This is a genomic window from Actinokineospora sp. (assembly GCF_052390155.1).
GTDB lineage: Bacteria > Actinomycetota > Actinomycetes > Mycobacteriales > Pseudonocardiaceae > Actinokineospora.
Map to the genome: position 1 here is coordinate 1 of NZ_JBQTHF010000014.1, position 56,619 is coordinate 56,619.

General features: G+C 70.8%; 54 protein-coding genes, 1 pseudogene and 1 riboswitch. Of the genes and pseudogenes, 20 read left to right on the plus strand and 35 right to left on the minus strand.

The genetic code is table 11. The features are described from left to right. Positions 1–161: 161 nt before the first annotated feature. Complete coding sequence (holA, locus tag ACT4N7_RS05770; protein WP_444827535.1) at positions 162–1,136, minus strand: DNA polymerase III subunit delta; 975 nt, start codon at positions 1,134–1,136, stop codon at positions 162–164. A 137-nt stretch (positions 1,137–1,273) separates the two neighbouring features. Continuing rightward, a riboswitch (SAM riboswitch) is annotated at positions 1,274–1,401 on the plus strand. Positions 1,402–1,412: 11 nt separating this feature from the next. On the opposite strand from holA, the gene thrC reads away from it, so the two are divergent. After that, entirely contained in the window at positions 1,413–2,684 is a 1,272-nt protein-coding gene (thrC, locus tag ACT4N7_RS05775; RefSeq protein WP_444827536.1) for a threonine synthase, read from the plus strand. 66 nt (positions 2,685–2,750) lie between these two features. Here thrC and ACT4N7_RS05780 read toward each other — a convergent pair whose 3' ends face one another. The 7 genes from ACT4N7_RS05780 to nadD form a co-directional block, all read right to left on the minus strand. Next, positions 2,751–5,132 (minus strand): ComEC/Rec2 family competence protein, encoded by a 2,382-nt coding sequence (locus tag ACT4N7_RS05780; RefSeq protein ID WP_444827537.1) that lies wholly within the window; start codon positions 5,130–5,132, stop codon positions 2,751–2,753. A gap of 6 nt (positions 5,133–5,138) precedes the next feature. Further along, complete coding sequence (locus tag ACT4N7_RS05785) at positions 5,139–6,287, minus strand: helix-hairpin-helix domain-containing protein (protein WP_444827538.1); 1,149 nt, start codon at positions 6,285–6,287, stop codon at positions 5,139–5,141. A gap of 87 nt (positions 6,288–6,374) precedes the next feature. Beyond that, positions 6,375–7,220, minus strand: coding sequence for a DegV family protein (locus ACT4N7_RS05790; protein ID WP_444827539.1), 846 nt, complete (start codon positions 7,218–7,220; stop codon positions 6,375–6,377). A gap of 61 nt (positions 7,221–7,281) precedes the next feature. Next, complete coding sequence (gene octT / locus ACT4N7_RS05795; RefSeq protein WP_444827540.1) at positions 7,282–7,998, minus strand: diglucosylglycerate octanoyltransferase; 717 nt, start codon at positions 7,996–7,998, stop codon at positions 7,282–7,284. Between the two features lie 5 nt (positions 7,999–8,003). After that, entirely contained in the window at positions 8,004–8,618 is a 615-nt protein-coding gene (locus ACT4N7_RS05800; protein ID WP_444827541.1) for a histidine phosphatase family protein, read from the minus strand. Next, positions 8,615–9,007, minus strand: a complete 393-nt coding sequence (gene rsfS, locus ACT4N7_RS05805; RefSeq protein ID WP_444827542.1) for a ribosome silencing factor — start codon at positions 9,005–9,007, stop codon at positions 8,615–8,617. The genes ACT4N7_RS05800 and rsfS overlap by 4 nt, the downstream gene beginning before the upstream one ends. A gap of 69 nt (positions 9,008–9,076) precedes the next feature. Beyond that, complete coding sequence (nadD, locus tag ACT4N7_RS05810; RefSeq protein ID WP_444827543.1) at positions 9,077–9,673, minus strand: nicotinate-nucleotide adenylyltransferase; 597 nt, start codon at positions 9,671–9,673, stop codon at positions 9,077–9,079. A gap of 172 nt (positions 9,674–9,845) precedes the next feature. Between nadD and ACT4N7_RS05815 the strand changes: the two genes are divergently transcribed. Beyond that, positions 9,846–10,529: a nitroreductase family protein gene (locus ACT4N7_RS05815; protein ID WP_444827544.1), complete on the plus strand. Its 684-nt coding sequence runs from the start codon at positions 9,846–9,848 to the stop codon at positions 10,527–10,529. A gap of 10 nt (positions 10,530–10,539) precedes the next feature. Further along, positions 10,540–12,672: a RecQ family ATP-dependent DNA helicase gene (locus ACT4N7_RS05820; protein WP_444827545.1), complete on the plus strand. Its 2,133-nt coding sequence runs from the start codon at positions 10,540–10,542 to the stop codon at positions 12,670–12,672. An 822-nt stretch (positions 12,673–13,494) separates the two neighbouring features. Here ACT4N7_RS05820 and proB read toward each other — a convergent pair. The 6 genes from proB to ACT4N7_RS05850 form a co-directional block, all read right to left on the minus strand. Further along, positions 13,495–14,610 (minus strand): glutamate 5-kinase, encoded by a 1,116-nt coding sequence (proB, locus tag ACT4N7_RS05825; RefSeq protein WP_444827546.1) that lies wholly within the window; start codon positions 14,608–14,610, stop codon positions 13,495–13,497. Continuing rightward, a complete protein-coding gene (obgE, locus tag ACT4N7_RS05830; RefSeq protein ID WP_444827603.1) occupies positions 14,607–16,049 on the minus strand; it encodes a GTPase ObgE in 1,443 nt (480 codons plus the stop codon). The genes proB and obgE overlap by 4 nt, the downstream gene beginning before the upstream one ends. 92 nt (positions 16,050–16,141) lie before the next feature. Then, positions 16,142–16,399 (minus strand): 50S ribosomal protein L27, encoded by a 258-nt coding sequence (rpmA, locus tag ACT4N7_RS05835; RefSeq protein ID WP_444827547.1) that lies wholly within the window; start codon positions 16,397–16,399, stop codon positions 16,142–16,144. A gap of 15 nt (positions 16,400–16,414) precedes the next feature. Continuing rightward, complete coding sequence (gene rplU, locus ACT4N7_RS05840) at positions 16,415–16,723, minus strand: 50S ribosomal protein L21 (protein WP_444827548.1); 309 nt, start codon at positions 16,721–16,723, stop codon at positions 16,415–16,417. A gap of 179 nt (positions 16,724–16,902) precedes the next feature. After that, a complete protein-coding gene (locus tag ACT4N7_RS05845; RefSeq protein ID WP_444827549.1) occupies positions 16,903–19,596 on the minus strand; it encodes a translation initiation factor IF-2 N-terminal domain-containing protein in 2,694 nt (897 codons plus the stop codon). A 184-nt stretch (positions 19,597–19,780) separates the two neighbouring features. Beyond that, entirely contained in the window at positions 19,781–20,536 is a 756-nt protein-coding gene (locus ACT4N7_RS05850) for a TIGR03936 family radical SAM-associated protein (RefSeq protein ID WP_444827550.1), read from the minus strand. Between the two features lie 214 nt (positions 20,537–20,750). Between ACT4N7_RS05850 and ACT4N7_RS05855 the strand changes: the two genes are divergently transcribed. Continuing rightward, complete coding sequence (locus ACT4N7_RS05855; RefSeq protein WP_444827551.1) at positions 20,751–22,166, plus strand: S8 family peptidase; 1,416 nt, start codon at positions 20,751–20,753, stop codon at positions 22,164–22,166. Here the strand turns inward: ACT4N7_RS05855 and ACT4N7_RS05860 are convergent. After that, a complete protein-coding gene (locus ACT4N7_RS05860) occupies positions 22,156–22,593 on the minus strand; it encodes a GNAT family N-acetyltransferase (protein WP_444827552.1) in 438 nt (145 codons plus the stop codon). The two genes, ACT4N7_RS05855 and ACT4N7_RS05860, sit on opposite strands and share 11 nt — an antisense overlap. Positions 22,594–22,601: 8 nt before the next feature. Then, positions 22,602–24,572, minus strand: a complete 1,971-nt coding sequence (locus ACT4N7_RS05865; RefSeq protein ID WP_444827553.1) for a TIGR03960 family B12-binding radical SAM protein — start codon at positions 24,570–24,572, stop codon at positions 22,602–22,604. Between the two features lie 76 nt (positions 24,573–24,648). On the opposite strand from ACT4N7_RS05865, the gene ACT4N7_RS05870 reads away from it, so the two are divergent. Both ACT4N7_RS05870 and ACT4N7_RS05875 read left to right on the plus strand, forming a co-directional pair. After that, complete coding sequence (locus ACT4N7_RS05870) at positions 24,649–24,927, plus strand: type II toxin-antitoxin system Phd/YefM family antitoxin (protein ID WP_444827554.1); 279 nt, start codon at positions 24,649–24,651, stop codon at positions 24,925–24,927. Next, positions 24,920–25,321, plus strand: a complete 402-nt coding sequence (locus tag ACT4N7_RS05875) for a type II toxin-antitoxin system VapC family toxin (protein ID WP_444827555.1) — start codon at positions 24,920–24,922, stop codon at positions 25,319–25,321. The genes ACT4N7_RS05870 and ACT4N7_RS05875 overlap by 8 nt, the downstream gene beginning before the upstream one ends. A 6-nt stretch (positions 25,322–25,327) precedes the next feature. Here the strand turns inward: ACT4N7_RS05875 and ACT4N7_RS05880 are convergent, their stop codons facing one another. From ACT4N7_RS05880 to ndk, 4 genes are read right to left on the minus strand one after another with little or no spacing between them, the layout of a single operon-like run. Continuing rightward, entirely contained in the window at positions 25,328–26,176 is an 849-nt protein-coding gene (locus ACT4N7_RS05880) for an ABC transporter permease (RefSeq protein WP_444827556.1), read from the minus strand. Continuing rightward, positions 26,177–26,998 (minus strand): ABC transporter permease, encoded by an 822-nt coding sequence (locus ACT4N7_RS05885; protein ID WP_444827557.1) that lies wholly within the window; start codon positions 26,996–26,998, stop codon positions 26,177–26,179. It lies immediately after the preceding gene. Then, positions 26,998–27,930 carry an ABC transporter ATP-binding protein gene (locus tag ACT4N7_RS05890; RefSeq protein ID WP_444827558.1) on the minus strand — a complete coding sequence of 311 codons (933 nt, stop codon included), beginning with the start codon at positions 27,928–27,930 and terminating at the stop codon, positions 26,998–27,000. The genes ACT4N7_RS05885 and ACT4N7_RS05890 overlap by 1 nt, the downstream gene beginning before the upstream one ends. Positions 27,931–27,978: 48 nt before the next feature. Beyond that, positions 27,979–28,389 carry a nucleoside-diphosphate kinase gene (gene ndk / locus ACT4N7_RS05895; RefSeq protein ID WP_444827559.1) on the minus strand — a complete coding sequence of 137 codons (411 nt, stop codon included), beginning with the start codon at positions 28,387–28,389 and terminating at the stop codon, positions 27,979–27,981. Between the two features lie 123 nt (positions 28,390–28,512). On the opposite strand from ndk, the gene ACT4N7_RS05900 reads away from it, so the two are divergent. The 5 genes and pseudogenes from ACT4N7_RS05900 (at position 28,513) to ACT4N7_RS05920 (ending at position 33,918) form a co-directional block, all read left to right on the plus strand. Continuing rightward, positions 28,513–29,052: a hypothetical protein gene (locus tag ACT4N7_RS05900; RefSeq protein WP_444827560.1), complete on the plus strand. Its 540-nt coding sequence runs from the start codon at positions 28,513–28,515 to the stop codon at positions 29,050–29,052. Between the two features lie 522 nt (positions 29,053–29,574). Further along, positions 29,575–30,789: a hypothetical protein gene (locus tag ACT4N7_RS05905; RefSeq protein ID WP_444827561.1), complete on the plus strand. Its 1,215-nt coding sequence runs from the start codon at positions 29,575–29,577 to the stop codon at positions 30,787–30,789. Positions 30,790–30,985: 196 nt separating this feature from the next. Beyond that, the gene (locus ACT4N7_RS05910) at positions 30,986–32,365 is read left to right on the plus strand and encodes a DUF4158 domain-containing protein (RefSeq protein ID WP_444827604.1); all 1,380 of its coding nucleotides are present in this window, start codon (positions 30,986–30,988) and stop codon (positions 32,363–32,365) included. A gap of 295 nt (positions 32,366–32,660) precedes the next feature. Beyond that, a pseudogene (locus tag ACT4N7_RS05915) lies at positions 32,661–32,921 on the plus strand (Tn3 family transposase); the annotation flags it as partial. Between the two features lie 121 nt (positions 32,922–33,042). Next, on the plus strand, positions 33,043–33,918 hold the full coding sequence (locus tag ACT4N7_RS05920) for a Tn3 family transposase (protein ID WP_444827562.1): 876 nt from the start codon (positions 33,043–33,045) through the stop codon (positions 33,916–33,918). A gap of 8 nt (positions 33,919–33,926) precedes the next feature. On the opposite strand, the gene ACT4N7_RS05925 is transcribed toward ACT4N7_RS05920, so the two are convergent. Further along, a complete protein-coding gene (locus tag ACT4N7_RS05925) occupies positions 33,927–34,487 on the minus strand; it encodes a hypothetical protein (protein WP_444827563.1) in 561 nt (186 codons plus the stop codon). Between the two features lie 206 nt (positions 34,488–34,693). Here ACT4N7_RS05925 and ACT4N7_RS05930 point away from each other — a divergent pair, with 206 nt between their 5' ends. Further along, on the plus strand, positions 34,694–35,458 hold the full coding sequence (locus ACT4N7_RS05930; protein ID WP_444827564.1) for a DinB family protein: 765 nt from the start codon (positions 34,694–34,696) through the stop codon (positions 35,456–35,458). Beyond that, positions 35,455–35,763 (plus strand): hypothetical protein, encoded by a 309-nt coding sequence (locus ACT4N7_RS05935; RefSeq protein ID WP_444827565.1) that lies wholly within the window; start codon positions 35,455–35,457, stop codon positions 35,761–35,763. The genes ACT4N7_RS05930 and ACT4N7_RS05935 overlap by 4 nt, the downstream gene beginning before the upstream one ends. A gap of 129 nt (positions 35,764–35,892) precedes the next feature. On the opposite strand, the gene ACT4N7_RS05940 is transcribed toward ACT4N7_RS05935, so the two are convergent. The 3 genes from ACT4N7_RS05940 to ACT4N7_RS05950 all read right to left on the minus strand — a co-directional run bounded on the left by ACT4N7_RS05940 (position 35,893) and on the right by ACT4N7_RS05950 (position 37,074). Beyond that, the gene (locus tag ACT4N7_RS05940; RefSeq protein WP_327581645.1) at positions 35,893–36,291 is read right to left on the minus strand and encodes an MmcQ/YjbR family DNA-binding protein; all 399 of its coding nucleotides are present in this window, start codon (positions 36,289–36,291) and stop codon (positions 35,893–35,895) included. Between the two features lie 82 nt (positions 36,292–36,373). Beyond that, positions 36,374–36,688, minus strand: a complete 315-nt coding sequence (locus ACT4N7_RS05945; protein ID WP_444827566.1) for a hypothetical protein — start codon at positions 36,686–36,688, stop codon at positions 36,374–36,376. Beyond that, complete coding sequence (locus ACT4N7_RS05950; RefSeq protein ID WP_444827567.1) at positions 36,685–37,074, minus strand: LysR substrate-binding domain-containing protein; 390 nt, start codon at positions 37,072–37,074, stop codon at positions 36,685–36,687. The genes ACT4N7_RS05945 and ACT4N7_RS05950 overlap by 4 nt, the downstream gene beginning before the upstream one ends. 325 nt (positions 37,075–37,399) lie before the next feature. On the opposite strand from ACT4N7_RS05950, the gene ACT4N7_RS05955 reads away from it, so the two are divergent. Further along, complete coding sequence (locus ACT4N7_RS05955) at positions 37,400–38,293, plus strand: recombinase family protein (protein WP_444827568.1); 894 nt, start codon at positions 37,400–37,402, stop codon at positions 38,291–38,293. 52 nt (positions 38,294–38,345) lie between these two features. Here the strand turns inward: ACT4N7_RS05955 and ACT4N7_RS05960 are convergent, their stop codons facing one another. From ACT4N7_RS05960 to ACT4N7_RS05975, 4 genes are all read right to left on the minus strand, one after another. After that, positions 38,346–40,313, minus strand: a complete 1,968-nt coding sequence (locus tag ACT4N7_RS05960; protein ID WP_444827569.1) for a hypothetical protein — start codon at positions 40,311–40,313, stop codon at positions 38,346–38,348. A 60-nt stretch (positions 40,314–40,373) separates the two neighbouring features. Then, positions 40,374–41,357 carry a hypothetical protein gene (locus ACT4N7_RS05965; protein ID WP_444827570.1) on the minus strand — a complete coding sequence of 328 codons (984 nt, stop codon included), beginning with the start codon at positions 41,355–41,357 and terminating at the stop codon, positions 40,374–40,376. Between the two features lie 89 nt (positions 41,358–41,446). Continuing rightward, positions 41,447–42,094 carry a vWA domain-containing protein gene (locus ACT4N7_RS05970; RefSeq protein ID WP_444827571.1) on the minus strand — a complete coding sequence of 216 codons (648 nt, stop codon included), beginning with the start codon at positions 42,092–42,094 and terminating at the stop codon, positions 41,447–41,449. Between the two features lie 89 nt (positions 42,095–42,183). Continuing rightward, the gene (locus ACT4N7_RS05975) at positions 42,184–42,339 is read right to left on the minus strand and encodes a hypothetical protein (protein WP_444827572.1); all 156 of its coding nucleotides are present in this window, start codon (positions 42,337–42,339) and stop codon (positions 42,184–42,186) included. A 180-nt stretch (positions 42,340–42,519) separates the two neighbouring features. Between ACT4N7_RS05975 and ACT4N7_RS05980 the strand changes: the two genes are divergently transcribed. Continuing rightward, complete coding sequence (locus tag ACT4N7_RS05980) at positions 42,520–45,474, plus strand: tetratricopeptide repeat protein (RefSeq protein ID WP_444827573.1); 2,955 nt, start codon at positions 42,520–42,522, stop codon at positions 45,472–45,474. 186 nt (positions 45,475–45,660) lie between these two features. Here ACT4N7_RS05980 and ACT4N7_RS05985 read toward each other — a convergent pair whose 3' ends face one another. After that, on the minus strand, positions 45,661–46,500 hold the full coding sequence (locus tag ACT4N7_RS05985; protein ID WP_444827574.1) for an SRPBCC family protein: 840 nt from the start codon (positions 46,498–46,500) through the stop codon (positions 45,661–45,663). Positions 46,501–46,584: 84 nt separating this feature from the next. Between ACT4N7_RS05985 and ACT4N7_RS05990 the strand changes: the two genes are divergently transcribed. Further along, positions 46,585–47,223: a PadR family transcriptional regulator gene (locus ACT4N7_RS05990; protein WP_444827575.1), complete on the plus strand. Its 639-nt coding sequence runs from the start codon at positions 46,585–46,587 to the stop codon at positions 47,221–47,223. Here the strand turns inward: ACT4N7_RS05990 and ACT4N7_RS05995 are convergent. Genes ACT4N7_RS05995 through ACT4N7_RS06005 form a run of 3 tightly spaced genes read right to left on the minus strand, consistent with a single transcriptional unit; the run spans position 47,220 to position 49,495 of the window. Beyond that, entirely contained in the window at positions 47,220–47,639 is a 420-nt protein-coding gene (locus tag ACT4N7_RS05995) for a hypothetical protein (RefSeq protein ID WP_444827576.1), read from the minus strand. The two genes, ACT4N7_RS05990 and ACT4N7_RS05995, sit on opposite strands and share 4 nt — an antisense overlap. Positions 47,640–47,685: 46 nt before the next feature. Then, on the minus strand, positions 47,686–48,222 hold the full coding sequence (locus tag ACT4N7_RS06000; RefSeq protein ID WP_444827577.1) for a hypothetical protein: 537 nt from the start codon (positions 48,220–48,222) through the stop codon (positions 47,686–47,688). A gap of 28 nt (positions 48,223–48,250) precedes the next feature. Next, on the minus strand, positions 48,251–49,495 hold the full coding sequence (locus ACT4N7_RS06005; RefSeq protein ID WP_444827578.1) for an ABC1 kinase family protein: 1,245 nt from the start codon (positions 49,493–49,495) through the stop codon (positions 48,251–48,253). A gap of 162 nt (positions 49,496–49,657) precedes the next feature. Here ACT4N7_RS06005 and ACT4N7_RS06010 point away from each other — a divergent pair, with 162 nt between their 5' ends. Both ACT4N7_RS06010 and ACT4N7_RS06015 read left to right on the plus strand, forming a co-directional pair. Then, positions 49,658–50,188: an SRPBCC family protein gene (locus tag ACT4N7_RS06010; protein WP_444827579.1), complete on the plus strand. Its 531-nt coding sequence runs from the start codon at positions 49,658–49,660 to the stop codon at positions 50,186–50,188. Between the two features lie 111 nt (positions 50,189–50,299). After that, positions 50,300–50,896 (plus strand): hypothetical protein, encoded by a 597-nt coding sequence (locus tag ACT4N7_RS06015; RefSeq protein ID WP_444827580.1) that lies wholly within the window; start codon positions 50,300–50,302, stop codon positions 50,894–50,896. On the opposite strand, the gene ACT4N7_RS06020 is transcribed toward ACT4N7_RS06015, so the two are convergent. Beyond that, a complete protein-coding gene (locus tag ACT4N7_RS06020; RefSeq protein WP_444827581.1) occupies positions 50,897–51,625 on the minus strand; it encodes an SRPBCC family protein in 729 nt (242 codons plus the stop codon). An 88-nt stretch (positions 51,626–51,713) separates the two neighbouring features. Further along, a complete protein-coding gene (locus ACT4N7_RS06025; protein ID WP_444827582.1) occupies positions 51,714–52,943 on the minus strand; it encodes an FG-GAP repeat domain-containing protein in 1,230 nt (409 codons plus the stop codon). A 212-nt stretch (positions 52,944–53,155) separates the two neighbouring features. Between ACT4N7_RS06025 and ACT4N7_RS06030 the strand changes: the two genes are divergently transcribed. Continuing rightward, positions 53,156–53,659 (plus strand): ester cyclase, encoded by a 504-nt coding sequence (locus tag ACT4N7_RS06030; RefSeq protein ID WP_444827583.1) that lies wholly within the window; start codon positions 53,156–53,158, stop codon positions 53,657–53,659. Positions 53,660–53,687: 28 nt separating this feature from the next. Here the strand turns inward: ACT4N7_RS06030 and ACT4N7_RS06035 are convergent, their stop codons facing one another. Further along, the gene (locus ACT4N7_RS06035) at positions 53,688–54,143 is read right to left on the minus strand and encodes a DUF1579 family protein (RefSeq protein WP_444827584.1); all 456 of its coding nucleotides are present in this window, start codon (positions 54,141–54,143) and stop codon (positions 53,688–53,690) included. A 144-nt stretch (positions 54,144–54,287) separates the two neighbouring features. On the opposite strand from ACT4N7_RS06035, the gene ACT4N7_RS06040 reads away from it, so the two are divergent. After that, the gene (locus ACT4N7_RS06040; RefSeq protein ID WP_444827585.1) at positions 54,288–56,456 is read left to right on the plus strand and encodes an FG-GAP-like repeat-containing protein; all 2,169 of its coding nucleotides are present in this window, start codon (positions 54,288–54,290) and stop codon (positions 56,454–56,456) included. Positions 56,457–56,619: the final 163 nt, after the last annotated feature.

A 56,619-nucleotide genomic window follows, 5' to 3' on the forward strand; every position in this document is an offset into this window, starting at 1 on the left:
ACAAACTCGCCTCCCGCCGCCCGTGCTGACCCCCCCCCCCCCCACACCCACCCGGTGCGGGGGGGCCCCCCACCCCCCCCGGGGGGGGCGCCCCCGCCGTCGTGCCTGCCCAGTCCGCCTGCCGCGAACGGACCACCGTTCGCTCCGGCAACGCATCCAGATCAGCGGCGGTGGGCCCGGCCGAGCCGGAGGACGGCGTGTTCCAGGGCGTAGTCGGCGTTTGCGGCGACGCCCTTGACGTCTGCGTTCACCTCTGCCACCACCTTCATCGCCTCGACCAGGCCCGCGGGCTGCCATCCGCGCGACTGCGCGATGGCCTTCTTGACCTTCCACGCGGGCATGCCCAGTTCGCCCGCCAACCGGAACGGGTCGGCGCGCCCGGCACCCGCCACGCGCGCGACGGTGCGCACGGCGTCGGCCAGCGCGTCGGCCACGAGCACGTGCGGGACGCCGAGTTGCATCGCCCAGCGCAGGGCTTCCAAGGCGCCCGCGACATCGCCGGTGACCGCCTTCTCCGCCACCGCGAAGCCGGTGACGTCGGCGCGGCCGCGGTGGTAGCGGCGGACGGCCTCTTCGGTGACCGCGCCCGCCGTGTCGGCCACCAACTGGGCGGCGGCCGCGGCCAGCTCGCGCAGGTCGGAGCCCACCGAGTCGATCAGTGCGCTCACCGCGGCCGGGTCGGTCTTGCCGCCCGCCCGCCGGATCTCGTTGCGCACGAACGCCTCGCGCTCGGACGCCTTGGTGATCTTGGCGCACTCGACGACCACCGCGCCGGCCTTGCGGAACGCGGCCACCAGGTCCTTGCCGGGTTTGCGACCGCCGCCGTTGTGCACGACAGCCAGGACGATGCCGTCGGCGGGCTGTTTGGCGTAGGAGATGACGGCGGCCGCGGTGTCCTGGGTTGCCTCGTGCGCGGCATCGAGGACGATCACCCTGCCCTCGGCGAACAGCGACGGCGAGACCAGTTCGGCCAGCTCAGGCGGTGTGAGATCGGCCACCCGCAGCCTCGTCAGGTCGGCAGCGGGATCGGCGAGCCGCGCCGTGTCGAGCGCAGCCCGGATCGCGCGCTCGACCAGCAGCTCCTCCTCCCCGAGCAGGAGTTGCAGCGGAGGGGGGGTAACCGCGGGCGAGTTCACGCCGGAAATCCTGCCATGCCGATGGCCTGCCCGACTCTCGGATGGTGGACGGCCGAGTGGGCCGACGCCGACGCGTGCCGTAGCGTGAAGCGCAAGTCCGGGCCTGGGTTCAGCGTGCGCGGACCACAACTGAATACCGCTCATCCAGAGGGGCAGAGGGATCGGCCCGAAGAAGCCCCGGCAACCGGCGTCAGCCACGTCCGCATCGTGCGGGCGGGCCACGACCACGGTGCCAACTCCGACCCGTTCACGGGACAGATGAGGAGATACCTCGATATGACATCGACCGTCGACGTCCAGCGCTCCGCGCAGAACTCGCTCGACCTGGGCCCCGCTCGCGCCCTGTCGTGCCGGGAGTGCGGCCACCAAATCCCGCTCGCCGCGGAGTTCGCCTGCGCCGAGTGTTTCGGCCCACTTGAGGTCGCCTACGACTTCGGCGCCGTCACCAGGGCGGGCATCGAGGCGGGACCGCACTCGATCTGGCGCTACCGCGGCCTGCTGCCCGTTCCCACCGACGTCGCCAAGTACCCGAACACCGACCCCGGCCTCACCCGGCTGGTGAAGGCCGATCGGCTCGCGGCCGCGCTCGGCGTGAAGTCGCTGTGGGTGAAGGACGACACCGGCAACCCGACCCACTCGTTCAAGGACCGCGTGGTCGCCGTCGCGCTCGCGGCCGCCCGCCAGCTCGGATTCACCGTGCTGGCCTGCCCCTCGACCGGCAACCTCGCCAACGCGGTCGCCGCCGCCGCCGCCCGCGCGGGCTGGCGGTCGGTCGTGCTCATTCCCTCCTCCCTGGAGCGCGCGAAGATCCTCACCACCGCCGTCTACGACGGCGCTCTCATTGCCGTCGACGGCAACTACGACGACGTGAACCGGCTGGCCACCGAGCTGGCCGCGGAGCACGAGGACTGGGCGTTCGTGAACGTCAACGTCCGCCCGTACTACGCGGAGGGCTCGAAGACCCTCGGCTTCGAGGTCGCCGAGCAGCTCGGCTGGCGGCTCCCGCAGCAGATCGTCGTCCCGGTGGCCTCCGGGTCGCAGCTCACCAAGGTCGACAAGGCGTTCCGCGAGTTCGGCGAACTCGGCCTGGTCGAGCCGACCCCGTACCGGGTGTTCGGCGCGCAGGCCACCGGCTGCTCGCCGGTGTCGGCGGCGTTCAAGGCGGGCCTCGACGTGATCAAGCCGGTGAAGCCGGACACCATCGCCCGGTCGCTCGCGATCGGTGCCCCCGCCGACGGTCCGTACGTGCTGGACTCCGTGCGGCGCACCGGCGGCGCGGTCGAGGACGTGTCCGACGCCGAGGTTGTCGAGGGCATCCGGCTGCTGGCCCGCACCGAGGGCATCTTCGCGGAGACCGCGGGCGGCGTGACCGTCGCGACCGCCAAGAAGCTCATCGACAACGGCGTGCTCGACCCCGACGCCGACACCGTCCTCCTCATCACCGGCGACGGCCTCAAGACCCTCGACGCCGTGCAGGACCACGTCGGCCCCCTCGCCACCGTCGCACCCTCGGCCGCCGCCGTCCGCGAGGTTCTCGCCCGCAGGTAGCCACGCCCGCAGGCAACCACTCCCCTGGTGGCGCGCACCGCGTGTCCGCGCCACCAGGGGCCGTGGTCATCGGCGACCAGGCGGTGCGCGCGGCTCCCCGCGGGTCACCACCGCCGGACCCGCCACCACCGCGCTGTCCCCGGCGAGATCGGTCCGCACCACCAGGGCACCACGACCGGTCAACGCCGCCACCGTGCGTGGACTCGGATGCCCGTACCGATTCCCGGCACCGACACTGACCAACGCGACCCGCGCCCTGGTGGCCGCGAGAAACTCCGGCGCGGTGTAACGGGAACCGTGGTGGGGCACCTTGACCACCTCCGCGCTCAGGTCGACCCGCCCGGTCAACAGGTCGGCCTGCGCGGCGAGCTCGATGTCGCCGGTGAGCAGCACCCGACCCGCCCGCGTGGTCGCCCGCAGCACCAGGGAACCGTTGTTGATCTCCGTTCCGTCCACTTCGGTCTCGTCGACACGCTCCTTTCCGCTGGGGGACAATACTTCCAGGTCAAGACCCGGCCAGGCGAGCCGCTGGCCCGCGACCAGCTCGACCACCGGGACGTCCGCCGCCGCGGCCTCGCGGCGGACCTGCTGCCAGGCCCATCCGGGCGCCCGGCCCGGCCCGACCGCCACCGCACCCACCGCGCGGTCGGCCAACACAGCAGCCAAGCCGCCCACGTGGTCGGCATGCAGGTGGGTCAGGATCACCACCGGCACCCGATCAACACCCAGCCGATCGAGACAGTCGGCCACGGCTCCCGGCTCCGGCCCGGTGTCGACAACCACCGCACGGTCACGGTCCCCTGTGGACAATGCGACCGCGTCACCCTGACCGACATCGCAGGCGACGACCGCCCAGCCCGGGGGCGGCCATCCGGGCGCGATCACCCGGATCGGGATCACCACGACCATCGCGCCCGTCAGCGCGACCGCCACCGCGATCCTCGTCCGCCTGCCCCGCAGCGCGGCGAGCACCACCAGGACGACGAGCAGCAGCAGGGAACCACCCCACCACCCGCCCGGCCAGTCGAGCGCCGCACCCGGGACATCGGCAGCCTGCCTGCCGACCGTGATCAGCCACCCGACCTCGGGTCCGGCGAGGCGGACCAGCCATTCGGCGAGCCACGGCCACACCGGCATGACGAGCGCGGCCAGGACGCCGAGCACTGTCGCCGGGGCGACGACCGGCGCGGCCACCAGGTTCGCCACGACCGCGACCAGGCTGACCTGACCACTCATACCCGCGACGACCGGCGCCGTCGCCAGGTGTGCCGCCGCCGGGACCGCCAGCGCCTCGGCGAGTCCGCGCGGCACCCGCCGACGCGCCAGCGCGTCCGCCCATCGCGGCGCGACCAGCACCAACGCACCAGTCGCCAGGACGGACAACACGAACCCGAAGGCGACGGCCATGCCCGGATCGAGCACCACCAGTACGATGACGGCCGTGCCCAGCGCGGGCAGCGCGGACCGCTCCCGACCGAGCGCCAACGCGAGCAGACCGACGGCGCCCATCACGCCCGCACGCAGCACGCTCGGCTCGGGACCGGCGAGGACCACGAACCCGACCAACGCGAGCAGCGCCCCGACCGCGGCCCCGATCGGCCCGACCCGCAGCGCCCGCAGCAGGAGCAGGACCGCGAGGCAGACGATCGCCAGGTTCGCCCCGCTGACCGCCAGCAGGTGCGACATCCCGGCAACCCGGAACTCGTCCGCCACCGTGGTGGACAGCCCGTCGGTGTCGCCGACGACAAGGGCGGGCAGTAGTCCCGCCGCTTCGGTGTCGAGGACGCTCGCGGCCCGCCGAAGCCCGTCGCGCAGGACCTCGGCCGCTCGCTGCCAGGAGGGCGCCGTGTCCACTGAGGACGGCGGACCCCGCACCCGCAGCACAGCGACCGTGAGCTGCCCGCCGGTCGCCGGGGCGAGTGTCCCCGTCGCCGTGACGTGCTGGCCGGGCAGCAGCCGGGACCACTGGTCCACGGGTGCGAGCAGCAGGATGGCCCCCGTGGTCGGGATGCCCCTTCCGTCGACTACCTCGGCGGGCACGACCACCGACCGGATACCGGGCCGTATCCCACCGAAGCCGGAGGTCCGCACGGGCCGGGGTCGCTCGACGACCGCCACCCGGATTTCCACGGACTCTCCTCGATCCGCCGGTCCGCGCAGTGGGTCCGTCGCGGCCCCGTGGACGCGGACGGCGACCGGCAAGACCGCGAGCAGACCGCCCGCGAGCAGCGGCCATGCCGCATGCAGCAGCGGCAGGTGGGCTGCGGGTTTTCGGTTGCGGTGTATCAGGATCAGGATGGCCACCACGACGGCCGCGGTGCCGGTGGCTACGGCCAGAACCCAGTGGAGCAAGAGCCCGAGCAGCGCGGCGAGCCACAGGGCGAGGGCGGCGGGTATCAGCCTCCAGTCGTGGGTGGTGGGCAGGCGGGCGGAGTGTGGCGTAGTCATGCCGGCCTAGCGAACCGTGACGAGGTCGCGGAGGGTGTCGAAGCGGGCCGGTCCGATCCCGTCGACCTCACGGAGTTGCTCCACCTTGGTGAACCTGCCGTGTCGGGTGCGCCAGTCGAGGATGCGTTGCGCGGTGACGGTCCCGACTCCCGGGAGGGTGTCGAGTTGGGCCGCTGTCGCCGAGTTCAGGTCCACGGGACCTGATTGCGCCGCGTTGGTGGCGGCGCTCGCGGGGACGGGAATGCCGACATGGACCTGCTCGCCGTCGACCAGGCGGCGGGCGAGGTTGAGGGCGCTGAGGTCGGCACCGGGCAGCGCGCCGCCGCTCGCCTTGATCGCGTCGGCGACACGGGAACCCTCGGGCAGGGTGAGCAACCCTGGGGTGGCGACCTTGCCGACCACGTCGATGACCACACCGGCCGCGGGAGTGGCACTGACGGGGTCGACGGAGGTCGCGGCGACCGGGAGATCGGGTGGGGCCTCGACGGTCGGAGGATCGGACAGCGTGACGAACGCCGCCACGACAGCACCGACGACGACCAGGCCGACGAGCAAGGCGACCGGCACACGGCGTCGCTGGACCGGCGGATGTGGATCGTCAGGAGACCACTCGCGGACGAGGTGGTCCGGGCGACGGCGCCACCACGGTGTACTCGTCCGGGAAGCGACGGAGTCCGAGTCGGGTTCAGGCGTCCAACGCCGAACGAGGCGGCCCAGCCTGCCGCGCTGCCACCACGGTCGGCCGAGGTCGAGGAGATCCGCGCCCGGGTGGTGCTCGGCCACACTGACCTCCGCGGGGGATGGCGAGGACTGGGCCGTCGGGGCTGAGCTGTGGTCGGCTGACGCGCCCTGCTCGGACGGCAAGCACTGGTCTGGCGACTGGCCCTTGTCGGGTGGCAAGGGCTGATCAGCGGGCATCGGCTCGGACAGGCCGGTGATGCGGTCGGGCGGGATGGAGTGGCCGGGTGCCGGGAGTTGATCGGTGCCTGGCGGATGGCGCGGTGTGGACGCGTCCAGCCGGTAGGCGATGGGCGTGGCCTGGCCGCGATGAGAGGGGGCGGCGGCGGGGGTGTCCCAGGGGCGGCCCGCGATCTTGCTCAGGCGGTCGAGAACGTCATCGATGCGGGCCGCGCGGCGGCTTGTGGTGTCGAACATGGATTCGACGTTAGGGAGCCGGGGCGGGCTTTGCGAGGAGGGCCGCGAACCTGTGGATGGATTTCGGGTATGTGGACAAACTAGAGGTCAGCGGCTAGGGCAGACGATGACCCCGAGGACTCCTGGGCCTGTGTGCGCGCCGATAACCGCGCCCAATTCAGAGACGACGCAGCCCGCGGACCGGCGGATGCGTTCGTCGAGCCGGTTGGCGAGTTCAGCGGCCCTGTCGGGTGCCGCGAGATGGTGAACGGCCAGTTGAACCGGCGTGTCACCCGCCGCGTCGACGGCCAGGTCGACCAAGCGGGACAGGGCCCGGCTGGTGGTGCGGACCTTCTCCAGCGGCACGATCTGACCGTTGTGCACGTGCAGCAGCGGCTTCACGGCCAGCGCGGTGCCCAGGAACGCGGCGGCGGCACCGATGCGGCCGCCGCGGCGCAGGTACTCCATCGTCTCCACCACGAAGAAGCACTTGGTGTTCTCCGCCGCCTCGACAGCCGCCGCTTCGACTTCCGCACCGCTCGCACCCTCGGCGGCCACCGCCGCGGCCCGCAGCGCGGCGAAACCCAAGCCCATGACCGTGGTGCGGGAGTCCACCACGCGGACGACGTCCGGGCCGACCTCCGCCGCGGCCAGTCGCGCGGACTCCCACGTGCCCGACAGCTCACGAGACAGGTGAATGGACAGGACGCCGTCCGCGCCCGCGTCGAGCAGGCGGCGATATTCGGCGGCGAACTCGGCGGGGCTGGGGCGGGACGTGGTGACGGTCCGCCGCTCCTGCAAGGCGGTGGCCAGCTCGATCGGGCCGATGTCGATGCCATCGCGGCCTGCCCGGTCGTCGATGTGCACGAACAGGGGCACCACGCGGACCGCGTGCCGGTCGGCGAAGCCCTCTGGGAGGTACGCGGTGGAGTCGGTGACTACGGCGAACGGCACGAGCCGGGAGCCTAACCGGCCTGCCGCCGCGAACCTATGACCTGCGCCGCGCGCCGGAGACTCACTGTCGGTCCACGAGAGGGCCTATCAATTCCGCGACAGCCTTACCGACGAGTTCGTGGCCGTCCCATCCCCAGTGCAGGCCGTCGGCGTTGCCGTGGCCACCCAGCACGTGCTCCCCCACCACCGCGGCGACGTCGATCAGCGGGACACCCGCGCCGTCGGCCCAGCGCTGGATCGCCGACACGGCGTTGGCTCGCGCGGTGTGGACGTAGCCGTACGAGGGCGCGCGGTGCACACCGGGCAGGAGGGCGACAGCAGGCAGCTCGGGTCGCAGCGCGCGGATCGCGACGAGGGTGTCGTCGAGGTAGCGAACCGTCAGCGCGGCAGGCAGCGCGACCGGCCTACCGCGAGTGACCCGGGCCAGCCACGGCTGTGCGGCCTGGTAGCCCCTCCGAACTCGGCGGCGAAGGCTGTCGGGGCGCAGATAGCGGATGCCTTGACGCAGATAGGTCGGCAGCGGCGACGGCAGCGTGTCCATCCCGCCGACAGCCAGGACGAGCACGTCGGCCTTGGGAAGCTCCGGCCACACCCGCGGGTCGCCGATCAGCGACCAGTAGGCGTCGCGAGCGGTCCAGCCGAAGCCCGCGAACAGCTCCGCGTGGCCGCCGATGGCCGCCGCCGCCAGATTCGGCCACAGTCGGGGGTCGTCGGCGGGGTGGGGGCCGTCGGGACCGTGGAAGCACAGTGAGTCGCCGAACGTCAGCACGGTGGGCATCGGGTTTACCCGGTGATCCCCGCGTTGTAGGCGATGAGCCGCCAGCAGAGGCCACTGGCCTCGCGGCGGGCGAGCACCACCCAGTGGCAGTTGCTGATGCCGCCGAGTTGAGCCCAGTAGAGCACCGGCAGCTCTAGGAGACTCCCGGTGAGCGCGGTGATCAGACCGCCATGCGCGCACAGCACAGCGGTCTCATCGGTGCCCTCGTCCAGCACGCCGACGACCTCGGCCGCGCGGCCTGCCACCTCGACTCGGGACTCACCGCCGGGCGGGGCCAACGTGGAGTCGGTCTGCCACTGTCTTCGCGCACCCGGCCATTCGGCGTCTACCTCGGCGCTGGTCTTGCCCTGCCACAGGCCGAGGTTGGTCTCTCGCAGGCGCTTGTCGATACGCAGCGGGACGCCGATGGCCTCGCTGAACACCGTGGCCGTGTCGGTGGCGCGGCGCAGGTCCGAGGCCACAACGACGTCCGGGGAGAACCGAGCCAGCGCGGGCACCGCGAACCTGGCCTGGTTGCGACCCACCTCGGTCAGATTGGAGTCGAGGTGGCCCTGCATCCGCCCGGACGCGTTGTAGTCGGTCTCCCCGTGCCGCCACAGCACGAGCCTGCGCAAGGTCACGTGGCGCCGTCCTCCTCGCCCTCCGCGGGCCCGCGCGGGTCGAACTCGATCCGCGGGCAGTCCTTCCACAGGCGCTCCAGGCCGTAGAAGACGCGCTCCTCGGTGTGCTGGACATGCACGACGACGTCGACGAAGTCGAGCAGCACCCAGCGCCCCTCCCTGGCGCCCTCGCGGCGGACGGGCTTGGTGCCCGCGTCGCGCATCTTCTCCTCGATGCTCTCCACGATCGCGCCGACCTGCCGCTCGTTGGCGGCGGAGGCGATCACGAAGCAATCGGTGATCACGAGTTGGTCGGACACGTCCAGCACGATCACGTCGCTGGCCTTCTTGTCGGCCGCCGCGTTGGCCGCGACCAGGGCCAAATCGCGGGCGTCGGGCGTCGCTGCCACGTCTCTCCTAGGGGTGTCCACAATGTTGCAACCCGTCGAGGGTACCCGTGCCGCCCGCGAGGACCGTACTCACTGGTCAGCGGCGTACAGGTGGCGCTTCGAGATGTACTGCACGACACCGTCCGGCACGAGGTACCAGACCGGCTCACCGGCCGCGACCCGGACGCGGCAGTCTGTCGAGGAGATGGCCAGCGCGGGCACCTCGATCAGGCTGACGGCGCCCGACGGCAGGTGGTCGTCCTCCAGGTGGTACCCCGGCCGGGTGACGCCGACGAAGTGGGCCAGGGTGAACAACTCGTCCGCCTGGCGCCAGGACAGGATCTGGTCCAGCGCGTCCGCGCCGGTGATGAAGAACAGGTCGTCGCCCGGGTACCTGGCGCGCAGGTCGCGCAGGGTGTCGACGGTGTAGGTGGCGCCTTCGCGGTCGATGTCGACCCTGCTGACGGAGAACCGGGGGTTCGACGCGGTGGCGACAACCGTCATCAGGTAGCGGTCCTCGGCGGCGCTGACCTCGCGGCCACCCTTCTGCCAGGGCTGGCCGGTGGGCACGAAGATGACCTCGTCGAGGGCGAATCGCGCCTGCACCTCGCTGGCCGCGACCAGGTGGCCGTGGTGGATCGGGTCGAACGTCCCGCCCATGATCCCGATCCGGCGCCCCTGCGACATAGCCGGGAAGCCTAGTGGTCACGACCGGAGATTCGCCGGTCGCAACCACTAGTGTGCGCACAGCCCTGACGTGGGCCGCAAGGATCTCCCGGTGCACCCGTTCGGGTCATGGCTTCGCGCGATGGTCAGGTTGGTATTACAGATCACCGCGCGGATCGCGGACCATGGGGACATGGCCTGGGAACCGATGCACGATCAGCCGTACACCCCTGTCCCGTACCGCCCGGCGCGGATGAGCGCCGACGACTCGCGGCGGACCGCTGCCGCGCTGCGCGCCAAGATGGACCAGCGGCGCACGGTCCGCGCGTTCTCCCCGGACCCGGTCCCCGAACAGGTGGTGGTCGACGCGATCGCGATAGCGGCGACAGCGCCGTCTGGTGCCCACCAGCAGCCGTGGACGTTCGTGCTCGTCACCGACCCCGACATCCGGGCACGTATCCGGGCGGCGGCGGAGGAAGAGGAACGCCTCTCTTACGCGGGCAGACTGGGCGAGCAATGGCTGTCGGCGCTGCGACCGCTCGGCACGGACCGGCACAAGCCGCACCTGACCGACGCGCCCTATCTGATCGTCGTCTTCGAGCAGCGCTACTACCTCGACGGCGATGAGCAGCACAAGCACTACTACGTCGATGAGTCTGTCGGGATCGCGGTAGGCATGCTGCTGACCGCGCTGCACCTCTCGGGCCTGGCCGCGCTGACGCACACGCCGAGCCCGATGCGGTTCCTGTCCGAGGTGCTGGGCAGGCCGCGCAACGAAAAGGCGTTCGCGGTGGTTCCCGTGGGCTACCCGGCCGACGACGCGACCGTGCCAGACCTGGTCCGCAAGGATCTCGACCAAGTCCTGGTGTGGAGGTAGCCCCGGGCCGATGCGGGGATTGTCGGTGCCGTGGGGTAAGCACGTCGGTGTGGACGAACAGGCATTGCGACATTCGGCCGAGACGCGGTTGCGCGCCCTCGCGGGCCCCGACGCGCGGCTGCGCGACGACCAGTGGACCGCCATCCGGGCGCTGGTCGCCGATCGCGGCCGCGCCCTGGTGGTGCAGCGCACCGGGTGGGGCAAGTCCGCGGTGTACTTCGTGGCGACGGCGCTGCTGCGCGAGCTGGGCGAGGGGCCGACGGTCATCGTCTCGCCGCTGCTGGCGCTGATGCGCAACCAGGTCGACGCGGCGGCCCGCGCGGGGGTGCGCGCGGCGACGATCAACTCGGCCAACACCGCCGACTGGGACGCCGTTCAGGACGCGGTTGCCGACGGCACGGTAGACGTGCTTCTGGTAAGCCCGGAACGGCTCAACAACCCGGACTTCCGCGACACCGTGCTGCCGAAGCTGACCGCGTCGGCCGGCCTGCTCGTGGTCGACGAGGCGCACTGTATCTCCGACTGGGGCCACGATTTCCGGCCCGACTATCGGCGCCTGCGCACACTGCTCGCCGAATTGCCCGACGGTGTTCCGGTGCTGGCCACGACGGCCACCGCGAACGACCGGGTGGTCCGCGACGTGGCCCAGCAGCTCGGCCTGGCCGACGACTCGACCGTGCTGCGCGGGCCGCTGGACCGGGAGAGCCTGCGGCTGGGCGTGTTGCGGCTGCCGACCGCGCAGGCCCGGCTGGCGTGGATAGCCGAGCACCTTCCCGGGTTCACCGGATCGGGGATCATCTACACGCTCACCGTGGCCGCGGCGGAGGAGTTGGCGTCGTTCCTGCGCGACCGCGGGTTCGAGGTCGCGGCCTACACGGGCCGCACTGAGCCTGCCGAGCGGCAGCAGGCCGAGGAGGATCTGCTGGCCAACCGGGTCAAGGCGCTGGTGGCCACCTCCGCGCTCGGGATGGGGTTCGACAAGCCCGACCTTGGGTTCGTGGTGCACGTCGGCGCGCCGCAGTCGCCGATCTCGTACTACCAGCAGATCGGCCGCGCGGGCCGTGGCGTGCGGCGGGCGGACGTGGTGCTGCTGCCCGGCGTCGAGGATCGCGACATCTGGTCGTACTTCGCCTCGCTCGCGTTCCCGGCCGAGCTCGTGGTGCGGCAGGTGCTGGCCGTGCTGGACGACGCGGGCCGGGTGCTGTCGACGCCCGCGCTGGAGCCGCGCGTCGACCTGTCCCGGGGCAGGCTGGAGATGGTGCTCAAGGTGCTCGACGTCGACGGTGCGGTACGCCGGGTGCGCGGCGGCTGGGAGTCCACGGGCGAGCCTTGGGCGTACGACGCGGAGCGCTACGAACGGATCGCGACGGCGCGGGAGAACGAGCAGCGGGCGATCCTGGAGTACCAGTCGACCGACGCCTGCCGCATGGAGTTCCTGCTGCGCCAACTCGACGACCCGCACGCGGCGCCGTGCGGGCGGTGCGACAACTGCACCGGGCAGCGGTGGAGCGCGGAGGTGTCCGGCGAGAGCGAGGCGGCGGCGCGGGAGCGGCTGCGCAGGCCGGGCGTCGAAGTGACGCCGAAGAAGCAGTGGCCGACCGGGATGTCCGCGCTGGGGGTGTCGCTGTCCGGGAAGATCCCGGCGGGCGAGGCCGCCGGGGTCGGCCGCGCGCTGGGCAGGCTGACCGACATCGGCTGGGGCAATCGGTTGCGCGAACTGTTCGCCGCCCCGACCGACGGACCGATCCCGGACGAGGTGTTCACCGCGTGCGTGCAGGTCCTGGCGGCGTGGGACTGGGCGCGGCGGCCGGTCGGGGTGGTGACGATCGGGTCGAGTAGACGCGGCCTGCTGGTGTCGAGCTTCGGTGCACGGCTCGCGGCGATCGGCAGGCTGCCGCTGCTCGGTGAAGTCCAGACGGGTGAGCCCGCCGCACGGGCGAACAGCGCCCAGCGTCTCGCGCGGCTGTGGAACTCGGTGCGGGTGTCCGAGGAACTCGCCGCCCGAGTATCCGAAGTGGACGGTCCGGTGCTGTTGATCGACGACCGGATCGACACCGGCTGGACGATGACGGTCGCCGCCGCCCTGCTGCGGCGGGCGGGCGCTGGGGAGGTGCTGCCCTTCGCACTGGCGACGACGACGTAAAGCGGGATGACACGGCCGTGTCGAACCGGTCCGGCACTCGCCGATCCCTGCCCGAAGGCGCCTTCGGGCAAGACGGGGAGCCGAACCACCGGTCGTCAACCGGCGAATGACACTGGGCGTGTCCCAAAAGGACAGTCGCACCGCATCGGCGCGACCGGGATGCGGTAGTGGATCAAGAAACGGAGGGCAATCCAGCCACGAGCGACGGAACCCCGGCCAGGCACAGGTCTGGAGTAGCGCGACAAGACCAGATCGGCGCCACCCTCGGCGAGGGTCAGTCAGAAACGGAGGAAGCCAAGACGCCAACAACCTGAGCAACGATCCCACGGGCGACGGCCACCAGACGGCCGACAACTCCACCCACTGAGCCGATCATGGGCGGAACGGCGCGACCGATGACCGATGGCCGTTGGCCGTTGGCAATTGCCCAACGGTCACGGGCTGGCGGAACCTCGACCTCCGGGAACGGCACCGCCCAACCGCCACGGGCAAAGGTAAGGCAACCTGGCTGCCGGACAACCCTAACCCTACGACAGCCTGTCGTGGACGAGGGGTTTCCGACTGCCTCGACGCCACCACCCCAAGGGGCACGGGCAAACCGAACCCGCTCGTCGGCAACGCCACAGGCCAACGGTCACGGGCAACGTGGAACCGCTCGTCGGCAACAGCATCGGCCAACCGTCACGGTCGAAGGCAACCCGACCGTCTGCGGCACCACCACTCGACCGTCACGGGCCAACCGGAAGCCGATCCGACGACACCACCGCTCGGCTTTCGCGAGCCAAGCGAAACGCAGGGCGTCGGGATACCACTGCCGGACCGTCAGGGGCGGAGGGGGACCAGGTCGTCGGCGTGGACTACTTCGCGGCGGTGGTCGGGGGGGAGGTCGCGGGAGGAGCGGCCGATGAGGTCCGGGAGTTCGCCCGCGTCGAAGCCGACCACGCCGCGGGCGACGATGTGGCCGGACTGGTCGGCCAGGTCGACTACATCGCCTGCCTCGAACTCGCCGGTCATGGCGGTGATGCCTGCGGCGAGCAGGGAGCGGCGGCGGCCCACCACGGCGGCCACGGCACCGTCGTCGAGGGTCAGGGTGCCTGCGGCGTCGGCGGCGTAGCCCAGCCAGAAGCGGCGGGCGGTGAGCCTGCGGCCCGCGGCGGCGAACGCGGTGCCGACGTCGGCGGCCTTCAGGGCGACATCGGCCTGTGCGGCGGCGGCGAGCAGTACCGGCACGCCCGCAGCCGAGGCCAGTCGGGCGGCGGCGAGTTTTGACGCCATGCCACCGGTCCCGAGTCCAGACCGGCCGGTGACGCCCGCCCGCACACCGTCCACATCGGACTGGCCCGCCACCTCGTCGATACGGCGAGCCGCGCCCAGGCGTGGGTCGCCGTCGTAGAGGGCGTCCACATCGGACAGCAGGATGAGGGCGTCGGCGCCGATCAGGTGGGCGACGAGGGCTGCGAGGCGGTCGTTGTCGCCGAAGCGGATCTCGTCGGTGGCGACGGTGTCGTTCTCGTTGACCACGGGCACCACGCCGAGGGCGAGCAGCCGCGAGAGGGTGCGTTGGGCGTTGCGGTAGTGCGACCGGCGGACGACGTCGTCCGCGGTGAGGAGGATCTGGCCGACCTGCACCGAATAGCGGGCGAACGACGCCACGTACGCATGGCCGAGCGCGAGCTGTCCGACGCTGGCGGCCGCCTGCTGGGTGGCCAGGTCGCGCGGGCGACGCGGGATGCCGAGGGGCGCCAGACCTGCCGCGATGGCGCCAGAGGACACCAGGACCACCTGGCTGCCCGCCGCCAGCCGGGCCGCGACGGCGTCGACGAGGACGTCGAGGCGGGCCGGGTCCAGGCCGCCTTCGGCCGTGGTGAGCGACGACGAGCCGACCTTCACCACGACCAGTCGCGCCGCCGCGACCGCGGTCCGGGTCGGCGAGGTCACTCGTCGTCGTCTTCGGTGCCGGTGCGGCGGGCGATCTTGGCGGCCTTGCGCTCGGACGCGCCGATCCGGTCGCTCAGGTCGAGCCGGGGGTCGCTGCCCCGGCCGTGCATCATCACCGCGACGCCTGCCGGGGTGGACGGCTCCCAGTCGAAGGTGATCGAGCCGATGGTGACCGGGCAGCCCGGCCGCGCCCCGGCCCTGGCCAGCGCCTCCTCGACGCCCAGCCGGGCCAGCCGGTCGCCCAGGTAGCCGACGGCCTCGCTGTTGCCGAAGTCGGTCTGGCGCACCCAGCGCATGGGCCGCTCGCCCAGCACGATGAAGGCGCCGTCCTCGTCCGGGTCCTCGACCACGGTGAACCCCGCGTCGTCCACGGCGGTGGGGCGCAGCACGATTCGGGTGGGCTCGGGGGCGGGTTTGCTCGCCCGGTCGTCCTCGATGATCTTGGCGAGGGCGAAGTTCAGCTCGCGCAGGCCCTCGCGGGTGGCGGTGGAGACCTCGAACACCGGCAGGCCGCGCGCCGCGACGTCGGCGCGGACCAGCTCGGCCAGCTCGCGCGCCTCGGGCACGTCGATCTTGTTCAGCACGACCAGGCGGGGCCGGTCGGCGAGAGTGCCGCCGAGCGCCGGGGTGTAGCGGGCCAGTTCCTCTTCGAGGGCGTCGATGTCGGAGAGCGGGTCGCGACCGGGCTCGTAGGTCGCGCAGTCGACCACGTGCACCAGCACGGAGCAGCGTTCGATGTGGCGCAGGAAGTCCAGGCCGAGCCCCTTGCCCTGGCTCGCGCCGGGAATCAGGCCGGGGACGTCGGCCATGGTGTAGACCGACTCCCCCGCCGTGACGACGCCGAGGTTCGGCACCAGGGTGGTGAACGGGTAGTCGGCGATCTTCGGCTTGGCCGAGGACAGCACCGAGATCAGCGACGACTTGCCCGCCGACGGGAAGCCGAGCAGACCGGCGTCGGCGACCGACCGCAGCTCCAGCACCAGGTCGCGGGTCTCCCCCGGCTCGCCGAGCAGCGCGAACCCGGGCGCGCGACGGGCCTTGGAGGCGAGCGAGGCGTTGCCGAGACCGCCGCGGCCGCCCTGGGCGGCGACGAACCGGGTGCCGTGGCCGACCAGGTCGGCGAGGATCTCGCCGCCCTCGGTCAGGATGACGGTGCCGTCGGGCACCTTCAGTTCGAGGTTCTCCCCCGTGGCGCCGTCCTTGTTGGCGCCCTGGCCCTGTTTGCCGCTGCCCGCGTCCGCGTGCGGGCGAAAGTGGAAGTCGAGCAGCGTGTGCACGTTGCTGTCGACGGTCAGCACGACGTCGCCGCCGTTGCCGCCGTTGCCGCCGTCGGGGCCGCCGAGCGGCTTGAATTTCTCCCGGTGCACCGACGCGCACCCGTTGCCGCCGCTGCCCGCGGCAACGTGGATGACCACCCGGTCGACGAATCGGGACACCAGATTTTCCTTTCAGAACCGCAAAAGACGAGGAGCGGGCCGGATGCGCTCCAGCCCGCTCCTCGTCCGAGGTCTAGCGTCCGCAGAGGTCTGTCTCAGACCTCGACGGGAACGATGTTGACGGTCTTGCGACCGCGCTTCGCGCCGAACTGGACCGCACCGGCGGCCAGCGCGAACAGCGTGTCGTCCTTGCCGCGGCCGACGTTCACACCGGGGTGGAACTTGGTGCCGCGCTGGCGGATCAGGATCTCGCCGGACTTGACGACCTGGCCGCCGTAGCGCTTCACGCCGAGGTACTGGGCGTTGGAGTCACGCCCGTTGCGGGAGCTTGACGCACCCTTCTTGTGTGCCATGGCTGCTCAGGTCCTCTACTTGGTGATGCCGGTGACCTCGACGCGGGTCAACTTCTGACGGTGACCCTGTCGCTTGTGGTAGCCGGTCTTGTTCTTGAACTTGTGGATACGGATCTTGGGGCCCTTGGTCTGCTCGACAACCTTGCCGGTCACCGAAACCTTCGCCAGGGCGGCCGCGTCCGTGGTGACGTCGGTGCCGTCGACGACGAGCACCGCGGCGAGGTTCAGTTCGGTGCCCGGCGCGCCTTCGAGCTTCTCGACCTCGACGACGTCGCCGACAGCCACCTTGTACTGCTTGCCGCCGGTCTTGACGATCGCGTACATCGGGACGGAAGTCTCCTGCTACTAGACGATGGGGGTCATACACGCCCTGGTTCTCAGGTACTGCGTGAACCGGGCTTCGCACGACACAGCCCACCGAACGGCGGGCCGTGTCACAGGTTACGTGGCCGCGGGAATCGTGGTCAAACCGGGGTGGCCAAACGGTGTGGTGATGCTCGCCATCAGCCCTCCTGAGCCGCGGCGACCGGCGGACCCGCGGGTCGCGACGCCGCACGGCGGGGCGTGCGGCGGCGGGGCGCCGCCGCGACCGGCTCTGCCGAAACCGAAACCGGAGTCGGAGTCGAAACCGGACTCGGAGCCGGAGTCGAAACCGGAGCCGAGGCGACCGCGGCCGGGGCCTCGGCGGGCTGAACCACGGGCGCCACCCGGGCGGTGCGGCCGTTGCCGTTGCGACCGTGGTCGGGTACCTCGTCGGGCTCGTCGCGGTCGGCGGGCTTGGCCGTGGCCTTGGCGATGTCGCGGACGGCCACCTTGGCGGCCTCCTCGTTGGCGGGCTCCTTGGTCGACTCCTTGGCGGCCTGCTCCTTGGCACCGCGCTGACCGTCGTCGTTCGCGCCGCCGCGGCCGCGCGAACGCCTTCCGCCACCGCCGCCGCCCTGCTGCTGGCCGCCCTGGTTCTGCTGCTGGCCGCCGCTCTGCTGCGGAGCGCCGCCCTGGGGCTGGCCGCCACTGGACGCCTTCACGTTCGGCTCGGTGCACACCACGACGCCGCGGCCCTTGCAGTGCTCGCAAGTGGTGCTGAACGCCTCCAGCAGACCCGTGCCGACCCGCTTGCGGGTCATCTGCACGAGGCCGAGCGAGGTGACCTCGGCCACCTGGTGGCGGGTGCGGTCGCGGCCGAGGCACTCGGTGAGCCTGCGCAGCACGAGGTCGCGGTTGGACTCCAGCACCATGTCGATGAAGTCGATGACGATGATGCCGCCGATGTCGCGCAGCCGGAGCTGGCGGACGATTTCCTCGGCCGACTCCAGGTTGTTGCGGGTGACCGTCTCCTCAAGGTTGCCGCCGGACCCGGTGAACTTGCCGGTGTTGACGTCGATGACGGTCATCGCCTCGGTGCGGTCGATCACCAGGTAGCCGCCGGAGGGCAGCCAGACCTTGCGGTCGAGCGCCTTGAGCAACTGCTCGTCGACGCGGGTCTCGGCGAAGACGTCCTTCGGGCCGACGTGCCTGCGCACGCGTTCCAGCAGTTCCGGGGCGACGTGGCGGACGTAGGCGTCGATGGTCTCCCAGGCACCGTCGCCCTGGACGACCAGCGAGGTGAAGTCCTCGGTGAACAGGTCGCGGACGACCTTGACCAGCAGATCGGGCTCCTCGTAGAGCAGCGACGGCGCGCCGGAGCGCTTGACGCCGTTGGTGCCATCGGACTTGTCCCGGATGACCTGCCACTGCGCCTGCAGGCGGCGCACGTCGCGGCCGAGTTCCTCTTCGCTGATGCCCTCGGACGCGGTGCGGATGATCACGCCTGCGTCCTCGGGGACGATGCGCTTGAGCACGTCCTTGAGCCTGCGGCGCTCGTTCTCCGGCAGCTTGCGGGAGATGCCGGTGGCGCCGCCGCCGGGGACGTAGACCAGGAAGCGGCCAGGCAGGCTGATCTGGGTGGTCAGCCGGGCACCCTTGTGGCCGACCGGGTCCTTGGTGACCTGGACCAGCACGCTGTCGCCGCTGGACAGGGCCTGCTCGATCTTGCGGGCCTTGCCGTCGAGCCCGGCGGCGTCCCAGTCGACCTCGCCCGCGTAGAGCACGGCGTTGCGGCCGCGGCCGATGTCGACGAACGCCGCCTCCATGCTGGGCAGCACGTTCTGCACCCGGCCGAGGAAGACGTTGCCGACCAGCGAGCCGGTGCCCGACGAGGTGACGAAGTGCTCGACGAGCACGCCGTCCTCCAGCACCGCGATCTGGGTGCGGTCGGTGTGCTCGCGCACGATCATCGCGCGGTCGACGGCCTCGCGCCGGGCCAGGAACTCCGCCTCGGACAGGATCGGCGCGCGCCTGCGGCCCGCCTCGCGGCCGTCGCGGCGGCGCTGGCGCTTGGCCTCCAGCCGGGTCGAGCCGCGCACGCTGCGCACCTCGGCACGGGCGTCGGCGGCCTCGGTCTTCTCGTCGCGCGCCTCGCGGACGTGCACGACGGTGTTGGGCGGGTCGTCGGTGTTCGACGGGTCGTCGTCGCCGTCGCCGCCCTTGCGGCGCCTGCGGCGGCGCCGCCTGCGGCTCGCGGCGTCGCCGGACTCCTCGCCCGCGTCGCCGCCCTGGTCGTTCTCGGCCGCCTCGTCGGCGTCCTCGCCGTCCTCGGGCTTGCGGCGCTGGTCGTCGTCCTGGTCGGAGCCGTCTTCGGCGGCGCCCTTGCCGCGGCCGCGACCGCGACGGCCGCGCCTGCGCCTGCGGCCCGCGCCGCCGTCGTCGTCATCGTCGCCGGGCTCGTCGGCCTCGACCTCGGCCTCGACCGGGGCGGGCTCCTCCTCGACCTTGCGCGCGGCCTTGGCGGGCGCGGCCGCCTCCGGCGGCAGGAACAGCGGCGACGCCGAGGCGAACACCGGGGTCGGCGGGGTGCGCCGCGGCGTGGCCACGGGCTCGACGACCTCGGGGGCGACCTCTTCTGGCGCGTCGGCTTCGGGCGCGGTCCCGGTGAGCGCCTCGGCGACGCGCAGGGCGACATCCCGGGACACGCTCGACTGGGCGCCGCGCACGGGCTCGCCCAGTTCGGTGAGCGCGGCGATGATGTCCTTGCTGCTGACTTCGAGCAGCTTGGCCAGCGCGTGCACGCGTACCTTGACCGGCAGATCGGCCAACGCGGGGTTGGTGGGTGTGGTGGCAGCCCCGCCGGTGGTACCGGCAGGGGTAGACAGATCCGACATGTAGCTCCTCCGCCCCCGGGCGCGTCGTCTCCGACGCGGCCGCTCAGGGGCCTAGTTGTCCAGTTTCCACCGCGCTAGGCGGCGGGAATCCTCGCCTCTCACCGTCTCGGCCACGGACATGGGACCGTGGCCTGCGGACGGCAGGTCGTTCGACTACGGATGAGGCGCGCCGTGTCCCGGCGGACTATCCGGCTGCCGCCGCCCGATCAAGGGCCAGCGGGTCGGACAGAACGCCATCGTCGTCAAGCCGTCCCTGGGCCATCCGGGTCGCCTTCGCGGGCACCGGCGGTTCCAAGGCGGCGACGACGCGGAGCGCACTCAGTACGTCGTCGGGTCGTACGGCCGGTGTTGTCTGCCGGACGACCACCAGCAGTATCCCACACGAGGGCGCCGCACCGGACATGTCGATGCCCACAGCGTCCGGCGAGTCCGCCGGGAGGTCGGCCGAATCGAGCACCTCGGCCCGGATAACCGCTGGTCGGGCGTCGATGAGCTTCCTGCCGTCCTTGGTGAGCCGCTCGACTTCGACGTGCTCCTCGGCGAGCAACAGGCCCACGGCGGTGCGCAGTGTGGCCGCGGACACACCGGGCAGCTCGACCCGCCACCGGCTGGCCTCCATCCGCTCGGCCAGCCCGCCCGGGCCCGCGGTCACCGCCTCCAGGATGTCCAGGTCGGGCGGGAGCGCCTGGTCGAGCACCGCGGCGAGCCGGGCCGGGTCGACGGCCTCGACTAGCTGGATCTCGACGTACTCCGCCTCGCTCGCCACCCCGGTGGGCGCGGCGCCGATCCAGGATATCTTCGGGTGCGGGGAGAACCCCTGGGAGTAGGCCATCGGCACCCCCGCGCGGCGCAGCGCCCGCTCGACGGCCCGCGCGATGTCGCGGTGGGAGGTGAAGCGGAGCCTGCCCCGCTTGGCGTAGCGCAGGCGGATCTTCTGCACCGGCGACGCCGAGGGGTTGGGCTGGTCCTGGCGACTCAGGACGACTCCTCACGGTGGTGACGTTCTGCCCCGGTGGTCAATCACCGGGCCGGTCGAACCGTACCGGGGGGCAGATTCGGCCCGCGCGCTTGTCTCCCGGACCGCCGCCGGCTACCGTCCGCAGCGAGGGACAGCAGAGCCGATCACCCGGCGGACCAGCATGAGGAGGTCACCCGTGCCTCTGCTCCGCCGAGCCAGGGCGGCAGCGGTCGGTGTCGCGGTATTCGCGACCGTGCTCATCGCGCACGGTCGCTCTGTCGCCGCGCCCATGGACGACTCGTCGCCGGGCTGCGCGAGCGACGGGCCCGAGCGGCGCTACGTGGTGCTCTTCGACGTCGGCACCAGCCCCGAGACCGCGAGCGTGAGCACGACCGCGGCGTGCGGGACGGCGGTCGTCTACCACCCGCAGATCGCGGTCGGGGTCGCGGTGTCCACCGACCCCCGGTTCGCCACGCGGATGGGCCGCGACCGGGCGTTCAGCGCCGAGGCCGCGGTCGGCCGCGCCCGGAAGGCAGGCGCGTCGACGGTGCGCTCGGTGCCCTCGGCGGTGGCCACAACCGACCGGTCCGGCGAGCAGTGGAACATGGCGATGATCCGCGCCGACGAGGCCCGCGCGGTCACCCCGGGCGACCGGAGTGTGCTGGTCGGCGTGCTGGACTCCGGTATCGACGCGGACCACCCCGACCTGGCGGACGCCGTCGACCCGGCGCGCTCGGCCGGGTGTCTGAGCGGCAAGGCCGACCCGAGCCCGCAGGCGTGGCGGCCGACGACGTCGCCGCACGGCACGCACGTGGCGGGCCTGATCGCGGCGGCCGACGACGGGCGCGGCATCACCGGCGTGGCGCCCGGCGTGCGACTGGCGTCGGTCAAGGTCGTCGACGACGCCGGGTTCGTCTTCCCCGAGGCCGTGGTGTGCGGGCTGATGTGGGCCGCGACGAACGGGATGACGCTGACCAACAACAGCTACTTCGTCGACCCGTGGCTGCTGACCTGCGACCGCGCCGAGGAGCACGCCGTCTACGAGGCGGTGCGCCGCGCAGTCGACTACGCCGCGCTGCGCGGGGTGCTCACGGTGGCGGCGGCGTCCAACGAGAACGTCGATCTGGCCAACCCGCGCGGGCAGACCGCGGCCGCCCGGGGCACCCGGCGCACGGTCGACGGCAACTGCAAACTGCTGCCCGGCGGCCTGCGCGGCGTGGTGACCGTGTCCGCCGTCGGGCCGGAGCGGCTCAAGGCCGGGTACAGCGCGTACGGCCTGGGTGTGGTTGACGTCACTGCGCCGGGCGGCGAGCAGAGTGGCGACCGGTGCGTGCTGTCGACGGTGCCCGGCGGCTATGCGAAGGCGTGCGGCACGTCGATGGCGACACCGCACGCGGCGGGCGTGGCGGCTTTGCTGGCGTCGCGAAACCCGAGTGCCTCCCCGCAGCAGCTCACGCGGTTGCTGACGGCGCGGGCGCAGAAGGTCGCCTGCCCGGGCGACTACGACCTCGATGGCGCCGACGGGCAGGACGCCTACTGCTCGGGCTACGCCCCGTACAACAGCTTCTACGGCCACGGCCTGGTCGACGCGCTGGCGGCGGTCACCCCGTAGGCGTGCGCAGCAACAGGTCGGTGGCGGGGCCGAACCCGGCTCGGCGGTAGAACGGGACCGAGCGCTCTGTCGGACTGAGTACCAGGCGGACGTATCCGTGGTTGTCGGCGTGCTGGACAGCGGCGGCGAGGAGTTGGGCGCCGAGGCCGCTGTCGCGGTGTTCCGGGACTACATAGACGTTGCTGATGTAGGCCCAGTGGCTGGGTGGCAGGCCGGGGCGTGGCATGCGGGCGAACTCGACCACGTTGAGGAAGCCGACCGGGACGTCGAGTTCGGCCAGCCAGAACTGCCTGCGGGACCGCTCGGCCGCCCACCACCGGGCGAACGCCGTGTCGAAGTCCGGGTCCGTGATCGGGGAACCCTGGTCCTCCTCGGTCCACCGCCTGCGCAGCGCGGCCACCGACGCCAGGTCGGCGTCGGTGGCCATGCGGACCGTCATTGTCCCGTGAGCGCCGGATTGCGGACGGGCGAGCCGACGCCGACGGGGCTGATCGGGAGGAGTTTGCGGCCGGTGGGGCCGATCTCGATGTCGGTGCCCATGGCCGGGCACACGCCGCAGTCGAAGCAGGGGGTCCAGCGGCAGTCGTCCTGTTCGCGGGCGTCCAGGGCGTCCTGCCAGTCGTCCCAGAGCCACTCTTTGTCGAGACCGGAGTCCAGGTGGTCCCAGGGCAGGACCTCGGCCTCGTCGCGCTCGCGGGTGGTGTACCAGTCGAGGGTGACGCCCTGGGGCGGCAGTTCGGCGGTGCACGCGGCGACCCAGCGGTCGTAGGAGAAGTGCTCGCTCCAGCCGTCGAATCGGCCGCCCGCGCGCCACACCTGTTCGATCACGCGGCCGACGCGGCGGTCGCCGCGGGAGAGCAGTCCCTCGATCAGGCTGGGTTTGCCGTCGTGGTAGCGCATGCCGATGTTGCGGCCGAGACTGCGGTCGCGGTCGGAGTTGACCGCCGCGCGCAGCTTGCGCAGCCGACTGTCCACAGTGTCCGGGTCACACTGGGCGGCCCACTGGAACGGCGTGTGCGGCTTGGGCACGAACCCGCCGATCGAGATGGTGCAGCGGATGTCCTTGCGGCCACTGGCTTCCCGGCCCGCGCGGATGACGTTCTTCGCCATCTCCGCGATCTGCAGGACGTCCTCGTCGGTCTCGGTGGGCAGCCCGCACATGAAGTACAGCTTCACCTGCCGCCAGCCGTTGGCGTAGGCCGCGCTGACCGTCTTGATCAAGTCCTCTTCGGACACCATCTTGTTGATGACGCGCCGGATGCGCTCGCTGCCGCCCTCGGGGGCGAAGGTCAGCCCGGAGCGCCTCCCGTTGCGGGACAACTCGTTCGCCAGGTCGATGTTGAACGCGTCGACCCGGGTGGACGGCAGCGACAGGCCGGTGTTGGTGCCCTCGTAGCGGTCGGCGAGCTGCTTGGTGAGCTCGCCGATCTCCGAATGGTCCGCGCTGGACAGCGACAGCAGGCCGACCTCCTCAAAGCCGCTGGCCGCCAGGCCGGTCTGGATCATCGCGCCGATACCGTCGATGGAGCGCTCGCGCACCGGGCGGGTGATCATGCCCGCCTGGCAGAAGCGGCAGCCGCGGGTGCAGCCGCGGAATATCTCCACGCTCATCCGCTCGTGCACGCTCTCGGCGAGCGGCACCAGCGGCTGCTTCGGGTACGGCCAGGCGTCGAGGTCCATGGTCGTGCGCTTGGCGACGGTGGCCGGGACCCGGTCGCGGTTGGGCGCGATCGCGTCGACGTGGCCGTCGAGGCGGTAGGTGACGTCGTAGAAGCGCGGGATGTAGACGCCGCCGGTCTCGGCGAAGCGAGTCAGCAGTTCGTCGCGGCCGCCGGGGCGACCTTCGGCCTTCCACTGCCGGATGATGTTCGTGATCTCCCCGACGGCCTCCTCGCCGTCGCCGAGTACGGCGGCGTCGATGAACTCGGCGATGGGTTCCGGGTTGAACGAGGCGTGGCCGCCCGCGAGGACCACCGGGTGGTCGTCGGTGCGGTCTTTCGCGTGCAGCGGGATGCCCGCTAGATCGAGTGCGGTGAGCATGTTGGTGTAGCCCAGCTCGGTGGAGAAGCTGACGCCGAGCACGTCGAACGCGCCGAGCGGACGGTGGCCGTCGACGGTGAACTGCGGGACGCCGTGCTCGCGCATGAGCTTCTCCAGGTCCGGCCACACCGCGTAGGTGCGCTCGGCCAGGACGTCCGGCAGCTCGTTGAGCACCTCGTAGAGGATCATGACGCCCTGGTTGGGCAGACCGACCTCGTAGGCGTCGGGGTACATCAGCGCCCACCGGACAGCGGCGCTGTCCCAGTCCTTGACGGTGGCGTTCAGCTCCCCGCCGACATATTGGACCGGCTTGGACACCCGGGGCAGCAGGGGTTCAAGTTGGGGAAAGACCGACTCGGCGCTCACAGCGGACCAGGGTAGCCCTTCCATGGTTCACCGGATTCGCGTAGCAATCTGTAGCACCTGCCGGTACGATCGGTTCATGAGCAGGCACATCACTCAGCGGGAGTTGCGCAACGACAGCGCGGCCATCCTCCGCGCGGTCGAGAACGGCGAGAGCTTCGTGCTAACCCGTAACGGCACCCCGATCGCCGAGGTGCGACCGATCCGGCGACGCACGTTCGTCCCGGTCGAGGAACTGATGGCGATGGCGGCCCACCTGCCGAAGGTTGACTTCGCGCAGTTCCGGGCCGACTTGGACGCCCATGTCGATCCGTACCTGGACGATCCGTGGGAGCGACGGGACCGCGACGATGGCTGAGTACGACCGCGCACTGTTCGACACCTCCGTCGTCATCGACTTTCCCAATGTGCCAGTGACAGGCCGCGTACGCGAAGCCGCCATCAGCGCGATCACGCTGGCGGAACTGGCCAGCGGCCCGGCGGCCACAAACGACCCTTCAATCCGGGCCGCACGACAGCAACGTGTCCAGTTCGCCGAGAATGCGTTCGACGTGGTGCCGGTCGACACCAATGCGGCTCGCTACTACGGCCACATTTACGCGCTGGTGCTTGTCCAAGGTAGGCACCCCCGTGGCCGTATCGCAGACCTGCTGATCGCCGCCACAGCCGCGGCCAACGACCTGCCGCTGTTCACTCGCAACCCGAAAGACTTCATCGGACTGGAATCGGTGGTGCAGGTGATTGCGGTCTGACTCAAGTCAGGACAAGAGGAGTTTGCCGAGGCGGCGGGCGGCGACCACGACGCCGATGGCGATCATGGCGGCGAAGTAGGCCAGGTGGCCGAACATCGTGGCGTCCACATACCCCGTCGACAGGCCGCGCATGATTTCGATGGCGTGGTAGAGCGGGAAGCACTTGACCGCGAACTGCAGCGGCTCGGGGTAGACGGTAAGCGGGAAGAACGTGGTGGAGAACAGGAACATCGGCATCAGCGCGAGCTGCACGAGGTCGAAGTCCTGCCAGGACCGCATGAACGTCGTGCACGCCATGCCGACCGCGGCGAACGCGAACGAGATCAGCACCGCCGCCGGGAGGGCGAGCAGGGCCCACGGCGAGGTGAGCAGGCCCAGGCCAAGCATTACGGCGAGGAACCCGGCCGAGTACATCGCGCCGCGGATCAGGGCCCAGGATATCTCGCCGATGGCGACGTCGAGGGGGCCGAGCGGGGTGGCCAGCATCGCGTCGTAGAGCTTGGCGTATTTGAACTTGAAGAAGATGTTGAACGTCGCGTCGTAGACGGCGCCGTTCATCGCGGCGGCGGCGAGCAGCGCGGGGGCGACGAAGGCGATGTAGCTGATCGGCTGGCCGTCGGGGCCCGTCACCTCGGTCACCAGCCTGCCGAAGCCGTAGCCGAGGCCGAACAGGAAGAACAGCGGCTCGAAGAAGCCGGAGACGATCGCCAGGTAGGCCCGCCGGTTCACCAGGAACGAGCGCTCGACCAGCACCCTGGCGCGGCCCGCGTAGAGACCGGTGGGCAGCACGCGGAACAACAGACCGACCCGCGGCGGAACCTGCGGGACATCGGGCTTGGACGTGGTCTGGGTCATCTAGAGCGCCAACCTGCGGAGGTAGTTGCGCCGGGCGAGGTGGACGCCGACGGCGAGCAGCGCCAGCAGATACGCCAGGTGGCCCGCGGTGGGCCACAGCCGCAGCGTGCCGAACGCGGCGTCGCGGGAGATCTCGGTGCCGTGCCAGAGCGGGGTGACCCAGGCGAACGGACGCACCCACGCCGGAAGCTGCTCGACCGGGAAGAAGGTGCCCGCGAACAGGGTCATCGGCATCACGATGAACCGGAAGATCACGTTGAACTGCTGGCCCTCGCTGTCGATGGTGGCCGCGTAGGCGACCACGGGCGCGGCGAACGCCATCGCGGTGAGCACGGCGAACACCAGCGACAGCGCGACGCCCGGCCCGGTCAGCGCCCCGAGCAGGCCCGCGACCAGCAGGAACGCGATCGACGAGAAGGCCAGCCGGGCCGCGATCCAGGTGAGCTGGCCCGCGACGAGCTGGCCGGCGGTGATCGGAGTGGCGGTGATGCCGAGATAGGTCCGCTGCCACTTGAACGCGGACAGGATCGGATACGTGGACTCGAACGACGCCGTCTGCAGCGCGGCGGACACCAGCAGCGCGGGCGCCAGGTACTGCGCGTACGGCAGGCCGAGGGTGACCTCGCTCGGCCGGACCTGCGACCCGAACCCGATGCCGAGCGCGACGAGGTAGAGCACGGGCTGCAGGACGCTGGAAATGACCGTGGAGCGCCAATTGCGCCGATACCAGATCCACAGCCCCTCGACGACCAGCAGGGTGGCGCGCACCGGGGACAGCACCTGGCCGGTGCCGCGGCGGACTGCCACGGCCTCGGCGGCCATCAGTCGACCAGCGTTCGGCCGGTGAGGCGGAGGAAGACGTCCTCCAGCGTGCTGCGGCGCACCAGGCTCGACACCGGCCGCACGCCGCGGGTGTGCGCGGCGGCCAGCGCGGCCTCGCCGTCGGCGGTGTAGAGCAGCAGCCGGTCGGGCAGCGCCTCGACGCGCTCGGCGAGGTCGGCCACCTGCGGCTCGACGGCGGCCTGGTCGTCCGGGGCGAAGCGCAGTTCGAGCACCTCGCGGGTCGAGTACCGCGCGATCAGCTCGCCGGGGCTGCCCTCGGCGACGATCTTGCCGCCGTCCATGACGACCAGGCGGTCGCAGAGCTGCTCGGCCTCATCCATGTAATGAGTGGTGATGATGAGCGTGACGCCGGCCTGCTTGAGCCGGAACAACCGGTCCCAGAGCAGGTGCCGGGCCTGCGGGTCGAGACCGGTGGTGGGCTCGTCGAGCAGCAGCAGCTCGGGGTCGTTGATCAGCGACCGGGCGATCGTCAGCCTGCGCTTCATGCCGCCCGACAGCGGTTCGACCTCGTCGTCGGCACGCTCGGTGAGCTGCGCGAAGTCGAGCAGCTCGGCGGCCTTGGCCCGCACGTGCGCCTTGGTCAGGCCGAAGTAGCGGCCGTAGACGTGCAGGTTCTGCCGGACGGTCAGTTCGGCGTCGAGGTTGTCCTGCTGCGGCACCACGCCGAGCCGGGCCCGGATGTGCGGGCCCTGCCGGTCCGGGTCCATGCCGAGCACGGTCAGCTCGCCGCGCGTGCGCGGGGAGACACAGGCGACCATCCGCATGGTGGACGACTTGCCCGCGCCGTTGGGCCCGAGGAAGCCGAACGCCTCCCCGGGCCGCACGTCAAGGTCGATCCCCTTGACGGCCTCGAACTCACCGAAGCGTTTGGTCAGATCTTTCGCGCTGACGAGCGCGCCGTTGCCACCCACAGGAGCGACCCTAGACGCAGGCACCGACAGTGCCGAGCGAGTTGGCGACTACAGGTTCGGGAACCAGAGCTTGATCTCGCGCTCGGCGGACTCGACCGAGTCGGAGCCGTGCACGAGGTTGTACTGGACCTCCAGGCCGAAGTCGGCGCGGATGCTGCCCGGGGCGGCCTTGTCGACCGGGTCGGTGCCGCCCGCGAGCTGGCGGAACGCCGAGATCGCCCGCGGCCCCTCGATGACCAACGCCACGACTGGGCCGGAGGTGATGAACTCCAGCAGCGACTCGAAGAACGGCTTGCCGTCGTGCTCGGCGTAGTGCTGCTCGGCGACGCCGCGCTCGACGTGCCGCAGCTCCAGCGCGGCCAGGGCGAGGCCCTTGCGCTCGATGCGGGAGATGACCTCGCCGACCAGCCCGCGGCTCACGCCGTCGGGCTTGACCAGGACCAGGGTGCGCTCGCTCACGGCTGCCGGACTCCTTCGTGCGGGAAGCTGCCCCGTGCCGCGCACGAGGGTGCCGCCAGCGTAGCCGGCGGTCCCGGTCGCGCCGCGGGTGGCCGGGCGGCGAGCACCGATATCGTCCCGGGTATGACTTCGTCCGGCCCGTGGTGGGCGATACCGGCGTTCACGCTCGGCGGGGTGCTGTTGACGCTGCTGGTGACGGTGTGGCTCGACCACCGCAAGGGAAAGCGCGAGACGGCGGCGCGACTGGTCGAGCACACGCGGGAATCGGTCTTCCGGTGGACCGAACGGAAACTGGACCTCTACGGCCGCCACCTCAAGAACTGCCGCGAACTGCGCGACGTCGAGGTGTGGCCCGCCGCCGATATCGGGTCGCCCGTCGACGCCATCGTGGGCACCGCGACGGAAATCGTGTTCATCGCGCCCGCGGCGGTGTCCGGGCCCGCCGAACGCACCGTGACGGCGGCACACGCGCTCGCCGACGTCGTCACGGAGATCCGCGCGAACAGCAAACCCGGCCACCAGGGGACGATCGACGCCCGGTTCCGCGACCGATTCGCCGACGCCGAACGGGAATTCGCCGCCGCTGTCACCGCGTTCACCGCCGCGGCCCGCCGCGACGCCGACATCGACCCGGCGAGCCGGGAAACCGACCAGCCGCGATGACCGGCTCGTGGGTAAAGGCACCGATCAGCGTGCACGCCGCGACCTGGTCGACGCTGCCGGACACCAAGAAGGTGCTGTTCGTCGTGCACACGGTGACCTCGGCGAACCGGCTGCTCGATCTGGTGCACCTGTTCGACTCCGACTTCCGCGTGCAGCTCGTGTTCACCTGCCCGGACGCCTCCGCAATCACCACCGGGGTCGCCGAATTGTTCGCGGACCTCGGCGTGATCGCCATTCCGTGGCAGCAGGCGATTCACACCGAATGGGACCTCGCGATCACCGCGAACACCAGCGGAAACCTGCACGAACTCACCGCGCCGCTGGTCGTCATCTCCCACGGCGTGGGCTATAGTAAACACTTACCCGGAAACCCGGAAACCCGGAAACCCGGAAACCCGGAAACCCGGAAACCCGGAAACCCGGAAACCCGGAAACCCGGAAACCCGGAAACCCGGAAACCCGGAAACCCGGAAACCGGTTTACGGCCTTTCCGCGCACTCACTGCTCAGCGGTGGGCGGGTCGTGCCGCGAGCGCTGGTGCTGTCCCATTCCGAGCAGCTCGACCGGCTCGCGCGGGATGTGCCCGACGCGGTGCCGAACGCGGTGGTGGCGGGCGATCCGCGGTTCGACCGGATCACCGCCAGTCTCGATCTCCGCGCCCGCTACCGGGCCGCGCTGGGTGTCGCCGAGCACGAGCGGCTGGTGCTGCTGTCCTCGACCTGGTCGTCGCGGTCGCTGTTCGGGGCGTGGCCTGAGCTGTTCCGCCAGGTGCTGGCCGAGCTGCCGGTAGACCGCTACCGGGTCGCGGGTGTCCTGCATCCGCATGTCCACTATGGACACGGCAGGCGACAGGTCCGGCTCTGGCTGGCCGACTGCCTGCGCGCCGGGCTGCTGCTGGTGCCGCCCGCGGAGGGCTGGTCGGCCGCGGTGATCGCCGCCGACGTCGTGGTGGGCGACCACGGGGCGGTCACCTGCTACGGCGCCGCGATCGACCGGCCGGTGCTGCTCGCGGCGTTCCCGGCCGAGGACGTCGCCGCGGGGTCCTGTGTGGCCGAACTCGGTGGTACGGCGCCGATGCTGGACGGCGGCACACCGCTGGAGCGGCAGATCGAGGACGCCGTGACCGGACACGAACCCGGCCGCTACCACCGGGTGCGGGACCTGGTCAGCTCGCTGCCCGGCGCCGCGGCCGCGCGCCATCGGGCCCTGGGCTACGCGCTGCTGGGCTTGGCCGAACCCGAGCACGACGCGCTGGTGCCGGTGCTGTCGACCGACGGCCTGCGCCCGACCGAGGCGGGCGTGGCCGCGCTGCGGGTGTCCGGCGAGGTGGACGAGGCGGGCACGGTGACGCTGGTCCGCCATCCCGCCGACGTGCTGCGCGGCCGGGCGACCCGCCATCCCGTGCAGGTCGACCCGCACCTGGTCGTGCACACCGACCATCCGAGCCCGGCGCTGCGCGGCGCGGCCGACATCGTGTTCGGCGACGACGCCGACCGGGCGCTGGAGCGGCACCCGTACTGCGCCATGGCCGCGTCGATCCACCACGACCACGCGCGCGTGGTCACCCGGCGGAACCCGGCCGCGCGGATCGTGGTGCGCTCGACCGGGGCCGACCCGCTCGCCTGCGTCTCGGCCCTCTACCTCTGGCAGACCCACCGTGCCGACGACCCGCCCGCGGAACTGGTGGTGGACCTGGGATCGGGCCCGCCGTGCCGGGTCACCGTCCACACAGGCTAGTGGTCACGACCGGAGATTCGCCACCACTAGTCGGCCCGGAACTCCTAAAGCTACGGCGAGCCGCAAAGTAGCGGTGAGCTATCTTTCGGGTTCGTCGCGTAGTGGTTGCAAGTAGGTCAATCCCGGTGAAATGGGCGACCTTTTCCTTGATCGTGAGCCATGTCCTGGTGGTGGTCTCGGTCTGGGAGTGGTGGGGATGCGCGCGGAGTGGGAACCGGATGAGCTGATCGGTTCGTGGACGCTGGTCGAGGGTGATTGGAAGCTGATCCGTAACAAGTCGGGCGCGACGCGGTTGGGGTTCGCGTTGTTGCTGAAGTTCTATGAGCTTGAGGGCCGGTTCCCGGACGGTCCGCAGGCGGTTCCGCTGGTCGCGGTCGACTATGTGGCGTCGCTGGTGAAGGTCGACGCCGGGGAGTTCGCGAAGTACCGGTGGACGGGGCGGACGATCGAGTATCACCGCAAGCAGATCAGGGAGGCGTTCGGGACGCGGCCGACGACGGAGGAGGATGGGGACCGGTGGGCACGGTGGCTGGCGGAGGAGATGTGCCCGACGGAGACGAGTCGCCAGCGGCTTGCTGAGGCGCCGCAGATGCCGGAGCGAGGATGTGGAGCCGCCGACGCCCGGCCAGGTGGAGCGGGTGGTGGGGTCGGGCCTTTCCAAGTTCAAGGTGGCGTTCTCGGGGGGCGTGGTGGGCACACTGGGGTCGGTGGTGTGCGGCAGGTTGCAGGATCTGCTGGACCGTCCGCATGTGCTGGCGGAGTTGAAGTCCGACCCGGGTCCGCTGGGGTTGGACACGTTGCTGGCGGAGATCGGGAAGCTGGCGACGGCTCGGTCGCTGGGGCTGCCGGACGGGGTCTTCTCCGGGGTGTCGGATCGGATCGTGGCGGCGTGGCGGACGCGGGCGATGCGGATGTACCCGTCGGACTTCGAGGACAGCTCCGAGCCGGTGCGGTACACGCTGCTGGCGGCATTGTGCTGGACGCGGCAGGCCGAGCTGGTCGACGGGCTGGTCGGGCTGCTGATCGACCTGATTCACCGGATCAACGCGCGGGCCGAGCGGCGGGTGGAGCGGGAGCTGGTCGGCGAGTTGACGAAGGTACGGGGCAAGCGCGGCATCTACGTCAACATGATCAAAGCCGCGATCGAGCGCCCCGACGACACGGTGCGGGAGGCGGTGTATCCGGCGGTGCCGGGTGGGATGGGAACATTGAAGTCGCTGGCGCGGGAGCTGATGGCCACCGAGCGGGCTGTCTCCGAGCGGATCCGCTACCAGCTGCGCGGCACCTACTCCCACCACTACCGGCGGATGCTCGGGCCGATCCTGGCGGCGTTGGAGTTCAAGTGCAACAACACCGCCTACCGACCGGTGATGGACGCGATCGACTTGCTGTCTCGGTACGCGGGGGTCGCGGCGACCGAGCGGTACTACGCCGAGACCGAGCGGGTGCCGATCGAGGGCGTGGTGCAGTGGGCGTGGCGGGACGCGGTGGTGGACGCCGAGTCCCGGCGGGTCGAGCGAATCCCGTACGAGCTGTGCGTGCTGATCGCGTTGCGGGAGGCGCTGCGGCGCCGTGAGGTGTACGTGCAGGGCGCTGGCCGGTGGCGCGATCCGGACAAGGACCTGCCCGGCGACTTCGAGACCAACCGCGACGTCCACTACGCCGCCCTGTCCAAGCCCCTGGATGCCACCGAGTTCGTAGCCGACCTCAAAAGCCGCCTGACCGCAGGCCTGAACTGGCTGAACACCGGCCTCGTCGAGGGCACCACAGGAGGCGTGAAGATCACCACCCGGAAGGGCAGGCCGTGGGTGTCGGTCCCGAAGCTCGACAAGCTGCCCGAGCCGAAGAACCTCACCGCTCTGAAGGCCGAGGTGCAGCGCCGCTGGGGCACCATCGACCTGCTGGACATCCTGAAGAACACCGCGTTCATCACCGACTTCCCCGACCTGTTCACCTCGGTCGCGACCCGCGAGGTCCTGTCCAAGGAGACCTTGAGCAAGCGACTTCTGCTCGTGTTGTTCGCGCTCGGCACCAACATGGGGGTCCGACAGATGTCAGCGACCGGTGAGCACGGCCACACCGAGGCCGAGCTACGGCACGTCCGCCAGACCTTCATCACTCGGGAGAACCTGCGTGCCGCGATCGTGTCCGTGGTGAATGCGACCCTGGAGGCCCGGGATCCGAAGTGGTGGGGGGAAGGCGACGTCGACGGCATCGGACTCAAAGCGGTTCGCCTCCTGGGACTCCAACCTGATGACCGAGTTCCACGCCCGGTACGGCGGCTACGGCGTCATGATCTACTGGCATGTCGACAAGGGTCGGCTGTGCGTCTACTCACAGCTGAAGTCGTGTTCCTCCTCGGAGGTTGCGGCGATGATCGAGGGGCTGCTGCGGCACGGCACCGACGCCGACATAGAGGCGAACTACACCGACACCCATGGAGCTTCGCTGGTGGGTTTTGCCTTCACCGAGGTCCTGGGGTTCAAGCTGCTGCCCCGGCTGAAGAACATCGGCGCGATCCAGCTGTACGCGCCGACCGCGAACCAGGCCGCGTGGCCGAAGCTGGCGAAGGTCCTGAAGCAGCGGCCGATCGACTGGGATCTGATCGCCCGCAACTACGATCAGATCATCAAGTACGCGACCGCGCTCCGCCTTCGCACTAACGAGGCCGAGCAGGTGCTGCGCCGGTTTATGAAGTCCAAGAGTGGGGGCCCCAAGCAGCCGGTCTACCTCGCCCTGGAAGAACTCGGCCGGGTCGTGCGCACCATCTTCGCCTGCGACTACCTCGCCGACGAGGAACTCCGCCGTGAGATCAACAATGGGCTGCAGGTCGTGGAGAACTGGAACGGCGCCAACGACAAGATCTTCTACGGTCGCGAGGGCACCCTCACCGGTTCCGATCGCGGGCACGCCGAGGTGTCCATGCTCGCACTGCACCTACTCCAGTCCTCGCTGGTGTTCATCAACACCCAGCTCCTCCAGGCCGTGCTACGAGATCCGAAGTGGGCGCGGAAGCTCACCGACGAGGACCACCGGGCGCTCTCACCCCTATTCTGGGCCCACATCAACCCCTACGGCCGGTTCCGCCTCGACATGAACACCCGCCTCGATCTCAGTCTGGCCGCCTGAGGACGAGTTCATGCCGATCCCCGGTCGTTCCGGGGGCGCGCGGATCGGATGTCCCAGGTCGGCTCGTGGAGCTGATCGTTGTACACGATGATGTCAGCGTGATCGGTCGGGCGGGCTGTCGCGAAGTAGAGCTGTTGGGATGGGATGTAGCGGTGGCGCCAGGACCGTTCGATCTCGGCGGCATCGGCGGATCCGGCCATCGCCATGCTGCGGGTCAGGGCGCGATCTATGGTCTGCTCGAAGTCGACGGACACGAAGATCCGCAGATCCCATTGGTCGATGAGTTCTGGCCGCAGGAGGAAGACGCCGTCGAAGAGGAGTACGGCGTCTTCGACGGCGGTCGTGGCCGGTGAGGACAGCGAGCCGGTCAGCATCGCGGTCGTAGACCGTGTGCTGGAACTTGCGGTCTCCGCCTGGGCCGAGCGGATCAAGCAGGACTTGGCACAGCGCTTTGTGATCGTGAGCGTCGTGCCGCCATCGAAGACACAAGCCACGAGAACCCGGGCGGCGCGGCCATCGTCGCCTATCTGGTCGGCGAACGGCGACCCGACGAGCTGCTCACGAGCCAACTGGGTAGTTGGCTACCCGCGCCGATGATTCCACGCGTCTACGTCTGGCTGGACGAGATGCCTCTCAACCGCGCGGGCAAGATCGATCGTCGAGCGCTCGCCAAGATGCTTGATCCCACCCGCACTCCCCCACCCGGACGCAACACGCAACCCTCACGTTGTGCCATTCACTGGCGCGGGCGGGACGGATACGGGAAACTGTCCCGATGCCTGCTGAGTACACCCAAAGTGACCAGTTCCGTGGTGCCCGCATCCACCTGTGCGACCTCTCCGGCCTCGAGATTCGCGATTGCGACGTCACCGGCCTGAAGATCGTGGACTGCTATGGGGGCAACGTCTCCCTCGGTGGCGGCTTCGAGCGTGTCGTTGTCAACGACGTCGACGTGACCGCCTACGTCGAGGCCGAGCTCGACCGGCTGCATCCCAACCGGGTGCTGGCCCGTGAGGCCACGTCCGCCGCCGAATACCGGGCCGCTTGGGATGCCATCGAGAAGCAATGGGAGGAGACGCTCGACCGCGCCAGGCGCCTACCCGAGGCGAAGCTGCACGAGCAGGTCGACGGCGAGTGGTCGTTCGTCGAGACGCAGCGGCATCTGCTGATGGCCAGCGATGCCTGGATCGGCAACGCCGTGCTCGAGGAGGACGCGCCGTACCACCCGTTGGGCCTTCCTGGCGGCGGGATGCCGGCCGAAGCATCGGCGAAGCTCGGGCTCACCCTCGATGCCACCCCGACGCTCGACGAGGTACTCGCGCCGCGGCTCGCCCGCATGGCCACGATGCGCCGGGTCGTCGACGAGCTCACCGAGGCCGAGCTCGACCGGGTATGTGGTCGCAAGCCGGCCGACCCCTACCCGGACAAGGAGTACGTCGTGCGCCGCTGCCTCACGGTGGTGTGCAAGGAAGAGGCCGAGCATCACCGGTATGCGGTCCGCGACCTCACCGTGCTCGAGGCCGGTGCCCGAACCGAGTGAAGGCGCGTCCCGGCAATGGACGGCGATCTCGCGATCCTGCGCTCGACCAGCCCATCTTGCTGTCGGAGCCCCTCATCGCACCCGCACTGCCCAGCCAGGGCGCGGTGCCGACCGGCGAGGTAGTCACGACCGGCTACGGAAAGACCAGCAATGCGGGCTTCCCCAACGAACGACGCGAGGTCTTCCTCGATGTCACGCCGCGGTGGACCTGCGAAGGCATCTACCAGTTCGTGAAGCCGATCACGCCCGGAATGAACTGCACCCGCAAATCCGGCCAGACGGCCGGAGCATGCGGCACTGGGTGATGTCGTCATCGGAATCGTCTCCTGAAATATCTCTGGCCAGTGCGGCAACCCGATCTATCCCACCGTGAATAGGAATGTTTCTCAGCACCGAACCTGGATAAGCGGCAACGTGGAGAGGTAGCCGGCGGTTCATCCACCTGCCTTCAGCCGGAACGCGAGGCGGCGGGGCGCCTGCACGCGATAGCTGTCCGTCACCAGCTCGGCAACCTCGACCCAGTCCGTCTCGTCGTCCAGCACCATTCCCACGACATTCACACCCCAGTCGGCCCGGAAGAACGGAGGGCCGGCATGCGCCAGCGCGGCCAACTCCCCGGGCGGCGCCCGGAAGGTCATCAGGATGGCCGGATCGTCCATATCGATGTACGCCGACCGCCTCCCGTCGGTGGTGTAGACGTGCAGGAACGTCCGCCGGCGAATCCGCCACCGCAGGCCGATCCACGCCGGCTCCTCGTACGCCTCGGGCAGCTCCCCGCAGATCACCCGGAGCCGGCCCACAACGGCGGGTGGAACGTCCGCGATGTCGCTCATCTGTACCTCCCGCGCCCATCCTGCCCGCCGGGTAGGACATCAGCACATCAGAGTCTCCGGGGTTGGCGGGGCCGCGCCGACGTCATAGGACTATCGGGCCCAGCTCGGTGACGACGCTGGCAAAGGTTCGGATGAGATCGGTTTCGGCGGCGGTGCGCCAGACAAGCGCGAAACGGGCGAGTGGTGCGTCGCGGATGAGCGGGTAGGCGATGCCGGGGTGTGGCGCCAGGCGTCTGGCTTGGGCCGTCACGGGTGCGATGGCCTCGCCGGTGAGCAGGAGTGGGATCTCCTGGTCGAAGCCGGCGACTTTCGGGCCGATGGTGATCGGTCGGCCGCTGGGGGTGTGGGTGGGGATGAAGGTGTGGCGCCAGTAGTCCGGCGCGGCGCCGCCGATCACCGTCCGGTCGGCGAGGGCCTCCAGGGAGACCGAGTCCTGTTGGGCCAGGGGTCGGTGGCGGACATCGCCATCACGATGGGTTCGGTGAACACGACGGGGCCAACGGTGAGGTCGGGCTCGCGGATGGGCAGCCACGGGAGCGTCGCGTCCAGCTCTCCGGCGCGCAACGGACCGAAGGGGTCAGCGAAGGTGAGGACACGGATCCGCACCTCGCTGTCCGGGCGGCGCTCGGCCAGGGCGTCGAATAGGGGGCGCAGGTCGTCGAGGTTCCACCCGAAGATGCCCAGGCGCAGCACGGCGGCTTCGGCCCAGGAAGACTGCCGGGCCCGTTCCAGGCTGTTCCGCAGGTCGCGGTAGACCTGTCGCAGGTCGTCGCGCAGCCGCACACCGGCCGACGTGCGGGGGACCGTTCTGGTGGAATGAGATCTGTCCTCGAGGACGCGGTTCACACCCAACCGCGCTCTTGGCCAGGGCGCGGGGGTGGACCTGCAACGGAACCGTTTCTCCACTTACAGCGATCGCGAGCCTGGTATCCGCGTGAGCCTTGGAGGGCCGCCGACGACAACGCAGTGTTTCATAGGTGGTCACTTATGAAACAGAGAGCACCCGGCTCCGGCGATAGGCGCCGACCAGGGTCGCCCGGGCGAGAATCGTTTCACGCCGTGTTTCAAATCGATTGTGTTTCAAATCGACTCATGAAACGATTTCCGGGTGAGTGACACCACGGAAGCGTTCCTGCGGGTGGAGGCCTTCGCCTGCCCGATGTCGACGTGCGGAGTCCCGGCTGGATCACCGTGCCGGACGACCAAGAACCGGGTGGCCGTCCAATACCACACCGCCCGGTTCAAGCTCGTGCCCGCGCTGGCGAAGGTGCTGAACGTGCTGACCCCGGCGCTACGGCGGCCGGGCACCGCCTGGACCCGGCTGCCCGCACCTCCCGCAGCCACCGCGCCGACCGGGCACGCCAAGATCGGCTACGCACGCGCCTCCACCGCCCGCCAATCCCTGGACACCCAACTCAACGCCCTGAAGACGGCTGGGGTAACCCGCGTCTTCTCCGAGAAGGTCTCCACCCGCATCACGACCCGCCCCGAACTCGAACGCGCCATCGCGCACGCTGCGGACCTGCGCGCCTCCGGCGTCGCCGTCACCCTCGTCGTGCACGAGCACAAGCGGCTCGGCCGCGGCCTGGAACTCGCAGAGCTCGCCGAACGGCTGCGCGCCGGCGACATCGGCCTGGAATTCCTCACCGGCGAACTCCAAGGCCACCACGACCCCGGCGGTATCGTGTTCGCCGTCCTGGCCGCCCTGTCCGGCATGGAACGCGAGTACATCCGCGACAAGACCCTCGACGGCCACGAGTCCGCCCGAGTCCGCGGCAAGAACATCGGCGGCGCCACCGTCACCGACCCCGCCATGCTGTCCATGGCCCTGCACCTACGCGGCCAAGGACAGAGCCTGCGCGACATCGCCGCCCAACTCCTCATCACCCAAGGCAAGAAGAAGGGCAAACGACCTTCACCCGCCACCGTCATGCGAATGCTCCGCGACCACGACGAACACGCCACAGCGGCCGAGACCAACGAGATAGAGCCGGCCCGCTGACGAGCACCAAAGCTCTACCTTGCGGCTCGCCGTAGCTTCAGGAGTCCTGGGCCTAGTCGGGCTCCAGTTCGCCGAGCCGGGGATCGCCGAGTTCCCGGTAGATCTCGATCAGGCGCCGGGTGTTCGGCGCTACCTCGACGCCGAGTTCGCACAATGCCCGCAGGGCCGCCGCCTCGCCGCGCCGCGAGCCGTCGACCGCGAATCCCGTTGCGGCGCGCCGAAACCAGGCTGTGGCGTCGAGCCCCAGGGCGGTGCGGACGAGCCCGATCTCCAGCGCGGTCTTGGCCTGGTTGTCGGTCTCCGCGGTGGTGTCGAAGTAGTCCGCCGCGCGGGTCAACTCCTCGGCCGCGTCCTCGAATCGGCGCGCCTGGGCCAGGAACCGACCGCGCTGCAGCTCGATGATCGCGCGGGTTCTCGGCAGCGCCTCAGAGTCCACTAAGGACACTGCCTGCGATTCATCCAAATAGGATAGTGCGGATGCCGGGTCGCCCTGCGCGGCAGCGACTTTGCCCAACCACTCCAACGCGGACTGCACGCCGGAAGGGTCCCCGACCTCGCGGGCCGCCGCCAGCGACTCGGCGAACAGTGCGGCCGCGTCGGCGAGCTTGCCGGTCTTGAGGAGCACGGCACCGGACTGCGACGCCATCCGCATCACCGCCCGGCGGTCGCCGGTCCGGTTCGCGGCGGCCAGACCCGCCCGATGGGTCGTCTCCCAGTCCTCGTAATGCCCGTGCAGGTGCAGCACGCCCCACAGGGCCTCGCACAACTGCCACGCCAGGTCGTCGGCCTCGTGCCGCTCCGCCAACAACACGGCGTCCACGAGATTCGCCCGTTCCAGCTCCAGCCACGCCAGCGCCTTCGCCCGGGCCAGCTCGGGCGTTTCCGCCGTGTGAGCGGCCAACGCGGCGTACCGCGGCCCGCTTCTCGGCCTGCCCGAGAGCGCCTTGTCGTACGGCACCGCGGTGTCCAGGTACCACTCGATGCCCCGGATGGCCGCGGGCACGGCCGCGTCGGGCTCCTCGCGGACCAGGCAGTCCCGGGCGTGCCAGCGCACGAGATCGTGCATCGCGTAGCGGTCCGCGCCGACGCGGCTGAGCATCTGGGCCTTGACCAACACCGCGAGATCCGCCTGGACCTGCTCCCGCGACCCGCCCAGCAGCGCCGCCGCCGCGCTCGCGCGGAACTCCGTGCCAGGATGGACACCCAGCACGATCCGATACGTCCGCGCCACCCCCGCCGACAACCCGGCGTAGGTCCGATCGAAGCTCTCGCGGACAAAGCCCTGCGCGTCGTCGTCCAGCGCGGCCATCCCCCGGCTGCTCAACCGGCGCAGCAACTCGGGCCGGTCCCACCGCTCGGTCATCGCGACCTGCGCGGCCGTCGTCGTGATCGCCAGCGGGTATCCCCCGCAGCCGCGCACCACCGCTGCCGGGTCCACCCCGTCGACCGAACACCAGTCCGGGCCGAGCATCCGCTCGAACAGCTCCGCGCCGAACACCGGGTCCAGCGGCGGCACCGGCACCGGCCGGAAGCCGAGTCGAAACAGCTCCCGCATCGGCGTGCGGCACACCGCCACCACGGCGGATCCCGGCGCGGACACCAGGAACGGCTTGACCTGGGCCGGATTCGGCACGTCGACCAGCACGATCAGCAGCTTCTTGCCGGAAGTCTTGGTCAGCAGGCACTTCTGCCGGTCCGACACCGACACCGGCAGATCGCCCGCGGGCACCCCCAGGGCCACCAGCGCGCTGCCCAGTGCCTCGCTCAGCGCCGCCGGGTCGCCGTGTTCGGCGTCGCCGAGGTCCACCACGACCGCGCCGTCGGGGAACCGGTCCGGCTCCTCCCAGTACAGCTTCCACACCGCGCTCTTGACCCCGACCCCGCCCGCGCCGTGCAGCGCGACGAACGCGGGCAGGCCCAGTTCGTCGGCCTTGCGGAACTCCGCCCCGATCGCCGCCCGCACCGCGTCCCGGTTCACGAACACCGACGGCACCACCGGCACCTGCCGAGGAACACCCACGCGACACCCCTCCCACCGTCGCGTCGAGCGTACCGACACCGTCACCCTCCGCGCACGTGATCACCACTCCCAGGCGGCGCCGTACTCGTGGCCGGGGGTGAGGTCGTGCACGGCCACGTGCACGTCGCCGAACTGGTCGACCGGGAGATCACGGGAAACGTCGGCCAGGGACCAGATCCGCTTCGGCGGCGCGGCGCGGTCGAAGCGGAGGCGGAGTTCGAACCGGTCGCACCGGTGCTCGGGCGTGTAGCCGACGCGGGGACAGAGGGCGCGGGCGGTGAGAACTTGGCTCCGCAGGGCGAATTCGTGGGTCTCGCCGCGGCGGAGGCGGCGCGGCAGGCCGAGCACGACGGTGCGCCGCCCGGCCTGGCCGATCCGGTGCCCGACCAGGGTTCCGCCGTAGAAGACGTCCACCGCCAGGTCGTCCGACGCGGGCCAGGCGGGCGCGACGAGGGGGGTCGACATCAGCTCGGCCAGGTCGTCCTGGTCGGCCACGACCTGCCGCTGCTCGACCGCCTCCGGCCGGTCCCGGTCGAGGGCGAGCATCACCCGGAGGTCGCTGGTGTGCCAGCCGGTGGCGGGCGGCTCGGCGACGGCGGTCCTGGCGGTGGCGAGCTGGGCGAGCTGGATGATCGCGTCGTCGACGCGTCTGCGGGCGGTGCGCGGGTCACGGCGCAGCCGCGCGGCCACCAGGCCGACCCGGTCCTGGTAGAGCGGCAGCCGGGTGTCCGGCGCGATCGCGAACGCGGCGAGCGCGGCGGCCCGCAGGTCGGCGGGCAGCTCGTTGGCCAGGTACTCCAGCCTGCGCGACACCTTCAACCTGATCTCGGCCGGACCGTCGTCGTCGGACATGCCGGAGATCTCGCGCAGCCTGGGTCCGACGCGCTCGGCTATCCGGCTGGCGTGGGTCCCGCGGCCTTTGCGCAGCGCCTTCAGCTCGCCCACCAGTTCGGTGAACACGGCGGCGGCCACTGTCGCCGTGTGCCGCGCGGAAGTGTTGACCCGCAAGGCTTCCGTTCGGTCCGGGTGCCGAAACTCGATCATGGCGGTCCTTTGTTCGTGCCCGCCGATCAGGGTGGCGACCGCGCATGGATCGGCCGTGGACCAGACGTGGAGCCGGTCCCCGCGCCTGCTCAACCCCGGTCCACCTGGGAGAACCCGGAAATCCGGGCAGGCACCCTGACCTGCTCGCCGTCGCAACCGGAGGCCACCACCGAGGTCGTCAGCGCCTTGGCGAACTCGCGCACCGCCTGGCCGGGGGTGATCCCGCTGTCGCTCATGTACGCCTTGAACGTGCCGATCCGGCCGATCGTGGCGGCGTCGGCGTCACCGATGCCGAACGCGATGATCTTGGGGTGCGCCGGCCAGTCCGGGTCGGTCAGGCGCGCGTGCGCGGCGGGCCACAGCGCCGGATCGGTCGGCTGGCCGTCGGACAGGAAGAACACCGTCGGCTGGTAGACCTGGTAGGACGCCGCTGTCAGCGTGGCGACGTCGCGCTCGATGGTGTCCCGCAGCAAGGTGAACGCGGAGCCGAAGTTCGTCGCCGCCCGCGCGGACAGGCCGGTCATCTCGGTGACGTCGCCGAGTCTGGACAGCGGCACGAGGACCTTCGCCGATCCGGCGAATCCGATCAGGCAGAACCGCGTGGTACCCGTCACCGCCGGATCGGTGCACACGGCGCGACGCAGTTCGCGCAGACCGGCGTTCACGGTATCCATGTGATCCGCCATCGAATACGACTCGTCGCACGCTGCATAGAACGGCAGCACTCGCTCTGACATCGGGGCTCCTCGCGATGGTGACCGCCCGACCCTCGGGCAGGCACTGACCTGACAGCCAGTCTCGCAGCGGGAATTGGATCGACCGTGGATCAGACGTTGAGGCCCGGATCGGCGTCGTCGAATTGGACAACTTGGTGGCGTTGAGTGGACATTTCCGCACGCAGGTACACGCCGACCAGGATGCCGACCACAAAGGCGACCAGCAGAATCCTGACAAATCCCGAGAACGGGACGATTATTCTCATGACGGCCTCCGGGGAACGAACACGGATCACTTCGCCAAGGCTGGCCCGGGTCGCGCGCCCCGGCGGTGACGGCGGATGGACCAGACCTGGAGCAGGGCTTGATCTGCGGAATGACACCTTCTCGGCCCGTCGAGCGATGGGTTTCACTGGAGGCAACACGGCGCGATGGCGGGAGGCGGGATGGAAGTACTGCTGCTCGGTCCGTTCGAGGTGCGCAGCGCGGGCGCGCTGGTGCAACTCGGTGATCTCCAGCAGCGGTACACGCTGGTCGTGCTGGTGCTGCACGCGAACAAGCCGATGTCGACCGAGCGGCTGATCGACATCGTGTGGGCAGGGCAACCGGTGCCGAAGACGAGCGCGAACCTGATCGCGGGCTACATCAAGGGATTGCGCAAGGCGTTCCGCGACGCGGACGTGACGGCGGCGTCGATCGACACGACGGGGACCGGGTATCTGCTCAAGATCGATACGGAGCTGATCGACGCCACCCGGTTCCGGGGTTTGTGCGAGCGGGCGGCCAGGGCCGGGGAGCGGGGTGATTCCGAACAGGCGCGGGTGTCGCTGCACGAGGCGGTGGACCTGTGGCGGGGTGACTTCCTGGAGGGCTTGGACATCGACCGGGTCGGCGGCAGCGAGGTGCTGTCCCCGGCGGAGGCGCGGCTCGACGCGTTGGGGGATCTGGCCGAGCTGGAGCTGGCGAACGGAAACCACCGCTGGGTGCGGGATCGGCTGCGGGTGCCGGTTCAGGTGAACCCGACGCGGCAGCGGCTGGCCGGGTTGCTGATGCGGGCGCTGGTGGCCAACGGCGACCGCGTGCAGGCGATGGAGGTGTACCACCGGACCCGGGAGGCGTTCGACGACTACGGCATGAAGACCTCCGTCGAGCTGCAGATGCTGGCGAACCTGGCGCTGCGGGAGGAGCCGCGCAACACGGTGCCCGCGGCGCCCGCCTGGTTCACCGGGCGCCGGGAGGAGCTGGCGACGATCGAGTCGCGGATGCTGCGCGCGACGCACGTCGGGCGCGCGCTGGTGCTGTGGATCAGCGGGACGCCGGGCGTCGGCAAGTCCGCGCTGGCGCTGCGGGCGGCGTTCCAGCACCGCAGGCGGTTTCCCGACGGACAGATTTTCGTGCAGTTGAACGGTTTCACCCCTAATGTGGAGCCGACGGCACTCGGCGAGGCGGCGGCCAAGCTGCTGGGCGACCTCGGCGTCCCGCAGGAACGGATCCCGGGAACCGCGGCCAAGCGGGTCGAGCTGTACCAGGCGATGCTGTCGGGCACCCGGACGCTGGTGGTGTTGGACAACGCGGCGTCCGAGGAGCAGGCGCGGCCGCTGCTGCCCGGGACGGCCGGGTGCGTCGCCATCGTGACCAGCAGGCGGCTGGGCGCCGTGAGCGGGATCCAGCTCGAACCGCTGACGCCGGACCAGGCGGCCGAGCTGTTCAGTGACCTCGTCGGCGCCGAACGGGTGCGCGACGAACCGCGCCTGGTGGCCGAGGTGGTGGCCCGGTGCGGGTGGGTGCCGATGCAGATCACCGTGACGGCCGCGCAGTTCGGCCGCCACCCCCGCTGGCCGCTGCGGCACCTGCTGGACCTGTTGGCCCAGGCACCCCCGGACGGCGCGGCGGTCGCGTACACGGTGTCCTACCAGCAGCTCTCCGAGCCGCAACGCACCCTGTTCCGGCTGTTCGGGCAGATCCCGGGACCGGACCTGAGCACGTCCGGGGCGGCCGCGCTCGCGGACCACTCCGTACCGCGGGCGCGGGCGCTGCTGGAGGACCTGCACGGGGTGAGCCTGCTGGCCGAGACCACGCCCGAGCGGTACCTCATGCTCGACCCGCTCAAGGAGTACGCGGCGACGGTGGCGCCCGCGACCCCGCACGAGTCGGCCGAGGCGATGGACCGGCTGCTGGACTTCTACCTGGTCAGCGCGGCGGCCGCGATGAGCGTCGCGTTCCCGTTCGAACGGGACCGGCAGCCGACTGTGGACCGCACCAGTCCGGTCGCGGCGAGCTTCACCGACGCGGGCGCGGCCAAGGCGTGGCTGGCCGCCGAGCGGGCGAACCTGGCCGCCGGGATCACCTACGCGGCGGGCCACGGGCGCCCGGAGCACACCTGGCAACTGGCCGTGCTGCTGTGGTTCTGGTACCACACCGCCGGTCACCTGCAGGACTGGTCGGAGACCCTGGAACTCGCCCGGCAGACGATCGGCACCGCGGAGTCGAACCGGCCCGGCCTGGCGTATGTCCTCTTGCGACTGTCCGGCGCGCGATTGCGGTCCGGTGAACCGGATCAGGCGCTGGAATTCGCCGCGCACGCCTTGTCGATCTGGGGACAGTTGGGCGACGCCGGAGGCGAGGCGGCGGCGCTGTGCGCGATCGCGATGGTCGCCATGCACCAGGGCGAGAACCAGCAGGGCACCGCGCATTTCGAGGCAGCGCTGGAAAAGTACCGGCACATCGGCGACAAGCGCGGTGCGGCGAACGCGCTGGGCAACCTCGGCTACCTCAACGAGCAGGCGGGAAAGCTGGAGCTGGCCGAGAGCCGCCACCTCGCCGCGCTGGTCCTGCTCCGGGAGATCGAGCACACCCAGGGCCTCGCGCACACCCTGGACAACCTCGGCGCGGTCCGGCAGCGGCTCGGCAGGCTCGACGAGGCGCTGGCCGACCACGAACAGGCCCACCTGGCCGCCATCGAGGTCGGCGACCGCACGTGTGAGGCGTTCGCGCTCAACGGCATCGCCAACGTGCACCGCCGCCGCGGCAGGCTCGACGAGGCGTTGCGCTACCACGAGCAGGCCAGGCAGGTCGCGAACCTGGTCGGCGACCCGAGCCTGCGCACCCAGCTCTACCTCGACCGCGGCGCGACCTATCTCGCCCGCGGCGACCACCGGGAGGCCCTGCGCGCCTACCTCGCCGCCCTCGACCTCGCCGCGGGCATCGGCGACCACGCCGAGAAAGCGCACGCCGCGCACGGCGCCGCCCGCGTGCTGCACGCCGCAGGCAGCCACGGCGAGGCGGTGGAACACTGGCAGGCGGCCGAAGCGGGCTTCGACGAGCTGCGCCTGCCCGAGGCGACCGAGGTCCGGGCGGAGCGCGCGCGGCTACAGTGCGCCTGCGCGGCGGATCCGGCCTGAGGAATCCTTTGTGGACGGACTTTGTGGACAAGCCGGGCGACCCCTTCACGATCGCGGCCACGTGGTCGCTCTCGCGGACCGTGAAGGGGCCTGCTCTCCGGCGACGCGATCGCTCCGGTGCGGTCTCCGGGGCCATCCCACCCACCCTGACTCGTCGTCGGGAGCCAGTTTTCGGACAGCCCAGTTCTACCTCGGACGGCCTGGGCGACACTGTCGCCTGCTTGCTCTTGACGACGCCGCGCGGTCCAGCGGTGGCCACACGCAGCCGAGTTCGACCATGCGCTGCAGGCTCACCAGGTAGCTCCGCCAGCCGAGTCGGCACCGGTCGGCGCGGCAGCCCCCGGTGTGTCGCATGTGGACTCTGGTGAGCAGGCCCGCGGACTCGATCGCCCAGCGCACCACCGTGTCCGGCAGCCGCTGGCCGCGCCAGTGGTAGGCGAGCCGCCGGGGCGGGGCCATGGCGACGATCTCCACCGGGCCCTGGCCGATCCGCGGTTCGGCGGTCCCGGTCGCGGCGATCCACCGATCGAGCCGCGCGGGCTCGGCCAGCGCGGCGAACACCTCCTCGACGGGCGCGTCGATGTCGATCGCGGCGTGGGTGTCGGGCGCGGTGTAGTCGTACTTCGGCGCCAGGCTGCGTCCCTCGACGAAACCGGCGAGGGTGCCCAGGGCCAGGCCCCAGAACGCGGCGAGGTCGGCCCCCGATCCGGGCAGCCGGTGGTGCGCGAGACACACCTGGGTGTCCCCCGATCGGGTCGGTTCGAGCCGGATGTCGGCCGTGGTCTCGACGGCGTCGATGGTCCAGCCGAACCGCAGCCGGTTCTCCCCCGCCGACAGCAGCCGCTGCCTGGGTTCGGCGCCGAAGGGCGTGTACCGACCCCAGAACGCAAACCGGCCGTCGGCGAGCGCGCACTCCGCGTGCTCGGCGAACCACATCCGCAGCGCGTGCGCGTCGGTCAGCGCCTCGCGCACGACGGCCGGTGGGGCGAGGACGACCGCCCTGACCTCGATGCCCTGATCCGTCATCGGCGTGACCCCTCGATGGCACACTATGACGATCAGGCACAGTACGCGGGTGTGCCTGTCGGTCACAAGCGAGGAGAAGCGAAGGTGTCACAGCCGTCTCCCGATGGCGGGTACCCGGCCATGCCCGCCACGGCGTACGCCGTGCTGGGCCTGCTGTCGTTCGGCCCCGAGGTCACCGGGTACGACCTGCGCAAATGGGCGATGAACATGCGCTTCTTCTACTGGAGTCCGGCGCAGAGCCAGATCTACGGCGAGCTGCGCAGGCTGCGGGAGCACGGGTTCGTGCACGAGCACACCGAGCCCCAGCCGGGCAGGCCGGACAAGCGCCTGTACAAGATCACCGAGGCGGGCGTCGACGCCTTCCGCGACTGGCTCGACCACGCCGAGGTCGGCCCGCCCGCGCTGAAGCACTCGGTCGCGCTGCGGCTGTTCTTCGGCCACCAGGCCGATCCGAACCGGCTCCGGGAAACCCTGCGGGACTACGTGACCTGGACCAAGGGCCAGCTCGCCGAACTCACCGACCTGCGCGGCAGACTGGAACCCGACCTCCCCTATCCGGCCATGGTCGCGGCGTGGGGCGAGTCGTACTTCAAGGCCGAGATCGCGGCGGCGAAGGCGGCGATCGCCGGCCTGGATTCGCACGTCGGCGCGGGCGCCCCGACCCTGCGGGCGCGGACCGCGAGCCGTCGACGGTCCGGCCGCGGTCCTCGTCGGTCGCCTTAGCTCAAGCTGGGGCCCGGACTGTCGGTGCGGCGTTCGGCGACCTGGGCGCGCAGGTCCGCGATGATCGCCGCGGTCTCGCGCCGCACCCGGTCCACCTCCCACTGGGACTGCTTGCGCACCCGCGCGATCTCGACCCGGTGGTCCTCGACCAGCCTGCGCCGCTCCTCGTGCGCCTCGTCGAGCGTCTGCTGCCACCGGCCGAGCAACTGGTCGCGTTCGGCGACCACGGCGGCCCTGGCCTGCTCGCCGAGCGCCGCGGCGGCCTGCTGGCGGGTGGCCTCGTCCGCGCGTCGCTGGGCGTGCTGGCGGGCCTCCTCCTTGGCGTGTTCGAGCCGGATCATCCGTCGGGCGCCGAGGTAGGAGAGCAGGGCGGCCAGCACCGCCGCGACCGGACCACCGAGTCCCACCAGGTCCATCGCAACCCACCCTCACCGTGTTCTTGGTTGGGGATCAACACCTTCTTTATAGGTCGGGTCGCCGGTCATGATCTTCTCCGCGCTTGCTGGCGGTGCACCGCCGCCGATGCATGATCATCGCGAGCGCCATCGGCACGAACACGACGGCGTTGTAGAACAGATGCAGCTCCACCCGGGGAATGATCAACTGCACGATGCTGGTGGGTACCCCGCGGTCGAACAGGTTCGTCCCGGTCATCGCCTGCACGAGCAGCAGCAGGTGTTCGAGGTGGTGCCAGACCTGCAACGCCAGCGCGATGTGCCACACGGTGCGGGACCGGCCGGTGAAACCCTTGCCCAGCAGGACGAGGCCGATCAGCATCACCAGCGCGAACCCGTAGTGCAGCCACTCGGAGTGCACGAGCCAGGGAAACGCCAGTCCGAGCACGCCGCGCGCCCGCGGCACCGGCCAGCCGAGCAGGTAGATCTGCACGGCCTGGGCGATGTGCTCGGCCCAGTGCGCGAGCACGATGACCAGGAAACCGTTGAGCGCGCGGCGGTGCCAGGTCGTGTTCAGCTTCGTGACAAGTGCGGACGGGTTCATCTCGCTCCTCTGAGTCTGCAATGGACAGTCAGTCCGCGGCGATCAGCAGGACACCGGACAGCACGGCGTCCGCCAGCACCGGGATGGCCTCGGCCTGGAAGTCGACGCTCGCGTCGAAGTCGTTGATCCGGCCCTCGATCACCAGCAGGGCCAGCAGCGGAAACACGAACTCCGGCGCGGCGAACAGGCCGTGTCTGCGCTGCAGGCCGAACAGGCTCCCCGCGAACCGCACCAGGCTGAACTCGGCGGCCGACCGCCCGGTGGACCGCTCGACCAGCTCGATCAGCCCGGCCCGAAACCCCGCGAGATCGGCGTTCGGGGACACCTCGCGCGCGCTGCGCCGGACGACGTCGGCGCAGTGCGGGCCGTTGCCCTGCGCCAGGTTCAGGAAGAACTCGGCGAAGAGCCTGCGCACCGTGGGCGGCAGCCGGACGACAAATCCGGCGTCCAGCAACACGATTCGGCCGTCCCGGCCGAGATAGAGGTTGCCGGGGTGCATGTCGCAGTGGACCAGACCGTCCAGGAAGAGCATCCGATAGACGCAACGCAGCACCTTGCGGACCAGGTCCGCCCGCTGCGCGGGGGTGAGCGCGGCCGGGTCGAGACTCTCCAGCCCGTCGACGAACTCCATCACCAGCACCCCGTCGGCGCAGGCCGAGTCGATCGGCGCCGGGATGTGCAGGAAAGTCAAGTCCCGCAAGGTGTCCCCCAACGCGCGCAGGGACTCGAACTCGACGGTGAAGTCGGCCTGCCTGCGGACCGCGGCACCGATCTGGTCGAGCACGGTGACGGCCGGGAACCCGCGGAACCCGGGCAGGCGTTGCAGCAGCCGGGCGAATCCGCGCGCCAGCGCGAAGTCCAACTCGATGACGCGCCGGACCCCGCGACGGCGGATCTTCACCGCAACCACGCGGCCGTGCGGCAGGGTGGCCCGGTAGACGCAGGCGATGCTGCCGCTCGCCACGGCGGTCCAGTCGACCCGCAACGGCGGGTAGCGGCCGTACGCCTTGCGCACGGCGGCTCGCGCGGCCCGGCTGGACATCGGCGGGACCTGGTCGTGCAGCAGGCCGAGCGCCGCGCACCACGGGCCGGGAAGCACGTCCCGCCGGGTGCTGAGAAGCTGGGCCCCCTTGACGAACGCCGGGCCGAGCGCGACGACCAGCTTGCGCGCGCGGCGGCGCAGCACCGCGGCCGATGCCGCCCGCCCGCGCGGCGCGGCGGCCACGGCCAGCAGCAGCGCCGAAAGCACATACACCGCAACGGTTGTCAGCACGACGATCGCCCGGCACGTCAGGAGGAACCCGCGAAGGACCATGTGACCGGTCTACCCGGCGGGTTCTCGCCCGGCCTTCTCCCGCGTTGCCACAAGAGTTTTCCGCAAGGCGGCGGCAGGACCGATAAACTCTGGGTCGCGGGGCGTCTCGGGAGGTGGAGCGTGGAGATCGCGGGCTTGCGCGTCATGGTCGAGGTCCCGGTCGCCGCCCCGCCCGCCGAGGTGTGGACCGTGTTGGCAGACCTGCCGCGGATCGCCGACTGGAGCCCGGAATGCGTCAGCGTCGAGTGGGCGCCGGGCTGGGTGCGGGCCGCGCCGGGCGCGCGGTTCCACGGCGTCAACCGCGCGGGCACCTGGCAGTGGTCGGTCGACTGCATGGTCACCGAGGCGGCGCGGCCGACCTCGCTGTCCTGGGTGGTCCTCGGTGCGGCCAAAGACCCGGACAACCCGTCATCGAGCTGGACCTACACGCTCGACCCGCTTTCCGGCGACGGCACGCTGATCACCCAGTCCTTTGTGCATGGTCCGGGCGGCAGCTACCTGGTGCAGGCGGCCGAGGAGAGTCCCGAGCACGCCGCGGCGCTGGTGGACTTCCGCGCCGCTGTCCTGCGGCACAACATGGTCACCACGTTGGCGGCGATGGCGAAGGCGATGGGATGGCAATCGGCGGCCACACCATGCACATCGGACTGACCGAGGATCGCCGATGGCGGGTGGGCAGGTTCAGGACATCGGCGTGCCGCGGCGGGCCGAGCGAATACACTGCACTTTTGCCGAACGTGTCGAATCGCGGGGGGACGGGTCGTGTCGAACCAACCGGACGGACCGGGGCAGCCGCACAACCCCAGCGACGAACTCCCCGGTGTGGGCGAGCCGCCGAGCCCGTACGGGGTTTCGGCGATGCCGCCGCCCCAGCAGACCGCCGGGGACCTGTCCGTCCCCGGGATGCTGACCGCGGCGTCCATCGTGCTGATCCTCGGCGCGTTGCCCTGGCTGGTCTTCCCGTTGATCGCCGGGTTCATCGGGGACGCGGACCCTGGAGGTACGCGGACGGACCCGGCGCTCTACGAACTGGTCATGCCGGTGGCAAGCGTCGTGACCGCGGCCCTGGGCGTGCTGGCCCGGACAGGTCTGAACGCACTGCGCGTGGCCCTCACCGTATCGACGGGCTTCCTCGGCCTGGTCTCGTTGCTGACACTCGCCATCATCGCCAACGAGCTGAGCGAGATCCGACCGGACGGAGCGTTCGCTGACCCGGCGGCGGCGATCATTATCACCGTGGCATTCACCGCCTCCGTGATACTGACCTGGGTCGGTCTGGTGCTGCTGTACCTACCCTCGACCAACACGTTCTTCACCCGGGTGCGGCACCTTCGGCGCCAACAACGCCACCAGCGCTGACTACGGGGGCACGAGGTCGAGGTCGCGCAGGACGTCCAGCCATCGCCCGACCCAGTATCGGCGTAGAGCGATCCGGTGGGGCACGGGCAGGTCCGCGCTGTCGAAGCCGGTGTGCTCGACGGTGAGCCCGCGCCCAGCTCCACCGACGCGGATCGACACGGTCGCGCTTGTCTTGACGCCCAAGGGATGTGCGATCAGCAGTCGACGCGTGGTCGCGGTGGGCGCCTGCGGGAGGACCCCGGTCAGGCGCGCGGTGATCTGGTCGAGGATGTCGTCGGGCAGCTCGCCGGACGGGGTGACACTGAAGGCGATCTCCGGGCTCCACTCGTACCGGGAGCGTTCGCCAGTTGTGGCGTACCGACTCAGCCGCGCCAGGAAATCGCGCCAGCCGCCGAGGACGGCGGGGGCGTCCGGGCCGAGGAGGCCGCTGTCACCCACCGCAACGCGGGTCCGCGCGTCGCCCACGGGGTCGAGGTCGACCCGCACCTGGTCCTCGTCGCCGATGCCGAGCAGCCGCCAGCGCAGTCGCAGGCCGGTGGGCGCGGCCACCTCCAGCACGTCGACGGCGAAGAAGTCGCCGTCGCCGAAATCGATGCGGAGCGGGCCGGGGATGTCGAGCCTGCCGGTCGACGTGCCGAACCACTCGGCGAGAGCGGCGGGATCGGCCCAGCAGCGCCACACCCGGGCGGCGGGCATGCCCACCACCGTCTCGACCTTCGGACCGTCCACGCGCCGCTCCCTCTCCCACCGGTGTGGGGGGGGGGGCGCCCCGCCGCCCCCCCCCCCCCCCCGCGACCGCATTCATGGTGGCCCAAGGCTACGACTGGTTCATCAGCACACCGACCGAGTCGGCCAACGAGTTGGCGGTGAGCAGGTCGGGCTTGCCGTCGCCGTTCACGTCGATCGCCACCAGGGCGGGGGGCCCGTCACCCGCGGGCAGGCTCACCGGCTCGGCGAAGCCGCCCTTTCCGTCGCCCGCCAGGATTGTGACGTCGTCGGAGTCGAAGTTGATGGTCGCCAGGTCGGTGGCTCCGTCGCCGTTGAAATCGACCGCGATGATGTCCGAGGGCGCGTCACCGGCCCGGTAGATCGCGGGCGCGCCGAACTTTCCCGTGCCGTCGCCGAACAGCACGGCGACGGTGTCGGCGTCGTAGTTCGACGTGGCGACGTCGAGTTTGCCGTCGCCGTTGAGGTCCACCACCGCCGCCCCGGCCGCGGTGTCGTCCGCCGGGTACGAGGCAGGCGGCGAGAACCCACCCTGCCCGTTGCCGATCAGCACGGTCACGTCGTCGGAGTTGTAGTTGGCGGTGAGCACGTCGAGCTTGCCGTCACCACTCAGGTCGACCACGGCGATCCGCAGCGCGCCGTCGCCGGACGGGAACTGGATCCGCTGCCCGAAGCCGCCTTTACCGTCACCCGGCAGCACGGTGACCGTGTCGCCGTTGAGGTCCGGCGTGACCAGGTCGAGCAGACCGTCACCGGTCAGGTCGACCGCGACGATCCTGGCGCACCCGTCCCCGGCACCGTACGTGGCCGCCTGGCCGAAGGCACCCGTGCCGTCGCCGATCAGCACCGTGACGTTGTCCGACCCGAGGTTCGCCGTCGCGAGGTCGAGGTTGCCGTCGCCGGTCAGGTCGACCGCGACTATCCCGTTCGGATTGGACCCGGCCGGATACGTTGTGGGAGCGCCGAAACCGCCGCTGCCGTCGCCCAGCAGCACCACGAGGTTGTTCGAGTTGTAGTTCGGCGTCGCGGTGTCGACGGCGCCATCCTTGTTGAAGTCGGCGACGAGGATGTCGGCGGACGCGTCACCTGCCGGGTACGCCAGCACCGCGTCGAACCGGATGGCCCGGTCCGGCGCCGGGGCGGGCGTCGGCGTGTGTCTGGTGGTCGGGGTGGTGGGCGTGGTCGGGCCCGGATTCGGTGCGGGGTCGTGGTTGTGGGTGCAGGCGGAGCAGAGCACCGCACCGACCAGAACGGACCCGGTCAGCCGACCGGAGAACCACCCCGACGCCCTATCACCCGCCGCGCGCGTTGCTCGCAACATCCTTGTGCTCCTTGCCGGGGGAAGCGGTACCCGCGGAAATACGGGCCCGCTCCTGATTTATAGCCACGTGGCGGGGGCGGATTCTTACGCAGGCTTGCCGGTTTCGCGGCGAGTCCGCTGGGCTCCGCCAAGACGCACGCTGCGAGAAGAACGCGCGACCGAAACGGGACTACAACGGTGTTTCGACGACTTTCCCGGCAAAGGAGCAGCCCATGAGCACACGGTCTTTCGGTCGGCAGACGCGCGCGTTCCTCGGTGGCCTACTGGGGTCGGCGTCGGCCGTGTCGGCTGACGAGCGGCGAATCCGGGCGACCCTGGCGCTGCTCTACCGGAGGTTCAACGCGGGCGATCTCGACGCCGCCGCGGCGCTGCTCAGCGCGGACTACGAGGGTCTCGACGTGGCCTCGGGCGAAGTGGTGCGCGGCCGCGCGGGCTGGATCCAGCGGCAGCGGGCGAACCTCGGCCCGCTGCCGGACGCGCGGACCGAGATCGTCCGGCTGTACGTGGCCCGCGACGTCGCCGTCGCCGAAGTCCTCAACCAGGGCACGCACACGCGCCCGTTCCCGCTCCCGGACGGCGGCGAGGTCCCGGCGTCCGGCCGCAAGGTGTCCGCCTACAGCGCCGAGATCTACCGGTTCCGCGACGGGCAGATCGCGCGTGGCACGCTCTACTACGACTTCCTTACTGTCGCCCGCCAACTCGGCCTGGCCCCCTGACACTGTCCACACAGGACGATGTGGTGGCTCACTCCGCTCGACGGTAGGTCGCCTCGACCGCCTGGTAGTCCAGGTCCATGTCCGGCATCACGTTGTCCATGGCCAACCGCAGCCGGGCGCTGTCGGAGGTGTCGACGACCAGGCGCCAGCGGGCGCTGTTCGAGTAGCCGCCCTCCAGCCGGATGACGCCGTGCTCGTCGACCTCGCCCGTCATCTCCATCCACTGTGGACTCTGGTGCCACGAGTCGACCCAGACCGCGCGGACCGTTCCCGGCTCGTCGCCGTTGGTCAGCAGCAGCGCGCCGTCCTGGGGCAGGCCCTCGTCCGCCCAGGTGTAGCTGAAGGTGGCGGCATTTCCTTGTGCGGCAAGGGAAACCGCAGCGACGGCGGCCGTCTCGTGGTACTCCTCGTCCGGCATCATCCGTTTCCGGTTCGTGCCGACCCACGCACCGGCGACTTTGCTCAGGCTCTTCTCGACATCCATGCCCGCGTGACCTCTCCGGGTGCGGCGACCCGCGGCCGCCAGAAGCAGAGAGTAACAGGGCGTGGCAGATCCGCGATCCGGGAGTAGTATGACTTTTAGTCATTGTGTGGGAGGGGACCCCGCCGACCACGAGGAGGCTGTCGGATGACCATCGGTGCGCGTAGCGGGAGCAGATCGGACCGCCCTTGTCGGCTGCGAATAGGGCTGGCCCTGGCGGCCATCGGTGCCGTGGTGGCCGCGGGCGGCTGTACCGGCGACCCGGTGGCCGACCAGGAACAGACCGGTCTGCCCGGCCGCCCCAAGGGCGGTCAGCCCACCTTCCGCGAGGCAACCACCTTCCGGGCCGCGGCCACCCAGGAGGACTCGCCGTCCGGCATCGCCGCCGCCGACCTCAACGGCGACGGCTTCCTCGACCTGGTGACGGCCAACTTCGGCTCCAGCAACGTGTCGGTCATGCTGGGCGGCGCCGAAGGACGGTTCGGCCCCGCGACGCTGTTCGGGGCAGGCAACAAGCCCAACGGCGTGGTCGCCGCCGAACTCACCGGCGACGGCATCCTCGACCTGGCCACGGCCAACCTCAACTCCGACGACGTGTCGGTGCTCGCGGGCGACGGCAAGGGTTCCTTCGCCGCGCCGAGGAACTTCCCGGCGGGCGACGGCGCAATCAGGATCATCGCCGTCGACGTGACCGGCGACGACGTGCTCGACCTCGTCACGCCGCTCTACAACGCCGCCGCCGTCGCGGTGCTGCGCGGCGACGGCAAGGGAACCTTCGGCAAACCGGAGGTCTTCCCCGCGGGCAAGGGCGCGCTGCGCGTCGTCGCGGTGGACCTGACCGGCGACGGGCTGCTCGACCTGGCCACCGCGAACATCGACGACGACTCCGTCTCGATCCTGCGCGGCGACGGCAGGGGCGGGTTCGCCGCGCCGACCTCGTTCAAGGCGGGCGACACCGCCTCCGGCCTCGCCGCGGCGGACCTCACCGGAGACGGCAAGCTCGACCTGATCACCTCGAACTACGACGTCGACACGATGACGCTGCTCACCGGCGACGGCAAGGGCGACTTCAGCACAGCCAAGAGCCTGGCCGACGCGGGCGAGGCGCCGGGCGACATGGTGGTGGCCGACTTCAACATGGACGGCAACCTCGACCTCGGGACGACGGCCGTGGAGGCGGAGGAGGTGACAATCCAGTCCGGTGACGGGCAGGGGAACTTCTCCGACACCGTGCGGATCGCGACCGGCGCGGCGCCGCCCGGCATCATCGCCGCCGACTTCGACGGCGACGGGCGCCCCGACGTGGCGACCTCCAACTCGCTGGACGGCAGCGTCTCCGTGCTGCTGAACACGACGCCGGAGTCGTTGGTACGGCAGGCTCCTGCGGCCGCCACGGCGCACACCTTGATCACCCACGAGGGATCCGACGACGTCGCGGTGATCGATACCGGCAGCAACCGGGTCGTGTCCTCGGTTCGGACCGGGTCGCGCCCGGTCGCGATCGCGCTGAGCCCCAACGGCCGCCGCGCCTACGTGACCAACGAGGGCACCAACAACCTGACCGTGATCGACGTCGGGATCAACACCCGAACCGACTCCAACGTGGCCGCGTTCGGCGGCGCCGCGGTGACCGCGGTGCGCGTCGGCGACCGCCCGAACGGCGTCGCCGTGACGCCGGACGGCAAACAGGTCTACGTGGCCAACGAGTTCTCCGACTCCGTCTCGGTGCTCGACACCGCGACCAACACCGTGGTGGCGACCGTGCCCGCGGGCACCCGGCCGTTCGGCGTGGCCATCGCGGCCAAAGGCACCCGCGCCTACGTGACCAACAACGTGTCCTCGTCGATGACGGTGATCGACACCGCGACGAACACCGTGGTGTCCACTGTGGACGTCGGAAGCAGGCCGTCCGGGGTCGCCGTTTCCCCGGACACCACCAAGGTCTACGTCGCGGGCGTCAGCCGCAACACGGTCACTGTGGTGGACGCCGCGAGCAACCGGGTCTCGGGCACCATCGAGGTCGGCGAGCGCCCCTACGACCTCGCCTTCACCCCCGACGGCAACCGGCTCTACGTCACCGACTGGGGCAGCGACGCGGTGTCGGTGATCGATGTGGGCAGCAACCAGGTGCGAGCCACGATCAAGGTGGGAGACCGGCCCTACCGGGTGGCGTTCACCGGCGACGGCCTGCGGGCCTACGTGACCAACTGGGCCTCCGACGACGTGTCCGTCATCGACGTCAGCGCCGAGAAGGTCGCCGAGACGGTCCGAGTCGGCGACCGGCCGAACGGCGTGGTCGTCACCCGAACCGGCTAGTGCGTTGGCCACGAACGTTCGCCGTGGTCGGCTGGTCAACGACGCGGGACACGGCCTGGACCGCAGCGGCACCAGGGCGGCACGATCAGCTCGGCCTACCAGCGCTTGCCGATCAACGAGGGAGAGCCCGCGCAGCACCCGACCCAACACGCGCTCGTCCCCT

Bases quoted from the DNA above. Each gene is read 5' to 3' on its own strand.
- ACT4N7_RS05980 (WP_444827573.1), top strand. From the start codon at position 42,520: ATGGAAGTACTGCTGCTCGGTCCGTTCGAGGTGCGCAGCGCGGGCGCG.
- nadD (WP_444827543.1), bottom strand. From the start codon at position 9,673: ATGTCGCAGGGGCGCCGGATCGGGATCATGGGCGGGACGTTCGACCCG.
- ACT4N7_RS05995 (WP_444827576.1), bottom strand. From the start codon at position 47,639: ATGGACCTGGTGGGACTCGGTGGTCCGGTCGCGGCGGTGCTGGCCGCC.
- ACT4N7_RS06030 (WP_444827583.1), top strand. From the start codon at position 53,156: ATGAGCACACGGTCTTTCGGTCGGCAGACGCGCGCGTTCCTCGGTGGC.
- ACT4N7_RS05965 (WP_444827570.1), bottom strand. From the start codon at position 41,357: ATGATCGAGTTTCGGCACCCGGACCGAACGGAAGCCTTGCGGGTCAAC.
- ACT4N7_RS05785 (WP_444827538.1), bottom strand. From the start codon at position 6,287: ATGTTCGACACCACAAGCCGCCGCGCGGCCCGCATCGATGACGTTCTC.
- octT (WP_444827540.1), bottom strand. From the start codon at position 7,998: ATGCCCACCGTGCTGACGTTCGGCGACTCACTGTGCTTCCACGGTCCC.
- ACT4N7_RS05780 (WP_444827537.1), bottom strand. From the start codon at position 5,132: ATGACTACGCCACACTCCGCCCGCCTGCCCACCACCCACGACTGGAGG.
- ACT4N7_RS05910 (WP_444827604.1), top strand. From the start codon at position 30,986: ATGCGCGCGGAGTGGGAACCGGATGAGCTGATCGGTTCGTGGACGCTG.
- ACT4N7_RS05815 (WP_444827544.1), top strand. From the start codon at position 9,846: ATGGCCTGGGAACCGATGCACGATCAGCCGTACACCCCTGTCCCGTAC.
- ACT4N7_RS05845 (WP_444827549.1), bottom strand. From the start codon at position 19,596: ATGTCGGATCTGTCTACCCCTGCCGGTACCACCGGCGGGGCTGCCACC.
- ACT4N7_RS05875 (WP_444827555.1), top strand. From the start codon at position 24,920: ATGGCTGAGTACGACCGCGCACTGTTCGACACCTCCGTCGTCATCGAC.
- thrC (WP_444827536.1), top strand. From the start codon at position 1,413: ATGACATCGACCGTCGACGTCCAGCGCTCCGCGCAGAACTCGCTCGAC.
- ACT4N7_RS05900 (WP_444827560.1), top strand. From the start codon at position 28,513: ATGACTTCGTCCGGCCCGTGGTGGGCGATACCGGCGTTCACGCTCGGC.
- ACT4N7_RS05885 (WP_444827557.1), bottom strand. From the start codon at position 26,998: ATGGCCGCCGAGGCCGTGGCAGTCCGCCGCGGCACCGGCCAGGTGCTG.
- ACT4N7_RS05860 (WP_444827552.1), bottom strand. From the start codon at position 22,593: ATGGCCACCGACGCCGACCTGGCGTCGGTGGCCGCGCTGCGCAGGCGG.
- ACT4N7_RS05975 (WP_444827572.1), bottom strand. From the start codon at position 42,339: ATGAGAATAATCGTCCCGTTCTCGGGATTTGTCAGGATTCTGCTGGTC.
- ACT4N7_RS06035 (WP_444827584.1), bottom strand. From the start codon at position 54,143: ATGGATGTCGAGAAGAGCCTGAGCAAAGTCGCCGGTGCGTGGGTCGGC.
- ACT4N7_RS05920 (WP_444827562.1), top strand. From the start codon at position 33,043: ATGACCGAGTTCCACGCCCGGTACGGCGGCTACGGCGTCATGATCTAC.
- ACT4N7_RS06000 (WP_444827577.1), bottom strand. From the start codon at position 48,222: ATGAACCCGTCCGCACTTGTCACGAAGCTGAACACGACCTGGCACCGC.
- ACT4N7_RS06025 (WP_444827582.1), bottom strand. From the start codon at position 52,943: ATGTTGCGAGCAACGCGCGCGGCGGGTGATAGGGCGTCGGGGTGGTTC.
- ACT4N7_RS05940 (WP_327581645.1), bottom strand. From the start codon at position 36,291: ATGAGCGACATCGCGGACGTTCCACCCGCCGTTGTGGGCCGGCTCCGG.
- rpmA (WP_444827547.1), bottom strand. From the start codon at position 16,399: ATGGCACACAAGAAGGGTGCGTCAAGCTCCCGCAACGGGCGTGACTCC.
- ACT4N7_RS05880 (WP_444827556.1), bottom strand. From the start codon at position 26,176: ATGACCCAGACCACGTCCAAGCCCGATGTCCCGCAGGTTCCGCCGCGG.
- ACT4N7_RS05820 (WP_444827545.1), top strand. From the start codon at position 10,540: ATGCGGGGATTGTCGGTGCCGTGGGGTAAGCACGTCGGTGTGGACGAA.
- ACT4N7_RS05930 (WP_444827564.1), top strand. From the start codon at position 34,694: ATGCCTGCTGAGTACACCCAAAGTGACCAGTTCCGTGGTGCCCGCATC.
- rplU (WP_444827548.1), bottom strand. From the start codon at position 16,723: ATGTACGCGATCGTCAAGACCGGCGGCAAGCAGTACAAGGTGGCTGTC.
- ACT4N7_RS06040 (WP_444827585.1), top strand. From the start codon at position 54,288: ATGACCATCGGTGCGCGTAGCGGGAGCAGATCGGACCGCCCTTGTCGG.
- ACT4N7_RS05985 (WP_444827574.1), bottom strand. From the start codon at position 46,500: ATGACGGATCAGGGCATCGAGGTCAGGGCGGTCGTCCTCGCCCCACCG.
- ACT4N7_RS05870 (WP_444827554.1), top strand. From the start codon at position 24,649: ATGAGCAGGCACATCACTCAGCGGGAGTTGCGCAACGACAGCGCGGCC.
- ACT4N7_RS05970 (WP_444827571.1), bottom strand. From the start codon at position 42,094: ATGTCAGAGCGAGTGCTGCCGTTCTATGCAGCGTGCGACGAGTCGTAT.